This is a genomic window from Streptomyces sp. NPDC003011 (assembly GCF_053591515.1).
Map to the genome: position 1 here is coordinate 57,672 of NZ_JBSFTY010000022.1, position 43,909 is coordinate 101,580.

General features: G+C 73.7%; 27 protein-coding genes and 2 pseudogenes (1 of these 29 running past the window's edge). 14 read left to right on the top strand and 15 right to left on the bottom strand.

Annotation, left to right across the window (positions count from 1 at the left end):
• The 4 genes and pseudogenes from ACWD0J_RS14045 to ACWD0J_RS14060 all read left to right on the top strand — a co-directional run.
• On the top strand, nt 1-2,054 hold the 3' portion of the coding sequence (locus ACWD0J_RS14045) for an MMPL family transporter (RefSeq protein ID WP_451496033.1). The gene continues 142 nt to the left of window position 1, outside the view; only the last 2,054 of its 2,196 coding nucleotides appear in the window; its start codon lies beyond the left edge, outside the window; it ends in the stop codon at nt 2,052-2,054.
• Nucleotides 2,055-2,352: 298 nt separating this feature from the next.
• Nucleotides 2,353-3,054 carry an SDR family oxidoreductase gene (locus ACWD0J_RS14050; protein ID WP_451496034.1) on the top strand — a complete coding sequence of 234 codons (702 nt, stop codon included), beginning with the start codon at nt 2,353-2,355 and terminating at the stop codon, nt 3,052-3,054.
• Nucleotides 3,055-3,071: 17 nt separating this feature from the next.
• A complete protein-coding gene (locus tag ACWD0J_RS14055) occupies nt 3,072-3,950 on the top strand; it encodes an alpha/beta fold hydrolase (RefSeq protein ID WP_451496035.1) in 879 nt (292 codons plus the stop codon).
• A 154-nt stretch (nt 3,951-4,104) separates the two neighbouring features.
• Nucleotides 4,105-4,218 (top strand): annotated as a pseudogene (locus ACWD0J_RS14060) (hypothetical protein); the annotation flags it as partial.
• Between the two features lie 44 nt (nt 4,219-4,262).
• Here the strand turns inward: ACWD0J_RS14060 and ACWD0J_RS14065 are convergent.
• Nucleotides 4,263-4,454: a hypothetical protein gene (locus ACWD0J_RS14065; RefSeq protein WP_451496036.1), complete on the bottom strand. Its 192-nt coding sequence runs from the start codon at nt 4,452-4,454 to the stop codon at nt 4,263-4,265.
• A gap of 44 nt (nt 4,455-4,498) precedes the next feature.
• On the opposite strand from ACWD0J_RS14065, the pseudogene ACWD0J_RS14070 reads away from it, so the two are divergent.
• Together ACWD0J_RS14070 and ACWD0J_RS14075 are read left to right on the top strand one after the other, a co-directional pair.
• A pseudogene (locus ACWD0J_RS14070) lies at nt 4,499-4,666 on the top strand (AraC family transcriptional regulator); the annotation flags it as partial.
• A gap of 60 nt (nt 4,667-4,726) precedes the next feature.
• Nucleotides 4,727-5,179, top strand: coding sequence for a flavodoxin family protein (locus tag ACWD0J_RS14075; RefSeq protein WP_451496037.1), 453 nt, complete (start codon nt 4,727-4,729; stop codon nt 5,177-5,179).
• A 28-nt stretch (nt 5,180-5,207) separates the two neighbouring features.
• Here ACWD0J_RS14075 and ACWD0J_RS14080 read toward each other — a convergent pair whose 3' ends face one another.
• On the bottom strand, nt 5,208-5,639 hold the full coding sequence (locus tag ACWD0J_RS14080) for a DUF6299 family protein (RefSeq protein ID WP_451496062.1): 432 nt from the start codon (nt 5,637-5,639) through the stop codon (nt 5,208-5,210).
• Nucleotides 5,640-6,059: 420 nt separating this feature from the next.
• Here ACWD0J_RS14080 and ACWD0J_RS14085 point away from each other — a divergent pair, with 420 nt between their 5' ends.
• Nucleotides 6,060-6,254 (top strand): DUF5999 family protein, encoded by a 195-nt coding sequence (locus ACWD0J_RS14085; RefSeq protein WP_451496038.1) that lies wholly within the window; start codon nt 6,060-6,062, stop codon nt 6,252-6,254.
• 108 nt (nt 6,255-6,362) lie between these two features.
• On the opposite strand, the gene ACWD0J_RS14090 is transcribed toward ACWD0J_RS14085, so the two are convergent.
• The 4 genes from ACWD0J_RS14090 to ACWD0J_RS14105 all read right to left on the bottom strand — a co-directional run bounded on the left by ACWD0J_RS14090 (nt 6,363) and on the right by ACWD0J_RS14105 (nt 20,911).
• Nucleotides 6,363-17,588, bottom strand: a complete 11,226-nt coding sequence (locus ACWD0J_RS14090) for an amino acid adenylation domain-containing protein (protein ID WP_451496039.1) — start codon at nt 17,586-17,588, stop codon at nt 6,363-6,365.
• Nucleotides 17,548-18,885, bottom strand: a complete 1,338-nt coding sequence (locus tag ACWD0J_RS14095; RefSeq protein ID WP_451496040.1) for an MFS transporter — start codon at nt 18,883-18,885, stop codon at nt 17,548-17,550. The genes ACWD0J_RS14090 and ACWD0J_RS14095 overlap by 41 nt, the downstream gene beginning before the upstream one ends.
• Before the next feature lie 239 nt (nt 18,886-19,124).
• Nucleotides 19,125-19,523 (bottom strand): RidA family protein, encoded by a 399-nt coding sequence (locus tag ACWD0J_RS14100; protein ID WP_451496041.1) that lies wholly within the window; start codon nt 19,521-19,523, stop codon nt 19,125-19,127.
• Nucleotides 19,520-20,911, bottom strand: coding sequence for an acyl-CoA dehydrogenase family protein (locus ACWD0J_RS14105; protein WP_451496042.1), 1,392 nt, complete (start codon nt 20,909-20,911; stop codon nt 19,520-19,522). Before ACWD0J_RS14105 ends, ACWD0J_RS14100 begins: the two co-directional genes overlap by 4 nt.
• Nucleotides 20,912-21,192: 281 nt before the next feature.
• Here ACWD0J_RS14105 and ACWD0J_RS14110 point away from each other — a divergent pair, with 281 nt between their 5' ends.
• The 5 genes from ACWD0J_RS14110 to ACWD0J_RS14130 all read left to right on the top strand — a co-directional run bounded on the left by ACWD0J_RS14110 (nt 21,193) and on the right by ACWD0J_RS14130 (nt 26,446).
• Nucleotides 21,193-22,791, top strand: a complete 1,599-nt coding sequence (locus tag ACWD0J_RS14110; protein ID WP_451496063.1) for an AMP-binding protein — start codon at nt 21,193-21,195, stop codon at nt 22,789-22,791.
• Nucleotides 22,792-22,806: 15 nt separating this feature from the next.
• Nucleotides 22,807-23,619 (top strand): PaaX family transcriptional regulator, encoded by an 813-nt coding sequence (locus ACWD0J_RS14115; RefSeq protein ID WP_451496043.1) that lies wholly within the window; start codon nt 22,807-22,809, stop codon nt 23,617-23,619.
• Nucleotides 23,620-23,733: 114 nt separating this feature from the next.
• Nucleotides 23,734-24,285 (top strand): adenylyl-sulfate kinase, encoded by a 552-nt coding sequence (cysC, locus tag ACWD0J_RS14120; protein ID WP_451496044.1) that lies wholly within the window; start codon nt 23,734-23,736, stop codon nt 24,283-24,285.
• Nucleotides 24,282-25,202: a sulfate adenylyltransferase subunit CysD gene (cysD, locus tag ACWD0J_RS14125; protein WP_451496045.1), complete on the top strand. Its 921-nt coding sequence runs from the start codon at nt 24,282-24,284 to the stop codon at nt 25,200-25,202. Before cysC ends, cysD begins: the two co-directional genes overlap by 4 nt.
• Nucleotides 25,203-25,204: 2 nt before the next feature.
• Nucleotides 25,205-26,446, top strand: a complete 1,242-nt coding sequence (locus ACWD0J_RS14130) for a sulfate adenylyltransferase subunit 1 (RefSeq protein WP_451496046.1) — start codon at nt 25,205-25,207, stop codon at nt 26,444-26,446.
• Nucleotides 26,447-26,454: 8 nt separating this feature from the next.
• Here the strand turns inward: ACWD0J_RS14130 and ACWD0J_RS14135 are convergent, their stop codons facing one another.
• Nucleotides 26,455-28,812: a bifunctional salicylyl-CoA 5-hydroxylase/oxidoreductase gene (locus ACWD0J_RS14135; RefSeq protein ID WP_451496047.1), complete on the bottom strand. Its 2,358-nt coding sequence runs from the start codon at nt 28,810-28,812 to the stop codon at nt 26,455-26,457.
• Nucleotides 28,797-29,624: an enoyl-CoA hydratase family protein gene (locus ACWD0J_RS14140; RefSeq protein WP_451496048.1), complete on the bottom strand. Its 828-nt coding sequence runs from the start codon at nt 29,622-29,624 to the stop codon at nt 28,797-28,799. Before ACWD0J_RS14140 ends, ACWD0J_RS14135 begins: the two co-directional genes overlap by 16 nt.
• 308 nt (nt 29,625-29,932) lie before the next feature.
• Between ACWD0J_RS14140 and ACWD0J_RS14145 the strand changes: the two genes are divergently transcribed.
• Nucleotides 29,933-30,385 (top strand): ATP-binding protein, encoded by a 453-nt coding sequence (locus tag ACWD0J_RS14145; RefSeq protein ID WP_451496049.1) that lies wholly within the window; start codon nt 29,933-29,935, stop codon nt 30,383-30,385.
• Nucleotides 30,386-30,459: 74 nt separating this feature from the next.
• Here ACWD0J_RS14145 and argF read toward each other — a convergent pair whose 3' ends face one another.
• The 6 genes from argF to ACWD0J_RS14175 form a co-directional block, all read right to left on the bottom strand.
• Nucleotides 30,460-31,467, bottom strand: a complete 1,008-nt coding sequence (gene argF, locus ACWD0J_RS14150; RefSeq protein WP_451496050.1) for an ornithine carbamoyltransferase — start codon at nt 31,465-31,467, stop codon at nt 30,460-30,462.
• A gap of 106 nt (nt 31,468-31,573) precedes the next feature.
• Complete coding sequence (locus ACWD0J_RS14155; RefSeq protein WP_451496051.1) at nt 31,574-32,797, bottom strand: arginine deiminase; 1,224 nt, start codon at nt 32,795-32,797, stop codon at nt 31,574-31,576.
• 147 nt (nt 32,798-32,944) lie between these two features.
• Entirely contained in the window at nt 32,945-34,711 is a 1,767-nt protein-coding gene (locus tag ACWD0J_RS14160) for an aKG-HExxH-type peptide beta-hydroxylase (protein ID WP_451496052.1), read from the bottom strand.
• A gap of 71 nt (nt 34,712-34,782) precedes the next feature.
• Nucleotides 34,783-35,010, bottom strand: coding sequence for a hypothetical protein (locus ACWD0J_RS14165; protein WP_451496053.1), 228 nt, complete (start codon nt 35,008-35,010; stop codon nt 34,783-34,785).
• Between the two features lie 106 nt (nt 35,011-35,116).
• Nucleotides 35,117-36,265: an effector-associated domain 2-containing protein gene (locus ACWD0J_RS14170; RefSeq protein WP_451496054.1), complete on the bottom strand. Its 1,149-nt coding sequence runs from the start codon at nt 36,263-36,265 to the stop codon at nt 35,117-35,119.
• Nucleotides 36,262-37,449, bottom strand: a complete 1,188-nt coding sequence (locus ACWD0J_RS14175) for a hypothetical protein (protein ID WP_451496055.1) — start codon at nt 37,447-37,449, stop codon at nt 36,262-36,264. The genes ACWD0J_RS14170 and ACWD0J_RS14175 overlap by 4 nt, the downstream gene beginning before the upstream one ends.
• A gap of 151 nt (nt 37,450-37,600) precedes the next feature.
• Here ACWD0J_RS14175 and ACWD0J_RS14180 point away from each other — a divergent pair, with 151 nt between their 5' ends.
• A complete protein-coding gene (locus ACWD0J_RS14180) occupies nt 37,601-38,929 on the top strand; it encodes a cation:proton antiporter (RefSeq protein ID WP_451496056.1) in 1,329 nt (442 codons plus the stop codon).
• Nucleotides 38,930-39,726: 797 nt separating this feature from the next.
• On the opposite strand, the gene fxsT is transcribed toward ACWD0J_RS14180, so the two are convergent.
• The coding region (gene fxsT / locus ACWD0J_RS14185) for an FxSxx-COOH system tetratricopeptide repeat protein (RefSeq protein ID WP_451496057.1) at nt 39,727-43,909 on the bottom strand (4,183 nt) is incomplete at its 5' end.

Genomic DNA, 43,909 nt, shown 5'->3' on the forward strand with positions numbered 1-43,909 from the left:
CGGACAGCGTGCGCGCGGCCCAGCTCGCCGAGAAGGCGTTCCCACAGCGGACACCCGACGCGGTGATCGTCTATCGCGACAAGGACCGCACCGTCGACGACCCGTCCTTCCGGCAGGCGGTCGTTCGGCAGCTGGAGTCCCTGCCGAAGTCAGAGGTGACCGGCTACCTGGACTTCTGGACGACCAAGATGCCGGCGCAGGTCAGCCACGACCGGCACGCCACCTACGTCGCCCTGAACCTCCACGGCGGCAGCGAGAAGGCCAAGGAGGACGCGTACAAGACGATCAAGGACAAGATCCCGGCACCGGGCCTGGAGACCCTCCAGGGCGGAACAGTGCCCACCGGCTACCAGGCCGGCCAGGAAATCGAACACGACCTGAGAGTCGCGGAGATCTTCTCGGCCCCCGTGCTCTTCATGTTCCTGCTGATCGTGTTCGGCGGTCTGGCCGCGGCCTTCCTTCCGCTGCTCGTCGGCGTGCTCTCCATCGCGGGCTCGATGGCCGTCCTGCGGCTCATCTCGAACACCACCGACGTGTCCGTCTTCTCCATGAGCCTGGTCACGATCCTGGGTCTCGCGGTCGCCATCGACTACGGCCTGCTGATCGTGAGCCGCTACCGCGAGGAACTGGAGCGCGGTCATACGGGCGAAGAGGCGCTCGGGCGCACGATCGCCACGGCCGGACGCACCGTGGTGATCTCCGGCACCACGGTAGCGGTGGCGCTGGCCGGCCTGACCCTCTTCCCGTCGACCTTCCTGAAGTCGATGTCGTACGGCGGTGTCGCCGCGGTCGTACTGTCCGTGCTCTTCTCATTGGTCGCGCTGCCCGCGGTGCTCGCCGTCATGGGCCCGAAGGTCAACGCCTTCCCGCTGCGCCGACGCAAGAAGGCCGTGCGCCCGAAGACGGCGGGCGAGGGTGCCTGGTACCGGTTCGGGCACGGCCTGATGCGGCGCCGGGGATTCGTGGTGGCGGGTGCGGTGGGGCTCCTGCTGGTCCTGGCCCTGCCGTTCTCCAAGATCGAGTTCGGTTCCATCAACGCGCAGCAGTTGCCGAGCAGTTCCGAGGGCCGCCAGGTCTTCACCACCATGGAGACCGACTTCGACAGCGACGCCGTGAAGTCGATCGACTCGCTGCTCGTGCTGAAGTCCGACGGGACCTCGAAGGAGCAGGGCGCGGCTCTGAAGGCGTACGCCGAGCGGCTCGGCGCCACCGAGGGCGCCACGAGCGCCCGCATCACGGGTCTCGAGGGCACCACGGCCCGGGTGTCGGTCACCTTCGACGGCAACGCCGTCTCCACCCATGCGCGCGATCTGGTGAAGCGGCTCAAGGACGTCCCCGAACCGCCGGGCGCCCACGCGTACTTCGGCGGCGAGTCGGCGGTCTACAGCGACACCCTGGACGCACTCGGCGAGACCCTGCCGTGGATGCTGCTCTACATCGCGGTCATGACGTACATCCTGCTGTTCCTCGCGTTCGGCTCGGTGCTGCTGCCGCTGAAGGCGATCACGATGAACCTGCTGTCGCTGTCCGCGACCTTCGGCATGCTGGTCTGGGTCTTCCAGGACGGCCATCTGCACCACCTGCTCGGCTTCGATCCGACGGGCAACATCGAGCCCAACATGCCGATCATGCTGTTCGCGCTGATCTTCGGACTCTCCATGGACTACGAGGTGTTCCTGGTGTCCCGGATGCGGGAGCAGTACGACCAGCTGGGCGACAGCACGGAAGCCGTGGCGACCGGGCTCGGGTCCATCGGCCGCCTGGTCGTGTGCGCCGCGGTGCTGATGTGCGTGCCGCTCGCGGCGATCGGGATGAGCGGTGTGCTGACCATCAAGTTGTTCGGCGTCGGCATGGTGTTCGCGGTCCTGGTGGACGTGCTGGTGGTGCGCATCCTGCTGGGAACGTCCGTCATGAAACTGCTGGGCAGGGCGGCCTGGTGGGCGCCGGGGCCACTGGCACGCTTCTACGACCGGTTCGGCATCAAGGAGACCGACCTGCCGACCGACGACACCGACGACACCGACGACAAGCCGGTCCCCGTCGCTGCGGGCTGACCCCCACGAGCGGGGTGCCGGTGACGCACGGGCACCCCGCCGGGGACTCATTCCACCGGCTGCTCGTCGGCACCCCGCCGGGACTCACTCCCCCGGCCCCTCCCCCCGCCCGCACGCACGCACGGCGATCATGGCGACGATGGTTCGCGTCCTCCGTGGTCGGGCCCAGCGCACGGCCCTCGGGGAGCGGGCCCCACGCAACTGGTTCCTTCTAGGAGCTTGCGCTCGGAAACTGATCGGTTTACTATAATGAAAACCGATCGGTTTCTCGTCGGTTTCCCATTTTGTGGAGGCAGTCATGACCGCTTTGAAGGGCGCGAACGTCTTCGTCACCGGCGGCAGCCGGGGCATCGGCAAGGCGCTGGTGGAAGAGCTGTACGCGCGTGGGGCCGCCAAGGTCTACGCCACGGCCCGCGACCCGCGCACCGTGACGCACCCCGACGCGGTCCCGGTGGCGTTGGAGGTCACCGACCCGGTCTCGGTGGCGGCTGCCGCCGCCCAGGCGCAGGATGTCACCGTACTGATCAACAACGCCGGTGCCGCGGTCGGCGCGTCCTTCCTCGACTCTCCGGTCGACGACGTACGCCGGGAGTTCGAGACCAACTTCTACGGCCCGCTCCTGGTCGCCCGCGCCTTCGTGCCGGTCATAGAGGGCAACGGCGGCGGCCACATCCTGAACGTGCACTCCGTGCTGTCCTGGCTGGCGCTCGGCGGCTCCTACAGCGCCTCCAAGGCCGCCCTGTGGTCGCAGACCAACTCCCTGCGCCTGGAGCTTCAGCCGCGCGGCATCGCCGTCACCGGACTGCACGTGGGTTACGTGGACACGGACCTCGCGGCCGGCGTCGACGCGCCCAAGTCCGACCCCCGTGACGTCGCCGCACTCGCCCTCGACGGGGTCGAGACGGGCGCGTACGAGGTGCTCGCCGACGACATCTCGCGGCAGGTCAAGGCGGGCCTGGCCGGGGACCTGGCCGGGCTGTACGCCCAGCTGGCCAAGTAGGACAGGGATACAGAGAGATGCCCAGCCAGAAGTCACGGCCCACGATGCACATTCCGGGTGCCACCAGCCACACCATCGCCCCGCGCGCAGGACGAGACAGCCACGAGGGAACGCTGCGCTACCTCAAGGCGGGCAGCGGCGCTCCCGTCGTCCTGCTGCACACCGTGCGCACTCAGGCGGAGCACTTCCGCCTCCTCATCCCGTTGATCGCGGACCGGTACACCGTGTACGCCCTCGATCTGCCGGGGATGGGCTACTCCGAGATCGTGCCCGGGGCGTCGTACGACGAGCCGGCGATGCGCGCGGGCGTCGAGCGGCTCCTCACCGAACTCGACCTCCAGGACGTGACGTTGGTCGGGGAGTCCATGGGGGCGGTGCTCGCCCTGACCGCCGCGGCCGATCTGCCGGAGCGGGTACGGCGCGTCGTCGCGGTGAACACCTACGACTTCCGCGGCGGGATCGCCCGCTCCAGCTTCCTCGCCCGTGTGGTGGTCGGCGGTGTCCTCATGCCGGGAGTGGGCCCGGTGGTCGCCGGGGTGGAGCCCAAGCCCGCCCTCCGTAGGATCCTTCAGGGCGGACTCGGCGACAAGAGCGCGCTGCGGGCGGACTACGTGGACGAGCTCCTCCAGGTGGGCAGCCGTCCCGGCTACCCGACCGTCGCCCGGGCCGTGTACCAGAGCCTGCCCAGCCTCATCGCGGCCCGCTCGCGCTACCCCGAGGTCAAGGCCCCTGTCCACCTCGTCTACGGGGAGAAGGACTGGTCCCGGCCCTCGGACCGGGAAGCCAACAAGCGGCTGCTGCCGGCCGCCGACTTCACGCAGGTGCCGAAGGCCGGCCACTTCATCGCTCTGGAACGGCCCGACGTACTGGCCGACCTGTTGAACGCGGTGGCGTGACCGCCCCGGACCGCTGTGACCACCGCTGAGGGCGGTACATGACGGAGATCCGGATCGAGTTCGACGTTCCGTCGCAGATGCGTGACGGTACGGTGCTGCGCCCGGATGTCCACCGGCCATGGTCGGGGGCAGTTACCTCGGCACCACCCAGTGGATGGCGGCACTGTCCAAGCCGCCGGAGCTGAAGGCGATCGCGCCGATGGTCACGTGGTCCGATCCGGACGACGGACTGTGGACGCGCGGTGGCGCGATCGAGTTCGGCATCACCGCGCCCTGGTCCCTCATGCACGGTGCCGACACCCTGATACGCCGTCACCGCACCGACGTCGCCGCACTCGTGAGCGGCGTCACCGGACTCGTGCGCTCCTCGGCGACCCCCTGCGCGCGCTGCTCCTGGCCCTCCTCGGTGAGCGCCGCGACGGCCACCTCGGCGATGTCCTCGGCGTCGATGAACGCCTCCGCCCCCGCCTCGGCGTCCCGGTGCCCGCCTGGTTCCGGGCCCACGGCGATCCGGTCGTCGCCCCCGCTGTCTGCGGCACCGGCACCGGCGCCTCGCCCTGGCCGCCGATCTGCTCGACGAACCCGAGGTGACGCTCGCCGCCGTGGCCGGCCGTGTCGGTTTCGCCGACGCCTTCGCGCTGAGCGCCGCGTACAAGGGCGAACCCGGCGTCAGCGCGAGCGAGTACCGCAGCCGCCGGGGTCCGACGCGAGCCTGACCGCGACGCGGAGCCCGGCGGCCGTTTGCGGCCCGGGGGCCGGCACGGCAGGGTTCGGGGGTGGCTACTTTGCTGATCGTGCATCACACGCCCTCGCCGCACTGCCAGGCGATGTTCGAGGCCGTCGTCGCCGGTGCGACGGATCCCGCGATCGAGGGCGTCCGGGTCGTGCGGCGGGCCGCGCTGGCCGCCACGGCCTCCGACGTGCTCGGCGCCGACGGGTTCCTGCTCGGCACCCCGGCGAACCTCGGCTCCATGTCGGGCGCCCTGAAGCACTTCTTCGACCAGATCTACTACCCGTGTCTCGACACGACGAGCGGCCGGCCCTTCGGCTACTACGTGCACGGCGGAAACGACGTCACCGGCGCGGTACGCGGCATCGAGTCGATCACGAAGGGCCTGGGCTGGCGACGGGCGGCCGAGGCCGTGACCGTGACGGGCGAGCCCGGCAAGGCGGATGTGGAAGCCTGCTGGGAACTCGGCGCCACGGTCGCCGCCGGCCTGACGGGCTGACGGCCGGCCTCGCGGTCCGACGCCCGGCTCAGCCCGCCGTGAGGGTGACCGCCTGCTGCCGAGCCGCGTGGAAGCGGGGCAGCGGCAGGCCGCCCGCCGCGGTACGCAGTTCCATCAAGGTGGCCTCCACGTCGGCCTCGCCTGCTTCGAGGGCGTCAGCCGACGGCTTGCCGGTGTTCACCCAGCGGCGCTCCGTGCCGTCGCACACGGCACGGGTACCGCCGACGCCGTGCCGCACGGACGAGGAGCCCTGCGCGACGGAGGAACTCACGAACACCGGGCCGGTGCCGTCGGTGCAGCGGTACGTGCCGGAGAGGGTGACGGTCCCGTCCGGGGCGATCCGTCCCGTCGGATCGACCGTCACGGTCTCATTCGGGTCGGCGGACGCGGGCACGGCGGGGGCGGCCAGCAGGAGCAGCGCGGCACCGGCCGCGGCACCGAGAGCGGGGCGCAGGGTCATGCGCGGGGGTGTGGGCATGGGCGTGGGCGTGGGCGTGGGCGTGGGCGTGAACTGGCGCTCGGGCATGGGAAGACCTCCTGAGATGGGGTTCCACTGGTACCGGGCACACGCGCCCGCGGCCGTGACCGTCCCCCGTTCGGTGGCGAGTCATCGACGGCGGTGACCGGTGGGATCATCGGTGTCGGTCATACGGTCGCGAGCCGTTCGGCGGCATGTCGTTCGGCGGCACGGCGTTCAACAGCACATCGTTCGGCGGCACATCGTTCCGCTGCGGGCCCGCGGCGACGGTCGTGGAACCGTCCGGGTGTGGTCCGCGTGTTGTCACGCTTCACGGTCCGCTGTTCCGATGAGTTCGCGCCGGGAGGATGGTCTGTCCTACAGGGACCCGGACCGGTGCTCCCGCCGACGTGGAGGTGCGCCATGTGTTCCCACCAGCCCTCATGCCCCGGAGCCGCCCGCCCGGCCCCGCACGTCGTCGCCGCCCGCCCGGAGCAGGGCTGGAACCTGCTCTGCGACGGCGCGATCGTCTTCGACGACACCGGTGAACTGCTGCCCGACGGCCGCGTCGTCGCCCCGCACCGGGCACCCGCCGGGCGGCCGGCGATCGCCGCCTGATCACTACGGCGACGCGGCGGCGTCGGCCCCGCACGCGCCGCCGTCCCCTCCTGAGGTGCCGGGCCCGGGGTCCGCGACCGGCGGACGCGGACCCCGGGCCCGGTGCGGTCAGTGACGGAACAGGCCCTTCACCGGGCGCCGCGGGTCCCGCAGGGCGTCCCGGAGCAGGCCGAGGAACGCGGTGCCCCACGCCTCGACGGTGGTGTCGGTGAACAGGTCGGTGGAGTACTCGACGGTGAGGGTGAGGGTGTCGTCGCCGGGGGTCAGGACGACGTACAGCTCGTTGCGTGCCACTCCCCGCACGGCGAGGGGACGCACCGAGGCCGTGACCGACGCCAGGTCCAGGGCGGGCGGCGGGGTGGTGACGACGGTGAACCGCACGGTGGGGAACAGCGCGCCGCCGATCTCGGGCGCGACCAGCGCGACCACGTCGGCCAGCGGCAGTTCCTCGTGGTCGAGCGCGGTGAACAGCGTCGGGCCCATGCGCGCCACCAGGTCGGCGAAGGAGTGGGCCTCGCCGGTCCGGGCCCGCAGCAGGACGGCGTCGCCGAGCAGTCCGACCGCCTCCGACTGCTCGCGCCGCAGACGGTTGGCGCTGGACGCGGCCAGCACCACGTCCTCCTCGCCGCACACCCCGGCCAACCAGGTGGCGAAGGCCGCCGCCAGCACGGAGTACCCGGTGGTGCCCAGGAGACGGGCGGTGTCCGCGAGGCGGCGGGACGTGTCGTCGTCGGTGACCCAGGTGCGCAGGGCACCCCGGCCGGACAGCTTCTCGGGCCGGGGCCGGTCGTAGGGCAGGGGCGGGCGCAGGGGCACACCGTCGAGTTCGGTACGCCAGAACTCCTCGAGCGCGGCCCGGCGGTGGCCGTCGAGTGCGCGCTCCGCTCGGGCGAAGTCCGTGAACTGCCCGGACGGCCGCGGCAGCCGGGCCTCGGCGCCGGCCCGGCGGGCGTTGTACAGCTCCTGCAGCTCGTGCCGGACGACGCCCAGGGACCAGCCGTCGCAGATGGCGTGGTGGAAGACCGTCACCAGCACCCACCGGTTGGGGCCGAGGCGGGCCAGCCGGACACGGAACAGTGGTGCGCGGTCCAGTGTGAACGGCCGGGACGCGTGCTCGTGACACCAGCGCTCGACGAACCCCTCGTCCTCGGCGTGCGCGGACAGGTCGTGCGCGGACAGGTCGGTGACCGGCAGGACCACGGGCACGGCGGCCAGCACCTCGACGACGTGCGTCCCGTCCCGTACCGCGGCCCGGCTGCGGAGCGCGTCATGGCGGGCGACCACGTCCTTCAGGGCTCCGGCCAGGAGGTCCGGATCCAGGTCGCCGTGCAGGTCGAAGCGGTGGGCGACGTTGTACACGCTCGGGTCGGAGCGTTCGTGGTGCCGGTCCCACAGCCGTCGCAGGGTGGCGGGCATCGGCACGGTGTCCACCACCCGGTCGTCCGGGCCCGGCCCGGTGGCGCGGGCCGCCACGCCCCGGACGGTCGGGGCCAGGAAGAAGTCGGCCATGGAGAGGTGGATGTCCAGGTCCTCCGCCATCCGGTGCACCAGCCGGATCGCGCTCAGCGAGTGCCCGCCGAGTTCGAAGAAGGACCGGTCCGGCGGCACCTGCCGGACGCCGAGTTCGTCGCACCACAGCGCGTGCAGCGCCCGCTCCGGCCCGGTGAGGGGCTCGGCGGCCGGCTCATGGGTCTCGTCCTGGTGGCCGGGTTCGGGCAGCCGGCCGCGGTCCAGCTTGCCGGACGCGTTCACCGGGAGCCGTTCCAGGCGCGCCCAGCGGCGCGGCACCAGATGGTCGGGGAGCCGCGCGGCCAGCGCGGCCCGCAGGGAACGCAGGTCCCTCTCGCCGGCCGCGGGGACCACGTAGGCGGCGAGCTCCGTCTCGCCGTGCCGGTCCCGGCGGGCGACGACGGCCGCGTCCCGGACGTCCGGCAGCGCGGCCAGCGCGGCCTGGACCTCGGCGGGTTCGACACGATGGCCGCGGATCTTGACCTGGTCGTCGGCCCGGCCGCGGTACTGGAGGGTGCCGTCGCCCCGCCAGCGGGCGAGGTCGCCGGTCCGGTAGAGCGTCCCGCCCGCCCCGTCGTCCAGGAAGGCCGCCGCCGTCTCCGCCGGCCGGTGCAGGTAGCCGTGCGCGACGGGAACGCCCCCCACGTGGATCTCGCCGACGGCCCCGACCGGGACCTGCCGCCCGGACGCGTCCAGGAGCAGGATCCGCGCGCCCGGCACGGGGGTGCCGATCGGCGGCAGCGGTTCGCCGCCGGGGTCGACGCGGTGCGAGGTGACGATGACCGAGGTCTCCGTGGGGCCGTACTGGTTGAACAGCGCACAGTCCGGATGCGCGGTGAGGAAGCCGCGGAAGGCGTCCGTGAGGCGCAGCGCCTCGCCGGCCACGAACAGCTCGCGCAGAGACGGCAGTTCGGGCCGGGTCTCCATGAGATACGTGAGCGGTGTGCACGGCATGAACATCCGCTGCACCTGGTGACGGCGCACCGCCTCCGCCACCGCCGCCGGGTCGTGCCGCACCTCGTCGTCGATCAGTACCAGCGCCGCTCCGGAGGCCAGCGTGGTGAAGATCTCCTGCACGCTCACGTCGAACGCGGGCGAGGTCCACTGAAGGGTGCGCAGCCCGGGGTGGGCCGTGAGGTGCGCGTGGACGAGGTGGGCCGGGCCCCGGTGCGGTACGACGACCCCCTTGGGGCGTCCGGTGGAGCCCGAGGTGTGGATGCAGTAGGCCGGGTCCTCGGGCCCCGCGGCGGCGTCGAGCGGGCCGGCCGGCAGGCCGGCGGTGACGTCCTCGATGCGCTGCACCGGCGGTCCGGTGCCGATCCCCGGGTTCCGGGCGAGCATCGCGGCGGAGGTCAGCAGCAGGGCGGGGGTGCCGTCGGCGAGGAGTTCCGTCACCCGCGGGGTGGGCACGGACGGGTCGAGGGGCAGATAGGCGGCACCGCTCTTGAGCACGCCGAGCAGCGCGGTGATCAGCTCCGGGCCGCGCGGCAGCAGCACGGCCACCCGCTCGCCGCGCCGCGCGCCCCGTTCACGCAGCCGCCGGGCGAGCCGGTTCGCGCTCTCCTCCAACTCGCCGTAACTGACGTGCAGTTCACCGCTCACCAGGGCGACGTCGTCCGGTGTCCGGCGGGCCTGCCGCTCGAACAACCCGTGCAGGGTGGCCGGCGCGAGGTCGCGGGGCCGCTCGTCGAGGTGTCCGAGCCGGGCCAGCGCCGCCCGGTCGGTGTCGGTGACGGCGGTGAGTTCACCGAGCGGCGCGCCCGGGGCGTCGAGGGCGCGGCGCAGCACCTGTTCGACGTAGTCCACGAAGCGGCGCACGGTGCTCTCGTCGAAGAGGGCTGTGTCGTACTCGACCATGAACCGCATCCCGTCGCGGTGGTGGGTCAGATAGACACTGAGGTCGAACGGGGCGCGGTCGCTGGGCACGTCCAGCAGGGCGGCGGTCAGCCGGGGCGGGTCGAAGTCGGCCCGGCTCTCGTTCTCGTACTCCACCATCACCTGGAACAGCGGGTTGCGGCCCGGGTCCCGGCGTGGGTTCAGCGCGCCCACCAGCTCGTCGAAGGGCACGTCCCGGTGCTCGTACGCCGTCGTGCTGCCCTCGCGGATCCGCCGGAGCAGCGTGCCGAAGTCCGGGTCGCCGGTGAGGTCCACGCGCAGGGGGACGGTGTCGAGGAAGAGGCCCACGTGGTGTTCGGCGCCGACGGGCCGGGCGGCGACCGCGGTGCCGAGGACGATGTCCCGCTGCCCACCGAACCGGCCGAGCACCGCGGCGATGGCACCGGTCAGCGTCATGAAGAGGGTGGCGCGCTCGGCGGCGGCGAAGGTGCGCAGTCTGCCGACGAGTCCGGCGTCGAGCGCGTGGGTGAGGCCGGCTCCCGCGCCGGTGCGGACCGGCGGGCGGGGCCGGTCGGTGGGGAGGTCGAGCTCGGGGGCGCCGGCGAGTTCGCGCCGCCAGAAGCCGAGCGAGGCGGCCCGGCCTGCCTCGTCCGGCCGGCCGGCCGCGGGCAGCCCGGTCAGGGGCGGCAGGCCGGGCTCGCCCGGCAGTCCGGCGCGGCGGTGGCGGTAGAGGGCGGCGAGGTCACGGACCAGCACGGCGGTGGAGGACGAGTCGAAGACGATGTGGTGGGCCAGCAGGAAGAGCAGGTGCCGCTCCTCGGACAGGCGCAGCAGCCGGGCCGTCACCAGCGGTCCCGTGCTCAGGTCCGGACTTCGCCGTCCCTCGGTGGCCAGGACCGCCCGCAGTGCCTCCTCCTGCGTCGCTCCGGAGTGGTCGTCGACCGGGCAGCCGAGCGTGCCGTGGTCGCGTATCTCCTGGTACGGGACACCGTCGGTGTCGCCGAAGACCGTGCGCAGCGCCGGATGCCGGTCCGCGACCCGTTCCAGCGCCCAGCTGAGGGCCGGTACGTCGAGGGGACCGTCGAGGCGGACGGCCTTGGGCTCGCAGTACATGGTGGTCCCCGGGTGCAGCCGTTCCAGGAACCAGATGCGCCGCTGTGCGGGCGACAGCGGCTCACGGCGGGGCCGTACGGGCACCGGGGCGGGCGCGGACACCGCCACCGACGCGTTCTCGCCGTCGTCCCGGTTCCCCTCACCGTCCTGCTCGCGCCGTCGGAGACGGTCGAGTGCCGGCAAAGCGGCCAGGACCTGGTCCTTCGGTACGCCGAAGTCCACGAAGCAGGCGATCTCGTCCGCGCCCGCCGCAGTCAGGCGGCGCACCGTCGCCGACGCCGTGTGCTCGTCGCCGATCAGCGCCCGGGAGTCGCAGTAGCGCTCATAGGCCCGCCCGAGCAGGAAGTCCACATCCTCCTCGGGCGTGTTCTCCAGGTCCACGTCGAAGCCCAGGCTGTTGGTGACCTGGTCGAACAGGGACAGCGACGAACGCAGATACGACACGAACGGCCGGTACGCCTCGGCCCGCGCGCGCTGCGCGTCCGCCCCGAGGTAGGTGTGCACCAGCACCACCACCCGGCCCCCCGCCGGATCGAGACCGTGCTCGGCTCGGGTGCGCCGGTACAGCGCGATGTTCCGCGCCAGCTGCTCGACGGTCTGCGTCATCAGGTTGGTGACGACCCCCAGATCCTCGGCCGCCGCCCGCCGGTAGCTGTCCGGGTTGCCCACCACGGCGGCGTACAGGGGCGGTTGCTCCTGTACGGGCCGCGGGTGCAGCCGTACGTCCACCGGGCGGCCGTCGCCCGCGGTCACCGTGACCGGCTGCCCGGACCACAACGCCTTCACGGTCGCCAGGTGTTCGTACATCACCTCGCGGTGCCGGCCGAAGTTCTCCGGGGCGAGCGCGAAGTCGGTGGCGTGCCAGCCGCTCGCGACGCACAGGCCGGCCCGGCCGCCGGAGATGTTGTCGACCACCGACCACTCCTCGGCGACCCGCGCCGGGTGGTGCAGCGGCAGGACGACGGAGCCCGCGTGCAGCCGGACGCGGCTGGTGCGCGCGGCCAGCGCGGCGGCGAGCACGGAGGGGTTCGGGAACAGCGCGCCGAAGGAGTTGAAGTGCCGTTCCGGTAACCACAGGGCGTGGAACCCGTGCCGGTCGGCGAACTCGCCGGCCTCCATGATGAGCGCGTATTTGTCGTGGTCGGCGTCGTCCGGGTAGTCGCCGAAGAAGTACAGGCTGAAGTCGCATCCGGCGGGCGGCGCTACCGAGTCGGGGGTGACGGCGGGGGCGGGGACGGGATGAGGCTCCGGGGTCGGGGTCGGGGTCGGGACCGGGTGGGGTGTCCGGACCGAGGTCGGCAGGGGGGCGGGGAGGGGGTTCGTTGTCGGGGCGGACCGGGCGGTGGAGGGGGTGAGCAGGTCGAGCTGGCGGGAGATGATCCCCGTCACCTGGCCGACGAGTTGCTCCGCCAGCTTCAGCTGCTGTCCGAACAGCGCGTCCAGTTCGTGCGGGACCCGCGTCCCGACCGGCTCGGTGGGCGCGGCCGGCTCCGGCGGGACGACGGCCTCCGTGGGCGAGGGCGGAGCTTCGACGGGCTCCGGGGCCGTCCTTGTGACTCCTGGTGATCGCGCCAGGCGTTCGGCGAGCTTGCGTGGGGTGTCGCAGGAGTCGAAGAGCTCACGGACCGGGACACGCACGCCGTACCGCTGTTCGAGCTCCGCCGTCATGCCCATCAGCGAGAGCGAGTCCGCGCCCAGTTCGAAGAACGTGCTGTCGGGGTCGGTGTCCGCGGCCTGCGCGCCGAGCTTGTCCGCCGTCAACCGGCGTACGGCGCCGAGCAGTTCGCCTGACGCGTCCGGGGTGGCCGGTGTGGCCCGTGTGGCCGGGGTGGTCGGGGTGGTCGGCACCATCGCGCCGGCGGGCCGCGCGGCGCGGACGGTCACCGGACGCGGCCGCAGCGGATGCCCCGGCAGCGGCACCCGGCCCCCGTCGCCGGTGAGGGCCTCCCAGTCCAGCTCGGCGCCTCTGCCGTACAGCGACCCGAGCGAGGCCAGAAGCCCGTGGACCTGTTCGGTCCGGCCGCCCTCGCCCTGCCCGCTCACCCAGCGGCCCGCGGGAAGGCAGTGCCGGCCGAGGCCGGTGAGGGTGTCCCCGGCGCCCAGCTCCACGAAGTCCTCGCACCCACGCCCGGCGGCGGCGCTCAGGGCCAGGTCGAAGCGGACGGGCCGGCGGGCCTGGCGGCACAGGTAGTCCGCGTCGACGGTCCAGCCCGCCTCGCGTGCCTCGCCGTCGGCCGCCGTCACCAGCGGGGTGTGCAGCGGACGGAACGTCACCTCGCGCGCGTGGGAGCGGAACTCCGGTATCGCCGGCTCGACACCGGCGGAGTGGAACGGCCGGTCCACGGCCAGCGCCCGGTGCCGCAGCCCTTCCCCGTCGAGGAGGCGCACCGCCGCCTCGACGGCCTGCGGCGGCCCGGACAGGACGTGGGCGCGCGGTCCGTTGACGGCGGCGAGTTCCGCGCCGGCGGCCGACGCGATACGGCGGGCGGTCGCCGTGTCGGCGCGGACGGCGAGCATGCCGCCGGGCGGGCAGACCGTGTGCATCAGGTACCCGCGCCGGGCGGTGAGCCGCAGCCCGTCCTCCAGCGTCAGGGCGCCGCCCGCGTACAGGGCCGCGTATTCGCCGGCGCTGTGCCCGAACAGCAGCGCGGGGGTGACACCGCAGAAGCGCCACGCCTCGACGAGCGCCGCCTGGTGGGCGAACAGCGCGGCCTGCGCGGTCTCGGTGGGCCAGATCCCGCTGTCGCCGGGCGGCTCCCGGAGCAGCAGGGGCAGCAGGGTGCCGCCGAACTCGTCGGCGTAGATCTCCTCGCACCGGTCGAGCACCCGCCGGGCCGCGGGGAACGCGGCATGGAGCCCGGCGGCCATGCCGGGGCGTGCGCCGCCCTGGCCGGAGAAGGCGAAGGCGAGGGGGCCCACGCAAGGGTGGGCCTCGGGCCGCCGCTCCGCCAGCCCGCGGGCCAGTTCCCCGGCCGTCCGGCCGACGACCGCGGTGCGTACCGCGCGGTGCGGGCGGCCCAGCGCGAGGGTGGCGGCCACGTCGGCGGCGGCGGGCTCCGGCTGTCGGGTCAGCCGGTCGCGGAGCCGGGCGGCGAGCTCGTCCAGGGCCTCCGGGTCACGGGCCGACACCGGTACTAGGACCGGCAGTTCGGGTACGGAGGGCGGCGGCACGGGCGGGGCCTCCTCCAGCACCACATGGGCGTTGGTGCCGCCGACGCCGAGCGCGCTGACCCCGGCCCGGCGCGGTACCCCGTCCGGCACCGACCACGCCCGCAGTTCGGTGGCCAGTGTCAACGGGCCGCCGTTCAACCGCAGTTCCGGGTTGGGGCGGGTGAGGTGCAGCGTCGGCACCAGCGTGCGGTGGCGCAGCATGAGGACCGTCTTGATCAGTCCGGCCATGCCGGCGCAGCTGTCGAGGTGTCCGATGTTCGGCTTCACCGAGCCGACCGCGCAGAAGCCCCTGCGCCGGGTCTCCTCGCCGAGCGCCCGGCCGAGCGCCTCCAGTTCCACCGGGTCGCCGAGCCGGGTGCCGGTGCCGTGGGCCTCCACGTACGAGAGGGTGTCGGCGGGCACGGCCGCCCGGCGCAGCGCCTGGCGCACCACCTCCACCTGACCGGTGACGCCGGGGGCGGTGAACCCGACCTTGCCCGCGCCGTCGTTGTTGACGGCGGAGCCGAGGATGACCGCGTGCACGGTGTCGCCGTCGGCCAGCGCCCGGTCCAGCCGCTTGAGCAGGACGACGGCCACGCCGTTGCCGCCGACGGTGCCGTCGGCCTCCGCGTCGAAGGCCCGGCAGCGTCCGGTGGGCGACAGGATCGAACCCGGCGCACTGCGGTATCCGGTCTCCTGCGGGAAGTGCACGGCCGCGGCACCGGCCAGCGCCAGGTCCGCGTCGCCGGTCAGCAGCGCCTGGGCCGCGAGGTGCACGGCGACCAGGGAGGTGGAACAGGCCGTCTGCACGCCGATGGCGGGACCGGTCAGGCCGAGCCGGTAGGCGACGCGGGTGGCGAGGAAGTCGGGCTGCTGCCCGATCGCGGCCTGGATGCCGGTGGCCGGATCCGTCCCGTGGTCCGTTCCGTGGTCCGTTCCGTGGTCCGTCCCGTGGTCCGTTCCGTCGTTCCTCCGCTCGTCAGTTTCGTCGTCCGTTCCGTCGTTCCTCCGCTCGTCCGTTCCGCCGTTCCTCCCGTCGTACGGTGCGCCCGTCACCGACGGTCGCTGGTGGTCGTACAGATGCATGCCGGAGCCCCCGAAGACCCCGACCCTGGTGCCCGGTCGGGTGGCGGCGTACCCGCCGTCCTCCAGTGCCCGGTGGCAGGACTCCAGGAACAGCCGGTGTGCGGGGTGCGTGAACGTGGCCTCCCGGTGGCTCATTCCGAAGAAGTCGGCGTCGAACTCCTCGACGCCGTCGAGGATTCCGCCGACGGGTACGAGGGCGGGAGCGCCGGGCGCTCCGGGTCGGCCGGGAGACACGCCCGCCGCCGCGAGCTCCTCCGGGCCGAAGGTCCGGACGCTGTCCACGCCGTCCCGCAGGTTGGCCCAGAACTCCTCGACGCCGGTCGCGCCCGGGAAGCGGAGGGACATGCCGATGATCGCGACGCGGCGATCGGCCGGGGCCCCCGAATCCGCCGGGGCCGCCGAAATCGCTGGGGCCGCCGAATCCGCCGGGGCCGCCGAATCCGCCGGGGCCGTCCACGCCTTGGCGCCCTCGGGGACGTGCCCCCGGGACACGGCGTTGGACAGACGTGCGGCGAGCGCGGCGGCCGTGGGGTGCTCGAAGAAGGCGGTCTGCGGGATCGGCGTGCCCAGGCGTTCCTCCAGGCGTGCCCTCAGCCGGACCAGCAGCACGGAGGTCAGGCCGAGGTCGTAGAAGGGCATCGCGACGTCCACCGGACGCCCCACCACCGCACCGGTCTCCTCCCGCACGACCCGCGCCACCGCGTCGGGGTCCAGCCGCACGCCAGCGGGCGGGACCAGGCCCGAGGCCGGGTCCGGGTTCGGGTTCACGTCCGTGGCCGGGTCCGAGTCCGCGGCCACGACCACGGCCGGGTCCTGGCGCCGGTCCAGGTCCGGTTCCGTGGCCGTAGCCAGGCCCGGGTCCAGGTCCAGGTCCGGGTCCGGGGGGAACTCCGCGGCCAGGTCCACGCCCCACCCTCTGCCACCGTCGAACCACCCCCCGATCAGCCGTTCCCGGAGTTCGGTGCGGCGTACCTTGCCCGCGGGGGTTCTCGGGAACTCCTGGGGAGGGACGGGCAGGACGTGGGTCGCGGTGAGCCGGAGCCGGGTGAACAGCGCCGCCTTCACGTCGGCGGTGATGCGCCGGTCCTCGGCCGGGCCGCGGCTCACGAAGAACACCGCCAGTTCCTCCGTGCCCCGCTCCGGGTGCGGGACTCCGCAGGCGGCCACCTCTCCCTGCCGGACACCGGCGACGGCGGTGGCGGCCTCCTCGACCTCGTGGCAGTGGATGTTGTGCCCGTGGAGAATGATCAGGTCCTTGCGGCGGCCGGTGACGACGACCTGGCCGCCGTCGAGGAAGGCCAGGTCACCGGTGTCCAGCCAGTCCCGTCCGGCGGGGTAGGCCACGGCGTCCGCCTCCGGATTGTTCACATAGCCGGGGGTCAGACGCGCGGGCGAGTGCACCTGGAGCCGGCCGATCCGGCCCACGGGCGCGAGCTCGCCGGCGTCGTCGACGATGCGCAGGGTGACGCCGTGGGCGGGCGAGCCCGCCGCGACGAAGGTGACGCGGTCGCCGTCCGGGGTCCGCTCGCCGGCCCGCTCCAGGTCGCCGCCCAGGCTGCTCTTGAGCAGGCGGTGCACGGTGCCGGGCCGGTCGAGCCGGCCGTAGGTGACGGCCGTGACCGTCTCGGCCATGCCCCAGGCCGGGACGACGTGCCCGGGACGGACGCCGTACGGAGCCGTGCTGTCGAGGAAGCGGTCGAGCACCGGCAGCGCGATCTGCTCGCCCCCGCACACCAGGGACTTGAGGCCTCCGAGGTCCCATGGGCCGCGTTCCTCCCGCCGTTCGGCGAGCGCGTCCGCGACGAGCCCGTAGGCGAAGGTCGGCGCCCAGCCGTGCTGCGCGCGGTGCGTGTGGAGGAGGTCGAGCCAGCGCAGCGGATCGGCCAGGACCAGCTCGGCCGGCGCGTGGACGTTGGTGCACCCGGTGAAGACCGCGAGCAGGTGGTAGAGCAGGAACGCGCCGCTGTGGTCCACCGGCAGCCAGTTCACCATGGTGTCGTCCGGCCGCACGTCCAGGATCCGCCGGCTGCTCGCGGCAAAGTCCGCGAGTCCCGCGTGCGTCAGCCGTGCGGCCTTGGGCACGCCGGTGCTGCCGGAGGACAGCATCAGCAGGGCGGTGTCCGACGCGTCCGGCACGACGTGGTCCGTCGCGGGCGACGCGGCCAGACAGTCCCGCGCGACCACGGCACGTGCCCCGGCGACGGACCGGGCGATCACCGCCGCGCCGCCGGCGTCGCTGACCACCAGCGGCCGGTCCAGCAATCGGACGGCGTGCAGCAGGCGTTCGAGTGCCGGTGAGCCCGGTGCGGGGCTCTCCGCGACGGCCACGGGGCGGGCACCGCCGAGCACACAGGCCCAGAACGCGGGGAAGAACTCCGCCAGGGGCAGCCCGCACAGCACCACCGTGTCACCGGAGCGCAGGCCGTGTTCGCGCAGCCCGGTGAGCAACCGCCGCGCCGTGTCCAGCAGTTCGGGATACGTCCGCGCGGTCGTGGATCCGTCCGCGGCGACGGTGACGAGTCTGCCCCCGGTGCCGGAGTCGGCGGCACGCAACAGCGCCCGCACGGCGTCGTGCGGGTCGTCCGCGGTCCGTTCCGGTTCAGGTCCCCGGCACAGTGAGGTCCCCCGTGCGTGTGCCATGTGCGTCCTTCCCGTCCTTTGTCTGTCCGCTGGTGGACGACGTCGGCCGGCCCGTCCCACGACGGCCGGTGGTGAACAGCAGGAGAACCAGCGCCCCGCACACCGCGGCGCCGTGGAAGGCGCCCACGACGGCCAGGGCGGGCAGTGCCTCCAGGGCCGCCGCGGCGGCCACCGTGCCCAGCGCGAAACCGGACTGCTCCGCCGTGGCGGACAGTCCGAAGAGCCGGTCGCGCTGCCGCTCCGGTGCGGCTTGCAGGCGTGAGGTGTAGACGATCTCGGTGCAGCCGTCCGCGAAGCCCGCGGACACGGCTGCCGCCATCAGCGCCCAGGCGGGCGGTCCGGTGAACGCCGCGACGAAGGAGAGCGACATCGCGCAGGTACCGATCGCGAAGGCCCGTTCGCCCCAGGCCCCCTCGCCGCGTCGGCGTTTCAGGGCCTGCCGGCGTTTCAGGGCCTGGTGGGCGAGGAGGGTGCCCACCGCCCACGCGGCCCAGAACCGGGTCATGAACAGCGCGGGCTCGGCGGGGTCCGCGGCGTGCGCGACGACCGGCAGGGCGACGTTGTGCGAGGAGGACGCCAGGGCGTCGACGCCTCTGAGCAGGATCAGTCCGAGGCCGAGAGCGGGAAGACCGGCCGGTATGAGTCCGATGCGCCGTCCGATGCGCCGTCCGGGGCCCGGACGGGACGGGGAGGCGGTGCCCCCGCCGCCGTCTTCTCCCGCCGGTGCCCCGTCCTGCCCGCCGCCCATGCGGGGCCGCAGCACGAGCAGCGCCGCGGCGGACACGGCGAAGCTGGCGCCGTTCACGGCGAAGGCGAGGGCGTAGCCGCCGAACCCGACGACCGCGGCGGCCGAGGCGAAGCCGAGCACCGTCGCCACGGACCGTGCCGTGACCAGCAGCCCGTTCGCCCGGGCCCGGTCCTCCTGGCCGACCATGACGGGGATCGCGCTGCGCAGGGCCACGGTGAAGTACGTGTTGCCCGCGCCGAGCACCACGGCCGCGCCGGCGAGCAGCCACAGGGGCGGGTGCGAGGCGCACAGCGCCAGCACGCCCATGGCGAGGCACTGGACCACGTCGGCACAGATCATCACCATCCGCCGGGAGGTCCTGGCGAGCAGCGCCCCGGCGGTGAGCCCGGCGAGGAATCCGGAGCACAGCCGAACCGCCATGACCCCGCCGACGCCGAACGCGGTGCCGGTGACCTCGTAGGAGAACAGGCTCAGCGCGATCAGGTTCAGGTAGGTGCCGTAGGCGGACACGGCGGTGGAGCACACGAGCACGCGGAACCGTCGGTCCACACCGTCCACCGCGCCCCCCACGACCGAACTCAGTTCGGGAGAGCCGAACGGACCCCCAGCCTCATGTCCGCCCGATCGTAACGATCGTGCCGAGCTTCGCGCCGTTCACTTTCGGACAGGCGTTCACTTACTTCCGTGGCCGTGGCCGAGAAGCGACGTGGCGACCGGCGCGCTACCGCGACGCCGCGGATGTCCTCGGCCGTCTCGTGCGGCACGGGCCGCTACGGCCCCGGCCGCCGCTACGGCAGGACGGCGAACCCGTCGAGTTCCACTGCGGCCTGGTCGTCCCACAGGCGTACGACCTCCACCACCGCCATGGCCGGGTAGTCGCGGCCCGCCAGCCGCCGCCAGACGCGGCCCAGTTCGCCTGCGTGCGCGCGGTACGCGGCGATGTCCGTGGCGTAGACGGTGACCCTGGCCAGGTCGGCGGGGGTCCCGCCGGCGGCCCGCAGGGCGGTCAGGAGGTTGCCGAGGGACCTCTCGAACTGCTCGGGGAGGGTGTCGCCGACGACCTTGCCCTCGGCGTCCAGGGCGGTCTGGCCGGCCAGGAAGACGACCCGGGTGCCGGTCGCGACGACCGCGTGCGAGAAGCCGGCGGGCGGGGGGAGTCCGGGCGGGTTGACTCGCTCGGCGGTCACGCGTCGGCCTCCCGGAGTTCCCTGCGCGCGTACAACTCCTTGGCGATGATGCCGCGTTGGATCTCGCTCGCGCCCTCGTAGACGCGCGGCGCGCGCACCTCGCGGTACAGGTGTTCGAGGAGGTGGCCGCGGCGCAGGGCGCGGGCGCCGTGCAGTTGGACAGCCGTGTCGACGACGTACTGCGCGGTCTCGGTGGCGAGCAGCTTCGCCATCGCCGCGCGCCCCGGGACGTCCGCTGCGCCCGCGTCGTACGCCGTCGCCGCCGCGTACACCATCAGGCGGGCCGCCTCGGTGCGCAGGGCCATCTCGGCGACCTGGTGGGCGACCGTCTGCAGGTCCCGCAGCTTGCCGCCGAACGCGTCCCGCCGGGCGGTGTGGGTGAGGGTCGCGTCGAGTGCCGCCTGGGCCATGCCGACCGCGAAGGCGCCGACGCTGGGCCGGAAGAGGTTGAGGGTGCCCATGGCGACCCGGAAGCCGCGGTCGACCTCGCCGAGCACGTCGTCGGCGGTCACCGGCACCGCGTCGAAGGCGAGGGCGCCGATGGGGTGCGGCGAGAGCATGTCGATCGGGGTGCCGGTCAGGCCGGGCCGGTCGGCGGGCACCAGGAAGGCGGTGACACCACGGGCGCCGGCACCGGGAGTGGTGCGGGCGAAGACGGTGTAGAAGTCGGCCTCGGGCGCGTTGGAGATCCAGCACTTCTCTCCGCCGAGCCGCCAGCGGGCGCGACCGTCGGCCTCGGCACGGACGGAAGCGACGGTCCCGGCGTCACCGCCGATCCCGGCACCGGCCGACCGCACACCAGAGGACGCGACGTTCGGCACACCGGCCGACCGCACACCAGGGGACGCCGCATCCGGTCCGCCGACCGCCCCCGTGCCACGGCCCCCGGCGTCCACCGGCTCCACCGGCTCCACCGACCCGGCAGCACGGGCCCCGGCCCCCGCCGAACCGCCCCGCCCCCTCCCACCACCTCCCGTGTCCACCGGTTCCGCCCGCAGAGCGAGGGCCGCCGCGTCCGAGCCCGCGCCCGGCTCGCTCAGGGCGAACGCGGCCACCGCCGTGCCCTCGGCGACCCGGGGCAGCCAGCGGGCCCGCTGGGCCGGGGTGCCGTGGGCATGGACGGGATGCGCGCCCAGGCCCTGGAGGGCGAGGGCGGTCTCCGCCTCGGTGCAGGCGTGGGCGAGGGACTCCCGCATGAGACAGAGGTCGAGGGCGCCGGAGGTGAACAGGCGGGACAGCAGGCCGAGTTCGCCGAGTCCGGTGACCAGCGGACGGTTCACGTGACCCGGTCGCCCCTGCTCGGCGAGCGGACGCAGCCGGTCCGCGGCCAGGGTGCGCAGCCGGGCGCACCACGCGGCCTGTTCCGGTTCGAGCGAGAATGCGGGCATCGCCGTCCTGCCTCCCCGTGACCGTGGGGCCACTCCCCTCGACGGTATCGCGCACCGTTGACTGCCGTCACCAACACGTTACGCTCGTTGCGCGACCCCTCCACGAGGACCGCACGAGACCGCACGGGACCGCACGTGATCACCCGACGACGACCCGACGGCCGCACGAGGATCCGCACACGGACCCGTACATGGATCCGCACACCGATCCGCACACGGATCCGCACGAGGCACACCCCGACGCCCACCACCCACGCCCACAAGGCAAGGGGGCGAACGCCATGAACCCCTCGGCCCACGTCGACACCTTCGCGCGCGACCACCTTCCGCCCCCCGGCCAGTGGCCCGAGCTCCGCTTCGACCTGCCGGAGCTGCGCTACCCCGACCGGCTGAACTGCGCGGCCGAGCTGCTGCGCGGCCAGCCGGAGGACCGCCCCGTGTTCCGCACGGCCGCCGGCCCGGCCTGGACGTACGGCGAGCTCCGGGCCCGCGTCGACCGCATCGCGCACACCCTCACCGGTGACCTCGGCGTCGTCCCCGGCAACCGGGTCCTGCTGCGCGGCCCCACCACCCCCTGGCTGGCCGCCTGCTGGCTGGCGGTGCTGAAGGCGGGCGCGGTCGCCGTCACCGTGCTGGCCCAGCAGCGCCCGTACGAGCTGAGCACGATGTGCGAGATCGCCGAGGTGCGGCACGCCCTGTGCGACACCCGGGTCCTCGACGACCTCGCCGAGGCCGGGATACCGGACCTCCGGATCACCCCGTACGGCGGCGACACCCCCGGCGACCTGCTGCGCCGGGCGCGGACGGCATCCGAGCGGCCGTACCCCGCCGTGCGGACCGCGGCCGACGACGTCGCGCTGATCGCCTTCACCTCCGGCACCACCGGTCGCCCGAAGGGGTGCATGCACTTCCACCGGGATGTGCTGGCCATCGCCGACACCTTCTCGCGCCATGTGCTGCGGCCCCACCCCGACGACGTCTTCGCCGGCAGTCCCCCGCTCGGCTTCACCTTCGGACTCGGCGGCCTGGTGGTCTTCCCGATGCGGGCCGGCGCGAGCGCCCTGCTCCTCGAACAGGCGGGCCCGCGCCAGCTGTTGCCCGCCATCGCCGAGCACCGGGTCTCGGTGCTGTTCACGGCCCCCACCGCCTACCGGGCGATGCTCGGCGAACTCGACGCGTACGACGTGTCCGCCCTGCGCCGCTGTGTCTCCGCCGGCGAGAACCTGCCCGCCGCCACCTGGCGGGCCTGGCACGAACGGACCGGGCTGCGCCTGATCAACGGGATCGGCGCCACCGAGCTGCTGCACATCTTCCTCTCCGCCGCCGACGAACGGATCAGGCCCGGGACGACCGGAGTTCCCGTACCGGGGTGGCACGCGCGCGTGCAGGACGAGGACGGCGAGCCGGTGCCCGACGGCGAGCCCGGGCTGCTGGCCGTGCGCGGGCCGGTCGGCTGCCGCTACCTCGCCGACCCGCGGCAGCGGGAGTACGTCCGCGACGGCTGGAACGTCACCGGCGACACCTACGTCCGTGAACCCGACGGCTACTTCCGGTACGTGGCCCGCGCCGACGACATGATCATCTCGGCCGGGTACAACATCGCGGGGCCGGAGGTCGAGGACGTGCTGCTGCACCACCCGGACGTGCTGGAGGCGGCGGTCGTGGGACGGCCCGACGAGGCGCGCGGACAGGTCGTGGTGGCCCATGTCGTCCTCAAGGAGGGTGCCGCGCGGGACACCGGGGCACTGCGCGCCTTCGTCAAGTCCGCACTGGCACCCTACAAATGCCCGCGCGAGATCGTCCTGCTGGACGCGCTGCCGCGCACGGCGACCGGGAAGCTCCAGCGATTCAAGCTGCGCACCGATGGTGACCAGCGGTGACGCCGGAGACCTAAGATGATCAACGTGTCCGACCAGCATGCACCACGGTCTCTCATCGTCACGCTCTACGGCGCGTACGGCCGCTTCGTGCCCGGCCCGGTGCCCGTCGCCGAGCTGATCCGGCTGCTGGCCGCGGTCGGCGTCGACGCCCCCTCCGTCCGCTCGTCGGTGTCCCGGCTCAAACGGCGCGGGCTGCTCGTGCCGGCCCGTACCGCGCAGGGCGCCGCCGGCTACGAACTGTCGCCGGACGCGCGCCAGTTGCTCGACGACGGCGACCGGCGCGTCTACGGCGCGCCACCCGAAGAGGACGAGGGCTGGGTGCTCGCCGTGTTCTCCGTGCCGGAGTCGGAACGGCAGAAGCGGCACGTGCTGCGCTCCCGCCTGGCCGGCCTCGGCTTCGGCACCGCGGCACCCGGCGTGTGGCTCGCCCCGGCGCGGCTGTACGAGGAGGCCCGGCACACCCTCCAGCGGCTGCGGCTCGACGGGTACGTCGACTTCTTCCGCGGCGAGCACCTCGGTTTCGCCCCCACCGTGGAGGCGGTCGCCCGCTGGTGGGACCTGGCCGCCATCGCCAAGGAGCACGAGGCCTTCCTCGACGCCCACGCGGGCGTGCTGCGGGGCTGGGAGCGGCGCACGGACACCCCGCCCGAGGAGGCGTACCGCGACTACCTCCTCGCCCTGGACTCCTGGCGTCATCTCCCCTACGCCGATCCCGGGCTGCCCGCCCGGCTGCTGCCCGGGGACTGGCCGGGCGGCCGGTCGGCGGCGGTGTTCCGGGGGCTGCACGAGCGGTTGCGCGACGCGGGCGCCGCGTTCGTCGGCGTGTGATCCCGGGTACATCACCCGCCCCTAAGGGAACACTCAGCTTCCTCTGTCCCTCTTCTCAAGTTCCTTGCCTACCGTCCCTGGGGTCGTACGGGAGAAGGAAGAGGACTGTTGCGCATGACCACCACGGCAAGGGCTCAGGGAGCCACCGTCTGGCTCACCGGGCTGCCGAGCGCGGGCAAGACGACCATCGCCCGCCACCTCGGTGAGCGGCTGAAGGCCGGGGGACATCGCGTGGAGGTCCTGGACGGCGACGAGATCCGCCGCTTCCTCTCCGCGGGCCTCGGCTTCTCCCGCGCCGACCGCACCACGAACGTGCAGCGCATCGGGCTGGTCTCGGAGGTGCTCGCCCGCAACGGTGTCCTGTCCGTCGTCCCGGTGATCGCGCCGTACGCCGACAGCCGCGAGGCCGTCCGGGCCCGGCACGAGGCGAGCGGGACGCCGTACATCGAGGTGCACGTGGCCACCCCGGTGGAGGTGTGCAGCGAGCGGGACGTGAAGGGGCTGTACGCCCGGCAGGCGGCGGGTGAGCTGTCCGGGCTGACCGGCGTCGACGACCCGTACGAGCCTCCTGAGGACCCGGCGCTGGTGCTGCGGACGCAGGAGCAGACCCCGTGGGAGTCGGCGGACGCGGTGTACGCGGTGCTCGCGAAGCGGGGGCTGGTATGAGCGCCACCGCTCCCGAACAGGGCTTCACCCTCTCCCACCTGGACGCGCTGGAGTCCGAGGCCGTCCACATCGTCCGTGAGGTCGCGGGCGAGTTCGAGCGGCCGGTGATCCTGTTCTCCGGCGGCAAGGACTCCCTCGTCATGCTGCACCTGGCGCTGAAGGCGTTCACGCCGGCGCCCGTGCCGTTCCCGCTGCTGCACGTGGACACGGGGCACAACTTCCCCGAGGTCCTCGACCACCGGGACCGTGTGGCCGCCACCCATGGGCTGCGGCTCCATGTGGCCTCGGTACAGGAGTACATCGACCGCGGTGTGCTCCGCGAACGTCCGGACGGCACCCGCAACCCGCTGCAGACGCTGCCGCTGACCGAGAAGATCCAGGCCGAGAGGTTCGACGCGGTCTTCGGAGGCGGACGCCGGGACGAGGAGAAGGCCCGCGCCAAGGAGCGGGTGTTCTCGCTGCGGGACGAGTTCTCCCAGTGGGACCCGCGCCGCCAGCGCCCCGAGCTGTGGAACCTCTACAACGGCCGGCACGCCCCCGGCGAGCACGTCCGCGTCTTCCCGCTCAGCAACTGGACCGAGCTGGACGTGTGGCAGTACATCGCCCGCGAGGAGATCGAGCTGCCGGCCATCTACTACGCCCACCACCGCGAGGTGTTCCAGCGGGCCGGGATGTGGCTGGCCGCCGGCGAGTGGGGCGGGCCCCGGGGGACCGAGACCGTCGAGAAGCGGCAGGTCCGCTACCGCACCGTAGGTGACATGTCCTGCACCGGCGCCGTGGACTCCGACGCCGACACCGTCGAGAAGGTGATCGCCGAGATCGCCGCCTCCCGGCTCACCGAGCGCGGCGCCACGCGGGCCGACGACAGGATGTCCGAGGCCGCGATGGAAGACCGCAAGCGCGAGGGGTACTTCTAGACATGACCGCCATCACCGCCATGACCGCCGCCACCGGCACGACCGTCGACACCCTCCGCTTCGCCACCGCCGGGTCCGTCGACGACGGCAAGTCCACCCTCGTGGGCCGGCTGCTGCACGACTCCAAGTCCGTCCTCGCCGACCAGCTGGAGGCCGTCGAGCACGCGTCCCGCAGCCGCGGCAAGGACACCCCGGACCTGGCCCTGCTCACGGACGGGCTGCGGGCCGAGCGCGAGCAGGGCATCACCATCGACGTGGCCTACCGCTACTTCGCGACCCCCCGCCGCCGGTTCATCCTGGCCGACACCCCGGGCCATGTGCAGTACACCCGCAACATGGTCACCGGCGCCTCCACCGCCGAACTGGCGATCGTCCTGGTCGACGCCCGCAAGGGCGTCGTCGAGCAGACCCGCCGCCATGCCGCCGTGACCGGTCTGCTGCGGGTCCCGCACGTCGTCCTCGCCGTCAACAAGATGGACCTGGTCGGGTACGGGCAGCGGGAGTTCGACCGGATCGTCGAGGACTTCGCGGGCCACGCGGCCGAGTGGGGCCTGCCCGGCTTCACGCCGATCCCGGTGTCCGCGCTCGTCGGCGACAACGTGGTGGACCGTTCGGCCGCCATGGACTGGTACGAGGGTCCGGCGCTGCTGGAGTTCCTGGAGCACGTGCCCGTCGGCGCCCAGGCGGTGAACGCCCCGGTCCGCTTCCCGGTGCAGTACGTGATCCGGCACGGTGACGTCCGCTCCTACGCGGGCCAGCTGGTGTCGGGCTCGCTGCGGGTCGGTGACCCGGTCACCGTGCACCCGTCCGGCGTGACCTCCGTGATCACCGGCATCGACGTGCTCGGTGTCGCCGCGGAGGCGGCCCACGCGCCGCAGTCGATCGGCGTGCGGCTGGCCGACCAGCGGGACGTCTCGCGCGGCGACATGATCACGTCCGGGGTCGACGTGCCGGCGCTCACGCAGGAGGTCCGGGCAGCCGTGTGCCACCTGGCCGACCGTCCGCTGCGGGTCGGCGACCGGGTGCTCGTCCGGCACACCACCCGGACCGTGCAGGCGGTCGTCGAGGACCTCGCCGGAGCGGACGAGCTGAGGGCGAACGACCTGGGCCGGATCGCCCTGCGCACCGCCGAGCCGCTGGCACTGGACGACTACGCGGTCTGCCGGCGGACCGGCGCGTTCCTCCTCATCGACCCGGCGGACGGAGCGACGCTGACCGCCGGCATGGCCGGCCTCGACGCCTGAGCACGAGGTCAGCCGCCCAGCGCGAGGCGGGCTCCGGCGGGATCCGCCCGTCCCGTCGGCGGACGGCGGCTGCCCGCCCGGTACGGCACCGGCCATGCGATGCCGGGCCCGTCGTACCCCTGTTCGGCCGCCGCGTGCAACGTCCAGTGCGGGTCGTACAGATGCGGACGGGCCAGCGCGCACAGGTCGGTACGCCCGGCGAGGATCAGGGAGTTGACGTCGTCCCAGGAGGAGATCGCGCCCACCGCGATCACCGGCACGCCGACCGCGTTCCGGATCCGGTCGGCGAACGGCGTCTGGTACGACCGCCCGGACTCGGGCCGCTCGTCGGCCACCACCTGCCCGGTCGACACGTCGATCGCGTCGGCGCCGTGCGCGGCGAAGGCGCGGGCGATCTCGACGGCGTCCTCGGCCGTGGTGCCGCCCTCGGCCCAGTCGGTGGCGGAGATCCGGACGGTCAGGGGCTTCTCCTCGGGCCACACCCCGCGTACGGCGTCGAAGACCTCCAGCGGGAAGCGGAGCCGCTTCGTGAGGCAGCCGCCGTAGGCGTCAGTGCGGCGGTTGGTCAGCGGGGAGAGGAAGCCCGAGAGCAGGTAGCCGTGCGCGCAGTGCAGTTCGAGCAGGTCGAACCCGGCACGGGCGGCACGCCGGGCGGCCGACGTGAACTGCTCGCGTACATCGGTGAGTCGGGCGCGGGACAGCTCACGCGGAGTCCGGCTGTCCGGCCGGTAGGGGATCGGGGACGCGGCCACGAGCGGCCAGCCGCCGTCCTTGAGGGGCTCGTCCATGCCCTCCCACATCAGCTTGGTCGAGCCCTTGCGTCCGCTGTGGCCGAGTTGCACGCCGATCGCGGTGCCGGGTGCCCGCGTGTGCACGAAGTCGGTGATCCGTCTCCAGGCCTCGGCCTGCCCGCCGGTGTAGAGGCCCGTACAGCCGGGCGTGATCCGCCCCTCGGGGGACACGCACACCATCTCGGTCATCACCAGCCCGGCGCCACCGAGCGCCCGCGCACCGAGGTGGACGAGGTGGAAGTCGCCCGGGAGGCCGTCGGTCGCCGAGTACATGTCCATCGGCGAGACGACGACCCGGTTGCGCAGGGTCAGACCGCGCAGCCGGAACGGCGTGAACATCGGGGGCGTGCCGGGCGGGCAGCCGAACGCGCGCTCCACCGACGACGTGAAGCGGGCGTCGCGCAGCCGCAGGTTGGCGTGGGTGACACGGCGGCTGCGGGTGAGCAGGTTGAAGGCGAACTGGCGGGGCGGCTGGCCGAGGTACAGGCCGAGGTTCTCGAACCACTCCAGGCTGGCCCGGGCGGCCCGCTGGGCGGAGGCGACGAGGGGCCGCCGCTCCTCCTCGTAGGCGGCCAACGCACTCTCCAGCGACGGCTGTTCCTCCAGACAGGCGGCCAGCGCCAGCGCGTCCTCCACGGCCAGCTTGGTGCCGGAGCCGATGGAGAAGTGGGCGGTGTGGGCGGCGTCGCCCAGGAGCACCACGTTTGCGTGGGACCACCGCTCGTTGACCACCGTGCGGAAGGTGGTCCAGGCCGGCTTGCGGGACCTGAGCGGTCTGCCGCCCAGCGCGTCCGCGAAGATCTCGGCGCAGCGCCCGACGGACTCCCGCTCGTCGAGGTCCGCGAAGCCCGCCGACCGCCAGACCTCCTCCCGCATCTCGACGATCACGGTGGAGGCACCGGCCGCGTACGGGTAGCCGTGCAGCTGCATCACACCGTGCCCGGTCTCGGCGATCTCGAAACGGAAGGCGCCGAGGGCGAAGTCGGCAGCGAGCCAGAGGTAACGGCAGTGGTGGGCGGCCACATGGGGCCGGAACACAGGGGCGTATGCCTCACGGGTGGTGCTGTGCACACCGTCGGCGGCGATGACCAGGTCGTGCGACTCCGCGAGGCGGGCCGGGGCCTCGGAGCGGAAGCGCAGGTCCACGCCGAGGGCGCGGCAGCGCCGGTGCAGGATCTCCAGGAGGCGGTGCCGGCCGAGTGCGGCGAAGCCGTGTCCGGTGGAGGTGTGGCGGACGCCCCGGTGGACGATGTCGATGCCGTCCCAGCGGACCATGTCGCGGCGCAGGGCCGCGTAGACGGACGGGTCCGCCTGTTCGATGCCGCCGAGGGTCTCGTCGGAGAGGACGACGCCGAAGCCGAAGGTGTCGTCGGGGGCGTTGCGTTCCCAGACGGTGATCTCGCGGTCGGGGCGGAGACGTTTCAGCAGGGCTGCCGCGTAGAGGCCGCCGGGGCCTGCGCCGATGACCGCGATGCGCCGGGGCCGGCCGGCCGGCGCGGGTGGCCGCGGGTGGGTCGTGGCTGGTCGCGCGGTTCCCCGCGCCGGTGGGGTGGGCGCGCTCACCGTCCGCTCCATCGGGGAGGGCGCCGCTCCGTGAAGGCCGCGTGGAACTCGGCGTAGTCCTCGCCGTTCATCAGCAGGGCCTGGGTCGAGGCGTCCAGTTCCACCGCTGCCGCCAGGGGCATGTCCAGTTCCGCCGTGAGCAGCGCTTTGGTCTGGGCGTACGCGAGCGCCGGTCCCTCGGCCAGGCGTCGGGCCAGCGCCCGCGCGGCCTGGTCCGCCCCGCCCTCGCCGGTGAGCTCGCTGATCAGGCCGATGCGCTCGGCCTCGGGCGCCCGCACCGGCTCGCCCAGCATCAGCAGCCGGGTGGCGTGGCCGAGTCCGACGACCCGGGGCAGCAGATAGGCGGCGCCCATGTCGCCGCCGGACAGACCGACCCGGGTGAAGAGGAAGGCGAAGCGCGCCGAGGGATCGGCCACGCGGAAGTCGGCCGCCAGCGCCAGCACCGCGCCCGCCCCCGCCGCCACCCCGTGCACCGCCGCGATCACCGGGAACGGGCACTCCCGTACGGCCCGGACCACCTGTCCGGTCATCCGGTTGAAGTCGAGGAGCTGGGCGGTGTCCATGGAGAGGGTGGCGCCGATGATCTCGTCGACGTCGCCGCCGGAGCAGAAGCCGCGCCCCTCCCCCGCCAGCACCAGGGCGCGCACGGACCGCTCCCGGGACAGCTCGGCGAGCAGGTCGCGCAGGTCGGCGTAGGCGCCGAAGGTGAGCGCGTTGAGTCTGTCGGGGCGGGCGAGGGTGACGGTGGCGACGCCGTCGGCGAGGTCGACGCGGAGGTGCTGCCAGCGGGGGGTGCGGGCGGCGGAGCCGGTGAAGGGACTCACGAGGTGCGGCCTCCTCGTTCGGGGGGCGGGCACTGCCTCACGGAACTCTGCCCCTCGAAGCTATCACCGATCTGTGACTGTCGTCACGAGCGCGCGACAAGCCGCGGAGAGCCGGGTATGACCCGGCCCCGTCACGCCTGTCACGGATCGCCCACACCCCCGTAACGGCGGGATCGGCCGTGCGCGGCGGGGCGTTCACCCGGGTAAGCCGCCCGGCACGGGGCCGAAGGTCCCGCGCGGTGCCCGTCGGACACCTCCGCCGGGCGGCGCCGTACCATTCATCAGGTTGACAGCAGGACAGCCTGCTCATGAACGGACCCGCCTTGTACGAACGTCCCCACGCCTCCGCCTCCTGGCGCATCGCGCTGCCGCACTCCGCCGCGGCCGTGCCGGTGGCCCGCGCGCTGGTGCGCGCCGCGCTGACCGAGCTGGAGCACGGGGCGGACACCGACACCGCGGAACTGCTGACGGCGGAGCTGGTGGCGAACGCCGTGGAGCACACCGCCGGGGACGCGCCGATAGAGCTCGTGGTGGAGCTGCTGCCGACCGGCTGCCAGGTGGAGGTGCACGACCCGGACCCGGCGCCGCCCGGCGATCTCACCCGCCCGGTGGATCTCGCGCCCGACCCCTGGCAGGAGCACGGGCGTGGTCTGCTGCTGATCCGCGCGCTCAGCTCGTCCTGCGGTCACCGCCCCACCGAGTCCGGCAAGGCGGTGTGGTTCCGGCTGCCGTCGGTACCGGCTCCGCGGCGTCCGGCGTGACCGAGCCCCGGCCGGCCTGACACCGGGGCCGCCGCCTCGCCGGAGCGCGGGGCGCCGGAGCGCGCGGGGCCCGATCAGGCCAGGGTCGCCACCAGGATCGCCTTGATGGTGTGCATACGGTTCTCGGCCTCGTCGAAGACGACCGAGTGGGCCGACTCGAAGACCTCGTCGGTCACTTCGAGGGACGTCAGGCCGTGGCTCTCGTGGATCTCCTGCCCGACCTTGGTGCCGAGGTCGTGGAAGGCGGGCAGGCAGTGCAGGAACCGGACGTCCGGGTTGCCGGTGGCGCGCAGGACGTCCATGGTCACGGCGTACGGGGAGAGCGCGGCGATCCGCTCGTCCCAGACGTCCTTCGGCTCGCCCATGGAGACCCAGACGTCGGTGGCGACGAAGTCGGCGCCGCCGACGCCCTCCTCCGGGGACTCGGTGAGGGTGACCCGGGCACCGCTGGTCCCGGCGAGTTCACGGGCCCGGTCGACGACCTCCTGGGCGGGCCAGTAGGACTTCGGGGCGACGATCCGTACGTCCATGCCGAGCAGGGCGCCGGTGACCAGGTAGGAGTTGCCCATGTTGAAGCGGGCGTCGCCGAGGTAGGCGAAGGCGATCTCCCGGACCGGCTTGGCGGTGTGCTCGGTCATGGTGAGCACGTCGGCCAGCATCTGGGTGGGGTGCCAGTCGTCGGTGAGGCCGTTGTAGACGGGCACGCCCGCGTACGCGGCGAGCTCCTCCACCTTGGCCTGGCTGTCCCCGCGGTACTCGATCCCGTCGTACATCCGGCCCAGCACCCGCGCGGTGTCCTTCACGGACTCCTTGTGGCCGATCTGCGAGCCCGAGGGATCGAGGTAGGTCGTCGAGGCGCCCTGGTCGGCGGCGGCGACCTCGAACGCGCAGCGGGTGCGCGTGGAGGTCTTCTCGAAGATCAGCGCGATGTTCTTCCCGCTCAGGTACCGCGTCTCGGTCCCGGCCTTCTTGGCGGCCTTCAGCTCGGCGGCCAGCTCGATCAGACCGAGGAACTCCCGCTCGGTGAAGTCGAGCTCCTTGAGGAAGTGGCGGCCGGCGAGGGCGGTCGGAACTGTCGCCATGGGGCGCTCCAGAGGTGCAGTAACAGGGACTCTTGGAACTATATACGATCGTCAGAATTTCTATACAGACGGGTTCCGCTCTCCGGCGCGGTTCCCGCCTGTACGGCTATACGGCCCCTCGCTCCACCGGACAGCTCATGCAGCGCGGCCCGCCCCGTCCCCGCCCCAGCTCGCTGCCCGGGATCTCGATCACCTCGATGCCCTGCCTGCGCAGATGGGTGTTGGTGGTGGCGTTGCGCTCGTAGGCGACGACGACGCCCGGCTCGACGGCCAGGACGTTGCAGCCGTCGTCCCACTGCTCGCGCTCGGCCGCGTGCACGTCCTGGGTGGCGGTCAGGACACGGATCTCGTTCAGTCCGAGCGCGGCGGCGATCGCGCGGTGCATGTGCTCCGGCGGATGGTCGGTGACCTTGAGCTCCTTCTCGCCGGCGCCCGGTCCGATGGTGTACGAGCGGAGCATGCCGAGGCCCGCGTACTGGGTGAAGGTGTCGCCGTCGACCATCGTCATCACGGTGTCGAGGTGCATGAAGGCACGCCGCTTCGGCATGTCGAGGGCCACGATCGTCTGCGCGGAGCCGGCGTCGAACAGCTTGTGGGCGAGCATCTCGACGGCCTGGGGGGTCGTGCGCTCGCTCATGCCGATGAGGACCGCGCCGTTGCCGATGACGAGGACGTCGCCGCCCTCGATCGTGGACGGGTAGTCGGCCTGGCCCTCGGACCAGACGCGGAACGTCTCGTCACGGAACAGCGGGTGGTGCCGGTAGATCGCCTCGAAGTGCACGGTCTCGCGCTGGCGGGCCGGCCAGCGCATGGCGTTGATGGAGACGCCGTCGTAGATCCAGGCGGAGGTGTCCCGGGTGAAGAGGTGGTTGGGGAGCGGGTCGAGCAGGAAGTCGTCGAGCTCCATGACGTGGAAGCGCACGGAGGTGGGCTCCGGGTGCGCCTCCAGGAACTCCCGCTTGGTCATGCCGCCGACGAGCACCTCGGCCAGGTCGGCCGCGGGCAGCGTCTCGAAGGCGGCGCGCAGGTGGTCGGTGGCGAGGACGCCGTACTCCTTCTCGTCGAAGACCCGGTCCAGGACGAGGGTCCGGGCCGCCGGGATCTCCAGGGCCTCGGTGAGCAGGTCGCCGAAGAGGTGGACGGCGACACCGCGGTCGCGCAGCACGTCGGCGAACCCGTCGTGCTCGGCGCGCGCCCGGCGCACCCACAGCACGTCGTCGAAGAGCAGGGCGGTCTTGTTGCTGGGGGTGAGCCTTTTGAGCTCCAGATCCGGCCGGTGCAGGATGACGCGGCGCAGCCGCCCGGCCTCGGAGTCGACATGGAATCCCATGACTCCATCCTGACCACCCACGACCGTGTTCACCCGCTCGTCGACCGTTTCGGACCGAGCTCTTTTTCGTCTGCGGGCGGCACCGGGGGCGCGGGTGGTGAGCCGGCCGAGCGCGGCCGACGCCCCCGGCTCACGCCCGCGCGCCGCTCACCCGCTGGGCAGGGGCTGGAGCAGCTCCGGGCGGGCCAGCATGCGGCGGGCGGTGCGGCCCGGGGTGAGGGCGGCCCGGGCGACGATCCAGCCGGCCAGGGTGTGCGGTTCGGCCGGGTCGGCGATCAGGTCGTCGGCGTACCGGGCGAGCGCGGTGGCCGGGTCGCCCGCGGCGAGGTGTTCGTCGGCGGTGCGCGGGGCGAGGGGACGGGTGGCGAAGGCGTGCGTGCGGACGTCCGGCCAGGAGGTGCGGTCGGGGCGGAAGCGCGGGGTGTCCGGCGCGTGCACGGGGTCGGGCACCGGGGCGACGTTGCGCAGCCGCCACTCGGTGCGGTGCAGGGCGGCGGCCGTGCGGGCGCGGGCGAGCGCGGCCGGGGGGACGGGTTCGCGCAGCCAGCGGTCCAGGGTGCGGGCGAGGCCGGTCACCAGGGCCCGGCCCTGCGGGGTGAGGCGGCCCTCGGCCAGCAGGGTGCGCACCACCAGGCGGCTCTGCAGGCGGCGCAGCGCGAAGTGGTAGCCGGCCGGCTGGGCCGCCCGCTCGCCCCGTGCGCTCGCCAGCCGGTCCCGCCAGAAGCCCGCGACGCCCGTGAAGGCGTACGCCCCGTGCAGCAGGCCGGTGAGATGACGCGGGTCGGCGCGCCAGGGGGCGTAGAAGCGCTCCTCGCGGTCGTCGTCGAGCAGGGGGAACAGGTGGAGCAGCGCGGCCAGCTTGCTGTGCTGGAACTCGTGGACCAGCGTCTCGGCGAGGGCGAGCGCGGAGGAGGGCCGGGCGATGACCATGGCGCCGAAGGAGTCACCGCTGGAGGCGGAGACCGGCACGGCGGGCGGCGCGGGTGGCAGCACACTGGTGCGTCCCCAGGGGACCACGGCCCGGACGGCCGCCGGGTCGAACCGCCCCGGTCCGCTGCCGCCCGGCTCGGCGAGCACCGCGACGGCCTCCTGGAACAGCCTCTGCCACGCCTGCGCCTCGGCGCGGTCGAGCCGGGCCGGCGGCAGCGGGTCGTCGAGGTCGCGGTAGGGGCTGAGGTCGTCGAGGGGGATGGCGACGGGACCGCCGGGCGTGCGGTGAGTGAGGGTGCGCAGGGGGAGCCAGGGGGCGGGCAGCGGGGCGCGGCCCGTCGGCGGTCCGCCGGCGGACGCGCCCGCGTGGAGCGGCTCCTCGCCCGGCGCTCCCCCGCCGCCCAGTGGTTCCGTGACCGGGCGGACCGTCAGCGTCGTCGTACCGCCGCTCCGGGACGGTCCGGTGAGGGTCAGTTCGCCGTCCCGGGTGCCGGCCTGCCCCACCGTCCAGCCTCGCCGCCCGCCCGGGAGCCGGGCCAGGCCCAGACCCGGGAGGGCGAGGCCGCCGTCGGAGAGCGGGACGGGAAGGTCCGTCCCGGTGCCCGCGCGCAGGGACGCCGCGACGGCGAGGACGCACAGGTGTCCCGCCTCCGCCCACAGCGGCGGGCCCCCGGCGGTGCCGTGCGTGCGGCGCAGCAGGTGCGCGATCCAGGCGCCGGTCGCCGGGGCGAGCAGCAGCCCGTCGACCGGCTCGGGTGCCCGCCTGGCCGCCTCCTTCAGGACACGCCAGGCCTCGGCGGCCGGCGCCAGCGGCGTGGGCAGCGGTTCGAGGCGGTCCAGCAGGGTGCGCAGGAGCAGCAGCCTGCGCGCCCGCTCGGCCCGTTCGAGGAGCGAGACGGCCTCCGCGGAGCCGCCGCCTGCGGCCAGTTCCGCGAAGACCCTCTCCGGCATGCGGAACGGGGCAGGGCGCGGCTCGCTGGACATTCCCGGGAACCTCCGTGGGTGAGCGGGCATACGGGGACCCGGCCGGGCCCTGCCGTCGAGCGGGCGATCGGCTATTCGGCCCGGCCTCCGGGCTCACCTCCGCCCTTGACGCTGCTCCGGGGGCGCAGGACCTCTTCGAGAAGGCGCGCGGTCGGGCCGAGCGGGGCGAGCCCGTCCACGGCGGTCAAGGGCAGTGCCGCGACGTCCGCCAGATCCGACTCCCATACGTCGGTCCCAGCAACGGCGGCCGACTGACGTACCGCTGCTTCGGCGTGGTGCAGAGCGGGCGGCTGGTCCAAGATGCTCCCCCTTCTCGCACGGTGGCACGCGATGCCCCGTGCCCGTGTCCTTTTCCATCATGGCCATTGCGGCCCGGGACGAAAACCGTACGATCACGCCACTCGATCATCCCCGATCGCGCGGACGTCCCGCCGAAGCCGCGACATCGCGCAGCGCGGCGCTCAGTTCGTCCTTGCGGCCGGGGTGGTCGTCGACGGAGACCACGGCGTCGAACAGGTCCCACAGCGCGTCCGGACGGTGCCGGGCGAGCCCGTTGAGAATGCCGGCGGCATCCGTGCGGGCCTTGGTGTGACGGGGCAGGGTCGCGGTGACGTGCGGGTCCAGCGCGGTGACCACCGTCTGCCGCTCGACGGGGTCCTGCATCAACGGATAGGCGAGCAGGGCCTCCACGGCCCGTTGCAGCGGCGAGACCGGCCGCTGCCCGGCGGCCGGACCGGCCGGGGGCAGGTACTCCGTGCGCGCGGGGCTGCGCAGCTGGATCTCGGGGTGCTGCAGAGTACGGCCCGCTTCCCTGAGGGCTGCGATGCGTGTTCGTACGGCCGGAAACAGTTCCTCCGGATCGGGCGGCGCGGGCAACTGGGCGGTCCGGTCGGCCAGGAGTCCGAGCAGGACGTCGGAGAACAGGCCGGTGCCCCGCACCGGGTCGTTGGCGGCGGCCCGGCCCCGCCCGGCGGCCCGCAGCACGGTCTGCCGGTGGGCGAGCGTGGGCCGCCCCACGGGCAGGGCGTCCTGCGGGAGTTGCTCCCGGAAGGCCAGGTCCTCCTCGAAGGTCTCGCAGGCGTCCACGATCCACAGCTGCTCGGCGAACCCGGGCACGGCGTCCCCCGCGTACCGGGCGAGCGCGGAGTCCAGGTCGATGCCGAGCTTGTCGTCGGTACTGGCGTCCGCGCAGAACAGCCGCAGGTGCCCGGCCCGGTCCAGCACACCGTGCCCGCCCCACCACACCCAGAGCAGGTCGCCCTGGACCGGGGCAAGTTCACGGACCAGGACGCGGCGCAGGGTGGCGTGGTCGGCGGGCTCGTACGGCACCTCGGGGGTGTACGGGGGCAACGGGGCGAGATGGAGGCGGAGGTGGGCGTCCGGCACGCCGGCCGCGCGCAGCAGGCGGTGGAAGGCGACGGCGTCCCTGGCGGGCCCCGGCAGGTCCCAGCCGGAACCCGCGTCGTACCTCTCGACGCCGACGATGAGCGCGTGCACGCGCGCGGGATCCACCCGGGGCGGCTCGGCACCCGCCGCGGGCCGGGGCCCGGTCACGGCAGGCGGTCCACGATGTGGCGGTACACCTCGGGGTTGGTCCAGTAGGCGCTGTGCGCGGCGGGGAACGGCTGGCGGCTGTCGACGGCGACATCGGTGACGCGGCCCGGGAACAGGCCCGCTCCGAGGTAGGAGAGCAGGTCGCGGTGGTCGTACAGGTTGAGCCAGGCGGGGACGTGCGGCGGTAGCGGGGCGGGGTGTTCGAGGGTGGGCAGGGAGCCGGACTCGTACAGGAAGGGGCCCTGGGACCCGGCGGTCACCAGGAGGCGGACCTGGGGCAGCGGGGCGGAGACCAGGGTGTCCAGGGCGATGATGCCGCCGAGGCTGTGGCAGACGAGGGCGACGGGCGGCTCCAGGCCGGCCACCAGGGTGCGCAGGTCCGCGCGGACCGCCTCGCCCCGGCCGAGGTAGCGCAGGACGTCCCCGGCGGCGGGGTGGGCGGCCTCGGTGAGGGCGCGTCGACGGCGCACGACGGCACGGGACGCGGCGGAGCCGGCCGTCCGCAGCAGCAGGGAGCGCAGACCGCGCTCCGTGCCCCGGGGCGGTGCGCCGAGGGTTTCGGCGAGGCGGCCGGCGACGGCGTCACGGGTGTCGCCGACCGGGACGAGCGGCGCGTCGGCGTCGAGGGCGTCGGCGATGACGCGGGCGGTGAGGCTGCGGGCGGCCAGGACGGCGAGGTCGTCGGGGCCGAGGGCGTCGGCGGCGGGCCCGAGCAGCGGGTGGGCGGCGAGGCCGATGGCGGCGCGGGCCAGGCCGGGACCCAACTCGGCGGCGGGCGTGTCCCCTTGGGCGGCGAGTGCCGCAAGGCCCGCCTGGAGCCGCTGCTGCGGCGGTACGGAGCCGGGCGGGCGCTCGACGACGGGTACCGTACCGGCGGCGGCGAGGGCGAGTTCGGCGTACGGGTCGGCGTAGAGGACGGCCCAGGCGGCGGTGTCGTCCTCGGTCCCCGGTGCGGCCGGCACGGGCGCCGGGGTTTCGGCGAGGCCGCGGCTGCCGCCCCCCGCCCGCGCCGGAAGGCACGCCCCGCCCGCGGCGAGCGTGGCGCCGTGCGTGCCACCCCAGTAGTACGGCACGATGCGAAGTCCGTCGCGCAGGGCGGTCAGGCCGGCCGCCACGCGCCCCGCGAGCTTCGAGAAGCCCGGTTCGCGTACTCCTGTGCCGTGAATGAAGACGACCGCCGTCATGTGCCCCCCGTGACACCGGTGCAGCGTTGTGTACGACTTCCGTTACACCGTCAAGTTACCAGTACCATAAGGAGGTTGGGGTCGAGCATACATGCGAGGACCTCCCCATGGCCGGACGACGGCCTCCACAACTGGACGACAGGGGGACTCCGTGAGCCCTGACGACATGGTCGCGCACTTCGTCGGTGCCTCGGCCCTGATCCTGGTCACCGCACACGCGGCCGGATGGCTGGCCCGGCGGCTGAAGCAACCGTACATCGTCGGTCAGTTGACGGCGGGCATAGCGCTCGGTCCCTCCTTGCTCGGCAGTGCGGCACCGGCCGCGTACGAGACGTTGTTCCCGACGGCCATCGGTCCGGCGCTGACCGGGTTCGCCCAGTTCGCCCTCGTGGTGTTCCTGTTCGCGGTGGGGTACGAGCTCGATCTGAAGGTCCTCGGGGACCGGGCGCGCATCGCGGTGACCGTGGCGCTGGCCGCCTTCGTGGTGCCGATGGCGGTGGGCAGCGGCTGTGCGCTGCTGTTCCGGGACCAGCTGGCCGACCTGGGCATGGAGCGGGACCTGTCCCCCTCCATGGTCGTGTTCGCCGGCATAGCCCTGTCGATCACGGCGGTCCCCGTGCTGACGGCGATCGTGCGGGAGAACGGCCTGGCCCGCACGGTGCCCGGGGTGGTGGCGGTGTCCGCGGCCGGCCTGCTCGACGTGATCGGGTGGACGGTACTGGCCGGGACCATGCTCGACGGCGACGGCTCCGGGCACTCGCTGGGCTGGCCGTGGCGGGCGCTGCTGGCGGCCGGCTTCACCGCGCTGATGCTGGTGGCGGCCCGGCCGCTGCTGCGCAGGCTGCTGTGGGGGGCGCGGACGCGGATGGAGCCCTCGCTGCGGCTGGCACTGCTCATCGGCTTCGCGCTCGGGTCGGCGTGGGTGACCCACTCCCTCGGACTGCACGTCATCTTCGGCGCGCTGCTCGCGGGGGTGGTGGTGCCGCGCGAGCAGGGCGAGACGCTCGACCCCGACCTGCTGCGGCCGCTGCACGACGTCAGCTCGCTGCTGCTGCCCTTCTTCTTCGTCGTCTCGGGACAGGCCGTCGCCCTGAACAGCATGGATGCCACGGGGTGGATCGCCCTGCTCGTGGTGACGGCGCTGGCGGTCGCGACGAAGGTCGGCAGCGGGACGGTGGCGGCACGGCTGGGCGGACTGGACCGCGACGACGCCCGGACCGTGGGGGTCCTGCTCAGCGCCCGCGGCCTCACCGAGCTGATCGCCCTCAACGCGGGCCTCCAGGCGGGCCTGTTGAGCGAACCCCTCTACACGGTCCTGGTCTTCATGGCCCTCGCCACGACCCTCCTCACCCAGCCCCTCCTCCACCTGGTCGACCGCCTCGCCACCCGCGAACACCCGACCCCCGCCCCGGCCGACCGGCCACCCCTCCCCCACTCCCAGGAGGAGCCCACCCCCACACCACTCGCGGACCTGGGCTGACGAAGCCAGCAACAGGAACCGGTCCCTCGCCGACGAGCCTGCGCCGGGACGCCGGCCGGGTGCAGGCCAGGGACTCGGCCTCGGGACGCCGGCCTGGTGCAGGGCGAGGGCTCGGCCTCACGCCGGGGGGCCGGCTTGTCCGCCGTACGGCAGCATGCGGTACGGCAGGCCTGTGGCCGGCGGGCGGCCGACGGCGGTGCGGCGCGGCCGGGACGACGACGGTGAGAGCTGGTGGACGCCGGGTGCTCCCGTCTACGGCCACACCCGGCCACGGCACCCCGTGACCGCCGACCGGCCGACAACCCCACAACCGGCCCGGGGACGCGCCGACGCGGACCCTCCGTACAGCCGGCACCCGGCCACGGCACCCCGTGACCGCCGACCGGCCGACAACCCCACAACCGGCCCGGGGACGCGCCGACGCGGACCTTCCGTACAGCCGGCACCCGGCCACGGCACCCCGTGACCGCGGACCAACCCACGCGACCACATCCCGGCCGGGGCTACGACGGTGAGGCGCGCAGCCCGCCGGCGCGGACCCTCCGTGCAGCCACACCCCCAGCTGGCGCACGCCACTGACCACCGACCGGCCGCCGCCGCCACACTTCGGCCGGTCGCCGAGGGCGGAGCTTCCAGGACAGCCCCCTGGTCCCGCCGGACACCGACGGCACAGCCCGGCCGGCACGCCGGAGCACCCGGCACGCCTCGCCGGGCGTCGACCGTGCTGCCCCCTCCGGGACGGACGCAGCGCGGTCTGCCCCGCGGCTCGACCGGACCCCGCCCCCGGTCCGGGACGGCTACAGCGGCATCGGGGCCATGTCGCACTCGATGCGCCGGCGCTGCCTGGCCGCGAGGAGCCACGGGTGGTCGACGCGGACCACGCGGGTGAAGCCCTCCACCGCCTTGCGCTGGAGTTCGTCCGCCTCCGGTCCCCGGCCCAGTCCGCGCAGGTCCAGCGCCATGTTCGCGGTGCAGGACAGGGTCAGCGGGTGGTCCTCGCCCGCGGCCTCGGCCAGCAGCGGCAGGTTCGCCTCGTCGATCTGGTGCGCCCGCGCGAAGTCCAGGCGCGCGTAGGCCGTGTTGGCCTGGCCGATCGCGACGGTCAGCGTGGTGACGTGCCGGGGCCCGATCGTCTCGGCCAACTGCCGGGCAGCCACGTCCTCCAGTTCCTGGGCGTCGTCGAGCGCGTCCAGGGCCCGCAGCGTGGCGGCGAGATTGGCCTTGGCCAGCAGGGTGTAGGCGTGCCGGGCGCCCAGACGCATGGCGTAGCGCTCGGCGGCGTCCTGGCCCTGCTTGCGGGCGTTCTCCAGGTCCCCGGCGAGGCGCAGGTCCACGGAGTAGTTGAGCGCGGTGGACACGGCGTCGAAGTGGTCGGCCCCATAGCGTGCGCTGAAGCGCCGCAGTGTGTCCTCCGAGAGCTTGACGGCCTCGGCCAGGGCCCCGTCACGGCGCCGGCACACGGCGAGGTTGCGGGCGATCCGCAGGGTGAGCGGGTGCTCCTCGCCGAGCGCGGCCCGGGACCGGCGGTGGGCGTCCTCCTGGAAGTCGCGGGCGCCGGGATAGTCGCCGCTCTCCCGCATGTCGATGGAGAGGGCGTTGAGGGAGTTGAGGGTCAGGAAGTTGGCGGGGCCGAACATCTGGTCCCGCAGCCGGGCGTTCTCCTGGTCCAGCGCCAGGGCCTCGCGGAACTGGCCGCACAGCCGCAGATCGACGCCCAGGCTGTGGACGGCACGCAGGGTGGTGGGGTCCTCCAGCCCGAACTGGGGCCGCGCCAGCTCCGTCGCCTCCTGTCCCAGGTCGCGGGCCTCCTCGAAGCGGCCCTGGTAGCGCCGGGCGTCGGCCATGTCACACAGGGAGTCGATCATCTCCTCCGCCTCGACCTGGATCCGACGGGAGACCTCCAGCGCCTTCTCGGTGAGCGGGATGGACTCGGCGACCTGACCGATCTGGCGCAGCAGGAACCCGAACCTCTTCGACATCCGGATGACGTAGATGTCGTCCTCTCCGGAGGCGGCGAGCCAGGCGTTCCAGGCCTGCCGGCCCAGGTCCGCGGCGCCTGTGTGGTCACCCCAGTAGTAGAGGAACAGCACCGTGTCGTAGACGAGTTCGCGCACCCAGTCGTCGGTGCTGGTCACCGCCTGCGAGGCGAGGACGTGCGGCAGCAGCTCCTGGTAGGAACGCCATTCCAGCGACGAGGAGTAGCTGCCCGGTTTGGCGGCGGACAGCAGCTGGTGGGCGGCGCCCCGCATGCCCTCCCGCTCCTCGGGCCCCAGCTTGGCCAGGAGCACGGTCTGCAGCAGGCGGTGCATCTGCAGGGTGTCGGCCCGCGGGTCCACCTTCACCAGGGAGAACTGGCTGAGGTCGCGGATGGCCCGGTTCAGTTTGATCGACTCGCGCAGCAGCGGGTCGACGTCGGGCGTGATGCTGACGCCGCGGCTGCCGCGCAGCACGGACCGGGGAATGGGCTCGGGGGCCATGCTCGCGCAGATGTCGAGGAGCTGCCGGGCTCCCGGGTTGCTCTCCGCGATCCGGGACAGCGAGATGTCCCACGCGGCCGCCACCGATGTCGGGTAGTCGGGGGGTGTGTCGAGTTCGAGGATCTCCAGGCTGCGCTGCTCCAGCAGGTCGAGGTACTCCTGGACCAGCATGCCGGTGACGGCGCGCCAGGCGCCCGCCTGTTCCACCGCGAGCGGCAGGTCGCCCAGTGCGTCGGCGAGCCGGTCGGCGTCCTCGGCCGACAGGTCGGGCGAGCGTTTCTGGAGCAGCTCGACGGACTCCTCGCGTTCGAAGACGTTCACCGGCAGCGGAGTGGCCACCCGTTCCCAGGCCCGGTTGCGGGAGGTGACGATGACCTTCCCCGGGCCGTTGGGCGGGAAGTACTTGCGCGCGACGTCGATGTCCTCGGCGTTGTCGAAGACGAGCAGCCAGTTGTCGTAGGGCGCCCCGCTGCGCAGTGCCTCCAGGACGGCGGGCACGGCCGTGTTGGCGGTCGGGGTGCCCACGCTCTCCTGACTCGTCGGGGCGACGCCCAGCTGGGCCGCGAGGGTACTGAGCGCGGCGAGGATGAGACTCTCCCGCTCGGCGGAGATCCAGCAGATCACCTTGTAGTCCTGCTGGTGCGTGTAGATGTACTCGAGTGCCAGCTGGGACTTTCCGACGCCGCCCAGTCCGTGCAGCGCGTGCGGCAGCACCGCCGCCGTGTCCTGGGCGGCGAGCTGCTCCTCCACGGCCCTCAGCAGCGCCTGCCGGCCGACGAACGAGGTGTTCCGGAGCGGAACGTTCACCATGATGGCGGGCGTCGTGGTCGTGGTGCTCGTCATGAGCTGCTCGTCCTCCGAGGCATTGTGTGGGGTCGCGTCGATTACCGGGCTCGGCACTGATTCTCCAGGTATGTCGGAAATCCTCGACGCTGGATCACTGCCCTTTCCACCGGGCGATCCCTCACCGCCCGACGGGTTCACCTCAGTGGGTGTACCGGTCCGCAAACCGGCGCCCACCCGTTCGGCCCTATCGGGTACGAGCCGGGGAAGGTGGGGCTCGATGCGCTTGGCGCGCTCGGAGTACGGCCCCGACAGCGCGCGCATCACCGCGAGTTCGCTGCGGGCCCAGCCGTGTTCCGCGGGGTCGGGCAGCCGCGCGCCCACCGGGTCCCGCAGGGCGGCGCGCAGGGCGACGCCCCGCTCGCCGGCGGCGGGCAGCTCGCCCACCACACTGACGGTGCGGGCGAGTTGGCTGCGGGTGGTGGTGGCCAGCAGCGCCTCGCGGACCCCGTCGGCGAACTCGGGACGGCCCTCGCCGCCGCTGCCCCAGTCGACCAGTCCGCCCATCAGGATCTCGGCGAAGTGGTCGGGGCCGGTCTCCGGCATGGTCCGTCGCCGCAGCTGCTCCATGAGGTCGAACTCGAAGGGGACGGCGGCCAGTTGGGTGGCGAGCCGGCGCGCGGCGGGGGTGGCGAGCGTGAAGAACCGGCGTACGGCGGCGGTGGCGGCGCGCGGGAAGCGCGGGGCGCGCAGACCGGGCGCGGGGGCGCCTTTGGTGAGGGTGCCGGCCAGGACGACGGGCAGGGAGCGGCGTACCCCGCGCTCCCCGGTCACCAGGTCGGCCCAGGCGGCGATGGAGCCGGCCTTCAGCGACAGGACCGGCACCGGGACGGCTCCGTCCCCGGCGGCGGGCAGCGGCCGCAGCGGGTCGGGGCCGCCGGGCGGGGCCCAGTGGGCGAGGCCGTGGTTGGGGGCGCCGAAGCCGCCGGCCTCCAGGACCGCCTGGTACGGGTAGAGGGAGGAGCGGTGGCGCAGGTGCGGCGGCAGCAGGTGGACGAGGGCGGTGGGGCCGGCGTGGGCCAGCCGGCCGAGCAGGTCGTCGGCGGCGGACGCGGCCCAGCCGTGGGCGAGCCCGTCGGTGACGACGAGGAACACCCGGCCGCCGCGTCCGTCGAGGAGTTCGGCGGGGTCGGCGGCGGACCGGCCGGGAGGGCGGCGCAGGGTGGCGGCGCCGGTGCGCGGCACGTCGACCCGGACCGTGCGCACGCTCCGGAAGGCGCCGCTGTGTTCGGCGGCCTCGGCGAGCCGGGCGGCGGCGTCCTCCCAGATGCGCATGGTGGGGGCGTCGTCGACCAGCAGCACCAGATCGAAGGCGGAGGTGCGGGCCGGGCGGAGGAAGGGCAGCCACATGCCGTCGACGACTCCCTGCTCGGCGGTGGTCTCCTCGTCGAGTTCGAGGGTGTCCCGGGAGGGGATGCGCCGGGCCAGCCGGTGCAGGGCGCGCGCGAGCAGGGCAGTCGCCCGGCCGGGTCCGTGCGGGGAGCGGTGGTCGTCGGGCAGCAGCGGACGCCCGACGTGCAGCTCGTAGGGGCCCTCGGGATCAGGTAAGAGCCGGGCTGCGGCCGCCGGTTCCCCGGTGGCCGCAACTCGCCCGCCGCGCGCGCCCGCTCCACGAGCTGGCCCACGACCTCCAGCAGCGCCGCCGCGCCCGCGTCGTCGT

Coding starts and splice junctions, on each gene's coding strand:
- ACWD0J_RS14050 (WP_451496034.1), top strand. CDS start 2,353: ATGACCGCTTTGAAGGGCGCGAACGTCTTCGTCACCGGCGGCAGCCGG.
- ACWD0J_RS14055 (WP_451496035.1), top strand. CDS start 3,072: ATGCCCAGCCAGAAGTCACGGCCCACGATGCACATTCCGGGTGCCACC.
- ACWD0J_RS14080 (WP_451496062.1), bottom strand. CDS start 5,639: ATGACCCTGCGCCCCGCTCTCGGTGCCGCGGCCGGTGCCGCGCTGCTC.
- ACWD0J_RS14085 (WP_451496038.1), top strand. CDS start 6,060: ATGTGTTCCCACCAGCCCTCATGCCCCGGAGCCGCCCGCCCGGCCCCG.
- ACWD0J_RS14090 (WP_451496039.1), bottom strand. CDS start 17,588: ATGGCACACGCACGGGGGACCTCACTGTGCCGGGGACCTGAACCGGAA.
- ACWD0J_RS14105 (WP_451496042.1), bottom strand. CDS start 20,911: ATGCCCGCATTCTCGCTCGAACCGGAACAGGCCGCGTGGTGCGCCCGG.
- ACWD0J_RS14110 (WP_451496063.1), top strand. CDS start 21,193: ATGAACCCCTCGGCCCACGTCGACACCTTCGCGCGCGACCACCTTCCG.
- ACWD0J_RS14115 (WP_451496043.1), top strand. CDS start 22,807: ATGATCAACGTGTCCGACCAGCATGCACCACGGTCTCTCATCGTCACG.
- cysC (WP_451496044.1), top strand. CDS start 23,734: ATGACCACCACGGCAAGGGCTCAGGGAGCCACCGTCTGGCTCACCGGG.
- cysD (WP_451496045.1), top strand. CDS start 24,282: ATGAGCGCCACCGCTCCCGAACAGGGCTTCACCCTCTCCCACCTGGAC.
- ACWD0J_RS14130 (WP_451496046.1), top strand. CDS start 25,205: ATGACCGCCATCACCGCCATGACCGCCGCCACCGGCACGACCGTCGAC.
- ACWD0J_RS14135 (WP_451496047.1), bottom strand. CDS start 28,812: ATGGAGCGGACGGTGAGCGCGCCCACCCCACCGGCGCGGGGAACCGCG.
- ACWD0J_RS14145 (WP_451496049.1), top strand. CDS start 29,933: ATGAACGGACCCGCCTTGTACGAACGTCCCCACGCCTCCGCCTCCTGG.
- argF (WP_451496050.1), bottom strand. CDS start 31,467: ATGGCGACAGTTCCGACCGCCCTCGCCGGCCGCCACTTCCTCAAGGAG.
- ACWD0J_RS14155 (WP_451496051.1), bottom strand. CDS start 32,797: ATGGGATTCCATGTCGACTCCGAGGCCGGGCGGCTGCGCCGCGTCATC.
- ACWD0J_RS14160 (WP_451496052.1), bottom strand. CDS start 34,711: ATGTCCAGCGAGCCGCGCCCTGCCCCGTTCCGCATGCCGGAGAGGGTC.
- ACWD0J_RS14175 (WP_451496055.1), bottom strand. CDS start 37,449: ATGACGGCGGTCGTCTTCATTCACGGCACAGGAGTACGCGAACCGGGC.